60 protein-coding genes and 1 riboswitch (2 of these 61 cut by a window edge) are annotated in these 57,671 nt (G+C 42.4%); of the genes, 14 read left to right on the forward strand and 46 right to left on the reverse strand.

All coding sequences use genetic code 11. From position 1 onward, the window contains the following. Positions 1–1,520, reverse strand: partial view of a Na+/H+ antiporter NhaC family protein gene (locus K5609_RS12810; RefSeq protein WP_221073988.1) — the 5' portion only. Its footprint begins 61 nt before the window's first position; only the first 1,520 of its 1,581 coding nucleotides appear in the window; it begins with the start codon at positions 1,518–1,520; its stop codon lies beyond the left edge, outside the window. Positions 1,521–1,576: 56 nt separating this feature from the next. Continuing rightward, positions 1,577–1,747: riboswitch (Lysine riboswitch) on the reverse strand. Between the two features lie 176 nt (positions 1,748–1,923). Between K5609_RS12810 and K5609_RS12815 the strand changes: the two genes are divergently transcribed. Then, a complete protein-coding gene (locus tag K5609_RS12815) occupies positions 1,924–2,331 on the forward strand; it encodes an H-NS family histone-like protein (RefSeq protein ID WP_221073989.1) in 408 nt (135 codons plus the stop codon). 53 nt (positions 2,332–2,384) lie between these two features. Here K5609_RS12815 and galE read toward each other — a convergent pair whose 3' ends face one another. Beyond that, positions 2,385–3,398: a UDP-glucose 4-epimerase GalE gene (gene galE / locus K5609_RS12820; RefSeq protein ID WP_221073990.1), complete on the reverse strand. Its 1,014-nt coding sequence runs from the start codon at positions 3,396–3,398 to the stop codon at positions 2,385–2,387. A 46-nt stretch (positions 3,399–3,444) separates the two neighbouring features. After that, positions 3,445–4,122: a 7-carboxy-7-deazaguanine synthase QueE gene (gene queE, locus K5609_RS12825; RefSeq protein WP_221073991.1), complete on the reverse strand. Its 678-nt coding sequence runs from the start codon at positions 4,120–4,122 to the stop codon at positions 3,445–3,447. A 66-nt stretch (positions 4,123–4,188) separates the two neighbouring features. On the opposite strand from queE, the gene queC reads away from it, so the two are divergent. Together queC and rrtA are read left to right on the forward strand one after the other, a co-directional pair. Continuing rightward, complete coding sequence (queC, locus tag K5609_RS12830) at positions 4,189–4,845, forward strand: 7-cyano-7-deazaguanine synthase QueC (RefSeq protein WP_221073992.1); 657 nt, start codon at positions 4,189–4,191, stop codon at positions 4,843–4,845. Between the two features lie 86 nt (positions 4,846–4,931). After that, positions 4,932–5,426: a rhombosortase gene (gene rrtA, locus K5609_RS12835; protein WP_221073993.1), complete on the forward strand. Its 495-nt coding sequence runs from the start codon at positions 4,932–4,934 to the stop codon at positions 5,424–5,426. On the opposite strand, the gene pyrF is transcribed toward rrtA, so the two are convergent. From pyrF to K5609_RS12880, 9 genes are all read right to left on the reverse strand, one after another. Next, complete coding sequence (pyrF, locus tag K5609_RS12840) at positions 5,415–6,113, reverse strand: orotidine-5'-phosphate decarboxylase (protein WP_221073994.1); 699 nt, start codon at positions 6,111–6,113, stop codon at positions 5,415–5,417. The genes rrtA and pyrF overlap by 12 nt on opposite strands. A gap of 5 nt (positions 6,114–6,118) precedes the next feature. Then, positions 6,119–7,288 carry a lipopolysaccharide assembly protein LapB gene (lapB, locus tag K5609_RS12845; protein WP_221073995.1) on the reverse strand — a complete coding sequence of 390 codons (1,170 nt, stop codon included), beginning with the start codon at positions 7,286–7,288 and terminating at the stop codon, positions 6,119–6,121. Then, a complete protein-coding gene (locus tag K5609_RS12850) occupies positions 7,288–7,578 on the reverse strand; it encodes a LapA family protein (protein WP_221073996.1) in 291 nt (96 codons plus the stop codon). Before K5609_RS12850 ends, lapB begins: the two co-directional genes overlap by 1 nt. Before the next feature lie 94 nt (positions 7,579–7,672). Then, positions 7,673–7,957 (reverse strand): integration host factor subunit beta, encoded by a 285-nt coding sequence (locus K5609_RS12855; protein WP_163131777.1) that lies wholly within the window; start codon positions 7,955–7,957, stop codon positions 7,673–7,675. A 112-nt stretch (positions 7,958–8,069) separates the two neighbouring features. Next, entirely contained in the window at positions 8,070–9,743 is a 1,674-nt protein-coding gene (gene rpsA / locus K5609_RS12860) for a 30S ribosomal protein S1 (RefSeq protein ID WP_221073997.1), read from the reverse strand. Between the two features lie 105 nt (positions 9,744–9,848). Continuing rightward, positions 9,849–10,529, reverse strand: coding sequence for a (d)CMP kinase (gene cmk, locus K5609_RS12865; protein WP_221073998.1), 681 nt, complete (start codon positions 10,527–10,529; stop codon positions 9,849–9,851). Positions 10,530–10,742: 213 nt separating this feature from the next. Continuing rightward, positions 10,743–12,074, reverse strand: coding sequence for a sigma-54-dependent transcriptional regulator (locus K5609_RS12870; RefSeq protein ID WP_221073999.1), 1,332 nt, complete (start codon positions 12,072–12,074; stop codon positions 10,743–10,745). Between the two features lie 2 nt (positions 12,075–12,076). Next, complete coding sequence (locus tag K5609_RS12875; protein ID WP_221074000.1) at positions 12,077–13,120, reverse strand: sensor histidine kinase; 1,044 nt, start codon at positions 13,118–13,120, stop codon at positions 12,077–12,079. A 105-nt stretch (positions 13,121–13,225) separates the two neighbouring features. Continuing rightward, the gene (locus tag K5609_RS12880; protein ID WP_221074001.1) at positions 13,226–14,707 is read right to left on the reverse strand and encodes a sigma-54 dependent transcriptional regulator; all 1,482 of its coding nucleotides are present in this window, start codon (positions 14,705–14,707) and stop codon (positions 13,226–13,228) included. A 314-nt stretch (positions 14,708–15,021) separates the two neighbouring features. Here K5609_RS12880 and pseB point away from each other — a divergent pair, with 314 nt between their 5' ends. The 4 genes from pseB (at position 15,022) to K5609_RS12900 (ending at position 19,064) form a co-directional block, all read left to right on the forward strand. Then, positions 15,022–16,008: a UDP-N-acetylglucosamine 4,6-dehydratase (inverting) gene (pseB, locus tag K5609_RS12885; protein ID WP_221074002.1), complete on the forward strand. Its 987-nt coding sequence runs from the start codon at positions 15,022–15,024 to the stop codon at positions 16,006–16,008. Positions 16,009–16,011: 3 nt separating this feature from the next. Continuing rightward, positions 16,012–17,169 carry a UDP-4-amino-4,6-dideoxy-N-acetyl-beta-L-altrosamine transaminase gene (gene pseC, locus K5609_RS12890; protein ID WP_221074003.1) on the forward strand — a complete coding sequence of 386 codons (1,158 nt, stop codon included), beginning with the start codon at positions 16,012–16,014 and terminating at the stop codon, positions 17,167–17,169. Beyond that, positions 17,162–17,857 (forward strand): pseudaminic acid cytidylyltransferase, encoded by a 696-nt coding sequence (gene pseF, locus K5609_RS12895; protein ID WP_221074004.1) that lies wholly within the window; start codon positions 17,162–17,164, stop codon positions 17,855–17,857. The genes pseC and pseF overlap by 8 nt, the downstream gene beginning before the upstream one ends. A 94-nt stretch (positions 17,858–17,951) precedes the next feature. Then, a complete protein-coding gene (locus K5609_RS12900) occupies positions 17,952–19,064 on the forward strand; it encodes a DegT/DnrJ/EryC1/StrS family aminotransferase (protein ID WP_221074005.1) in 1,113 nt (370 codons plus the stop codon). Between the two features lie 7 nt (positions 19,065–19,071). On the opposite strand, the gene K5609_RS12905 is transcribed toward K5609_RS12900, so the two are convergent. The 5 genes from K5609_RS12905 to K5609_RS12925 are packed head-to-tail and all read right to left on the reverse strand — an operon-like array spanning position 19,072 to position 23,217. Continuing rightward, on the reverse strand, positions 19,072–19,887 hold the full coding sequence (locus K5609_RS12905; protein WP_221074006.1) for a sulfotransferase: 816 nt from the start codon (positions 19,885–19,887) through the stop codon (positions 19,072–19,074). Then, positions 19,884–20,579 carry a class I SAM-dependent methyltransferase gene (locus K5609_RS12910; protein ID WP_221074007.1) on the reverse strand — a complete coding sequence of 232 codons (696 nt, stop codon included), beginning with the start codon at positions 20,577–20,579 and terminating at the stop codon, positions 19,884–19,886. Before K5609_RS12910 ends, K5609_RS12905 begins: the two co-directional genes overlap by 4 nt. A 1-nt stretch (position 20,580) precedes the next feature. Then, complete coding sequence (locus K5609_RS12915; protein WP_221074008.1) at positions 20,581–21,549, reverse strand: hypothetical protein; 969 nt, start codon at positions 21,547–21,549, stop codon at positions 20,581–20,583. Next, a complete protein-coding gene (locus K5609_RS12920) occupies positions 21,546–22,484 on the reverse strand; it encodes a DegT/DnrJ/EryC1/StrS family aminotransferase (RefSeq protein ID WP_221074009.1) in 939 nt (312 codons plus the stop codon). The genes K5609_RS12915 and K5609_RS12920 overlap by 4 nt, the downstream gene beginning before the upstream one ends. Then, positions 22,474–23,217: a WbqC family protein gene (locus K5609_RS12925; RefSeq protein WP_221074010.1), complete on the reverse strand. Its 744-nt coding sequence runs from the start codon at positions 23,215–23,217 to the stop codon at positions 22,474–22,476. Before K5609_RS12925 ends, K5609_RS12920 begins: the two co-directional genes overlap by 11 nt. A 134-nt stretch (positions 23,218–23,351) precedes the next feature. On the opposite strand from K5609_RS12925, the gene K5609_RS12930 reads away from it, so the two are divergent. After that, positions 23,352–24,542 carry a glycosyltransferase family protein gene (locus K5609_RS12930; RefSeq protein ID WP_221074011.1) on the forward strand — a complete coding sequence of 397 codons (1,191 nt, stop codon included), beginning with the start codon at positions 23,352–23,354 and terminating at the stop codon, positions 24,540–24,542. Positions 24,543–24,749: 207 nt separating this feature from the next. On the opposite strand, the gene K5609_RS12935 is transcribed toward K5609_RS12930, so the two are convergent. From K5609_RS12935 to pseI, 6 genes are all read right to left on the reverse strand, one after another. Then, entirely contained in the window at positions 24,750–25,481 is a 732-nt protein-coding gene (locus K5609_RS12935) for an SDR family NAD(P)-dependent oxidoreductase (RefSeq protein ID WP_221074012.1), read from the reverse strand. Continuing rightward, positions 25,474–26,682, reverse strand: coding sequence for an AMP-binding protein (locus tag K5609_RS12940; protein ID WP_221074013.1), 1,209 nt, complete (start codon positions 26,680–26,682; stop codon positions 25,474–25,476). The genes K5609_RS12935 and K5609_RS12940 overlap by 8 nt, the downstream gene beginning before the upstream one ends. Next, positions 26,682–26,933: an acyl carrier protein gene (locus K5609_RS12945; RefSeq protein WP_221074014.1), complete on the reverse strand. Its 252-nt coding sequence runs from the start codon at positions 26,931–26,933 to the stop codon at positions 26,682–26,684. The genes K5609_RS12940 and K5609_RS12945 overlap by 1 nt, the downstream gene beginning before the upstream one ends. Before the next feature lie 9 nt (positions 26,934–26,942). Next, positions 26,943–27,533 carry a UDP-4-amino-4,6-dideoxy-N-acetyl-beta-L-altrosamine N-acetyltransferase gene (pseH, locus tag K5609_RS12950; RefSeq protein WP_221074015.1) on the reverse strand — a complete coding sequence of 197 codons (591 nt, stop codon included), beginning with the start codon at positions 27,531–27,533 and terminating at the stop codon, positions 26,943–26,945. Positions 27,534–27,625: 92 nt separating this feature from the next. Beyond that, positions 27,626–28,621, reverse strand: coding sequence for a hypothetical protein (locus tag K5609_RS12955; protein ID WP_221074016.1), 996 nt, complete (start codon positions 28,619–28,621; stop codon positions 27,626–27,628). Then, positions 28,622–29,674, reverse strand: a complete 1,053-nt coding sequence (gene pseI / locus K5609_RS12960) for a pseudaminic acid synthase (RefSeq protein ID WP_221074017.1) — start codon at positions 29,672–29,674, stop codon at positions 28,622–28,624. It lies immediately after the preceding gene. Between the two features lie 158 nt (positions 29,675–29,832). Here pseI and K5609_RS12965 point away from each other — a divergent pair, with 158 nt between their 5' ends. Beyond that, complete coding sequence (locus K5609_RS12965) at positions 29,833–30,234, forward strand: hypothetical protein (RefSeq protein ID WP_221074018.1); 402 nt, start codon at positions 29,833–29,835, stop codon at positions 30,232–30,234. Positions 30,235–30,270: 36 nt separating this feature from the next. On the opposite strand, the gene K5609_RS12970 is transcribed toward K5609_RS12965, so the two are convergent. The 20 genes from K5609_RS12970 to K5609_RS13065 form a co-directional block, all read right to left on the reverse strand. Next, positions 30,271–33,141 (reverse strand): motility associated factor glycosyltransferase family protein, encoded by a 2,871-nt coding sequence (locus K5609_RS12970; protein ID WP_221074019.1) that lies wholly within the window; start codon positions 33,139–33,141, stop codon positions 30,271–30,273. 27 nt (positions 33,142–33,168) lie between these two features. Beyond that, positions 33,169–33,483, reverse strand: a complete 315-nt coding sequence (locus K5609_RS12975; protein ID WP_221074020.1) for a hypothetical protein — start codon at positions 33,481–33,483, stop codon at positions 33,169–33,171. Continuing rightward, positions 33,484–33,897 (reverse strand): flagellar export chaperone FliS, encoded by a 414-nt coding sequence (fliS, locus tag K5609_RS12980; RefSeq protein ID WP_221074021.1) that lies wholly within the window; start codon positions 33,895–33,897, stop codon positions 33,484–33,486. It abuts the gene before it with no gap. Between the two features lie 10 nt (positions 33,898–33,907). Then, the gene (gene fliD, locus K5609_RS12985; RefSeq protein ID WP_221074022.1) at positions 33,908–35,305 is read right to left on the reverse strand and encodes a flagellar filament capping protein FliD; all 1,398 of its coding nucleotides are present in this window, start codon (positions 35,303–35,305) and stop codon (positions 33,908–33,910) included. 22 nt (positions 35,306–35,327) lie between these two features. Continuing rightward, positions 35,328–35,750, reverse strand: coding sequence for a flagellar protein FlaG (locus K5609_RS12990; protein ID WP_221074023.1), 423 nt, complete (start codon positions 35,748–35,750; stop codon positions 35,328–35,330). 79 nt (positions 35,751–35,829) lie between these two features. Continuing rightward, positions 35,830–36,651 (reverse strand): flagellin N-terminal helical domain-containing protein, encoded by an 822-nt coding sequence (locus tag K5609_RS12995; RefSeq protein WP_221074024.1) that lies wholly within the window; start codon positions 36,649–36,651, stop codon positions 35,830–35,832. Between the two features lie 556 nt (positions 36,652–37,207). Continuing rightward, positions 37,208–38,032 carry a flagellin N-terminal helical domain-containing protein gene (locus K5609_RS13000; protein ID WP_221074025.1) on the reverse strand — a complete coding sequence of 275 codons (825 nt, stop codon included), beginning with the start codon at positions 38,030–38,032 and terminating at the stop codon, positions 37,208–37,210. Positions 38,033–38,245: 213 nt separating this feature from the next. After that, positions 38,246–39,457 (reverse strand): flagellar hook-associated protein FlgL, encoded by a 1,212-nt coding sequence (gene flgL / locus K5609_RS13005; protein WP_221074026.1) that lies wholly within the window; start codon positions 39,455–39,457, stop codon positions 38,246–38,248. A gap of 6 nt (positions 39,458–39,463) precedes the next feature. After that, the gene (flgK, locus tag K5609_RS13010) at positions 39,464–41,437 is read right to left on the reverse strand and encodes a flagellar hook-associated protein FlgK (RefSeq protein ID WP_221074027.1); all 1,974 of its coding nucleotides are present in this window, start codon (positions 41,435–41,437) and stop codon (positions 39,464–39,466) included. 7 nt (positions 41,438–41,444) lie between these two features. Beyond that, positions 41,445–42,449, reverse strand: a complete 1,005-nt coding sequence (gene flgJ, locus K5609_RS13015; protein WP_221074028.1) for a flagellar assembly peptidoglycan hydrolase FlgJ — start codon at positions 42,447–42,449, stop codon at positions 41,445–41,447. A gap of 7 nt (positions 42,450–42,456) precedes the next feature. After that, entirely contained in the window at positions 42,457–43,557 is a 1,101-nt protein-coding gene (locus K5609_RS13020) for a flagellar basal body P-ring protein FlgI (protein WP_221074029.1), read from the reverse strand. A gap of 24 nt (positions 43,558–43,581) precedes the next feature. Further along, positions 43,582–44,256 (reverse strand): flagellar basal body L-ring protein FlgH, encoded by a 675-nt coding sequence (flgH, locus tag K5609_RS13025; RefSeq protein WP_221074030.1) that lies wholly within the window; start codon positions 44,254–44,256, stop codon positions 43,582–43,584. A gap of 26 nt (positions 44,257–44,282) precedes the next feature. Then, on the reverse strand, positions 44,283–45,071 hold the full coding sequence (gene flgG / locus K5609_RS13030) for a flagellar basal-body rod protein FlgG (protein ID WP_221074031.1): 789 nt from the start codon (positions 45,069–45,071) through the stop codon (positions 44,283–44,285). Positions 45,072–45,087: 16 nt separating this feature from the next. Then, positions 45,088–45,834, reverse strand: coding sequence for a flagellar basal-body rod protein FlgF (gene flgF, locus K5609_RS13035; protein WP_221074032.1), 747 nt, complete (start codon positions 45,832–45,834; stop codon positions 45,088–45,090). 154 nt (positions 45,835–45,988) lie between these two features. Further along, entirely contained in the window at positions 45,989–47,326 is a 1,338-nt protein-coding gene (gene flgE / locus K5609_RS13040) for a flagellar hook protein FlgE (protein ID WP_221074033.1), read from the reverse strand. A gap of 32 nt (positions 47,327–47,358) precedes the next feature. Further along, the gene (locus K5609_RS13045) at positions 47,359–48,030 is read right to left on the reverse strand and encodes a flagellar hook assembly protein FlgD (protein WP_163131722.1); all 672 of its coding nucleotides are present in this window, start codon (positions 48,028–48,030) and stop codon (positions 47,359–47,361) included. A 10-nt stretch (positions 48,031–48,040) separates the two neighbouring features. Continuing rightward, entirely contained in the window at positions 48,041–48,460 is a 420-nt protein-coding gene (gene flgC, locus K5609_RS13050; protein WP_221074034.1) for a flagellar basal body rod protein FlgC, read from the reverse strand. Continuing rightward, positions 48,460–48,858: a flagellar basal body rod protein FlgB gene (flgB, locus tag K5609_RS13055; RefSeq protein ID WP_221074035.1), complete on the reverse strand. Its 399-nt coding sequence runs from the start codon at positions 48,856–48,858 to the stop codon at positions 48,460–48,462. The genes flgC and flgB overlap by 1 nt, the downstream gene beginning before the upstream one ends. 183 nt (positions 48,859–49,041) lie before the next feature. After that, on the reverse strand, positions 49,042–49,866 hold the full coding sequence (locus tag K5609_RS13060; RefSeq protein WP_221074036.1) for a CheR family methyltransferase: 825 nt from the start codon (positions 49,864–49,866) through the stop codon (positions 49,042–49,044). A gap of 12 nt (positions 49,867–49,878) precedes the next feature. Beyond that, complete coding sequence (locus K5609_RS13065) at positions 49,879–50,790, reverse strand: chemotaxis protein CheV (protein WP_221074037.1); 912 nt, start codon at positions 50,788–50,790, stop codon at positions 49,879–49,881. A 168-nt stretch (positions 50,791–50,958) separates the two neighbouring features. Here K5609_RS13065 and flgA point away from each other — a divergent pair, with 168 nt between their 5' ends. The 3 genes from flgA to flgN all read left to right on the forward strand — a co-directional run bounded on the left by flgA (position 50,959) and on the right by flgN (position 52,467). Continuing rightward, entirely contained in the window at positions 50,959–51,639 is a 681-nt protein-coding gene (gene flgA / locus K5609_RS13070; protein WP_221074038.1) for a flagellar basal body P-ring formation chaperone FlgA, read from the forward strand. A gap of 77 nt (positions 51,640–51,716) precedes the next feature. Further along, a complete protein-coding gene (flgM, locus tag K5609_RS13075) occupies positions 51,717–52,040 on the forward strand; it encodes a flagellar biosynthesis anti-sigma factor FlgM (RefSeq protein WP_221074039.1) in 324 nt (107 codons plus the stop codon). A gap of 7 nt (positions 52,041–52,047) precedes the next feature. Continuing rightward, the gene (gene flgN / locus K5609_RS13080) at positions 52,048–52,467 is read left to right on the forward strand and encodes a flagellar export chaperone FlgN (RefSeq protein WP_221074040.1); all 420 of its coding nucleotides are present in this window, start codon (positions 52,048–52,050) and stop codon (positions 52,465–52,467) included. A 207-nt stretch (positions 52,468–52,674) separates the two neighbouring features. On the opposite strand, the gene K5609_RS13085 is transcribed toward flgN, so the two are convergent. From K5609_RS13085 to K5609_RS13095, 3 genes are read right to left on the reverse strand one after another with little or no spacing between them, the layout of a single operon-like run. Beyond that, complete coding sequence (locus tag K5609_RS13085) at positions 52,675–53,421, reverse strand: FlgO family outer membrane protein (protein ID WP_221074041.1); 747 nt, start codon at positions 53,419–53,421, stop codon at positions 52,675–52,677. A gap of 58 nt (positions 53,422–53,479) precedes the next feature. Continuing rightward, positions 53,480–53,956, reverse strand: a complete 477-nt coding sequence (locus tag K5609_RS13090) for an LPP20 family lipoprotein (protein ID WP_016402486.1) — start codon at positions 53,954–53,956, stop codon at positions 53,480–53,482. Further along, complete coding sequence (locus K5609_RS13095; protein ID WP_221074042.1) at positions 53,937–54,521, reverse strand: FlgO family outer membrane protein; 585 nt, start codon at positions 54,519–54,521, stop codon at positions 53,937–53,939. The genes K5609_RS13090 and K5609_RS13095 overlap by 20 nt, the downstream gene beginning before the upstream one ends. Before the next feature lie 107 nt (positions 54,522–54,628). On the opposite strand from K5609_RS13095, the gene K5609_RS13100 reads away from it, so the two are divergent. After that, complete coding sequence (locus K5609_RS13100) at positions 54,629–55,771, forward strand: flagellar assembly protein T N-terminal domain-containing protein (RefSeq protein ID WP_221074043.1); 1,143 nt, start codon at positions 54,629–54,631, stop codon at positions 55,769–55,771. Positions 55,772–56,128: 357 nt separating this feature from the next. Beyond that, positions 56,129–57,671: the 5' portion of a tyrosine-type recombinase/integrase gene (locus K5609_RS13105; protein WP_221074044.1), read on the forward strand. Its footprint extends 119 nt past the window's final position; the window shows 1,543 of its 1,662 coding nt (coding positions 1–1,543); the start codon lies at positions 56,129–56,131; the stop codon falls past the right edge of the window.

Here is a 57,671-nt window from a genome sequence, read left to right on the forward strand (position 1 = left end):
ATGGCAAACAATAACAGACCAACAGCTAATGAGATAATCACACTTCCAGTCGTTCCCATCACTAGATAACAAGCAATGCTTATTTTTGCCACCAGTAAAGCATAAGGAAGCTGAGTAGCAACATGGTCGATATGGTGACATGCCGCACCGGTAGAAGACAAAATGGTGGTGTCTGAAATAGGCGAACAATGGTCACCAAATACCGCACCCGCTAATACAGCAGATAGCATAGGCAGTATTAAGCTGACATCACTGGCTACTGACATATCAGCAGCAATTGGCAACATAATGCCAAAGGTTCCCCAACTGGTACCAGTTGCGAACGCCATTAAGCCAGCCAATACAAACACTAATACTGGCAGCATGCTCGGGCTAATGGCGCCGTCTAACTTAGAGGCAAGGTATTTGCCCGTTTCCATGTCGCCAATAACGCCACTAATAGACCAAGCAAAAACTAAAATAAGAATCGCCGGGCTCATCGCTTTTACGCCAACCCATATGGCATGGCCAAGTTGAGCCAAGCTAAGTTGTTGCTTAAGGGCAAAACCAAGGCTAATCAATAAACCAACAACACCGCCGGTAACCAGCGATAAAGTCACGTCGGTATTTTCTAAGGCAGCCAGTAAGCTAAATGCTTGTCCTTCTTCTAAGGCAGCTGATCCAGTTATCACAAAGCTGGCAAAAGTAACCAAAGTTAAAATAGTGATAGGTAATACTAAACCAAGCGGTGAGCCGTTATCAGCTTCAAAATCATGATTTACACTGCCTGCAGGAATACCCTTTTTCGCATCAAATAATTGACCCTGCTCAGCATTTTTCTCGTGCTGTTTCATTGGGCCGATGTTGATATTGAAGTAAGCAACCACTAAGGCCATTAACAATGCAAAAATGGCATAAAAATTTAAGGGGATCATGGTGGCAAACGCAGCCAGCGGCGTGATGTCGGTGATGTTATGAGTCACCAACAAGCCACCAACCAAAGCAATAATGTAAGCTCCCCAACTGGATAAAGGCATAAGTACACACATTGGTGCAGCCGTTGAGTCAAGCAAGTAAGCAAGCTTAGCGCGTGATACTCCCACTTGGTCAGTAAGCGGACGAGCTACACTGCCCACCGCTAAACTGTGGAAATAGTCATCAACAAAAACCACAAAGCTTAACAAGGCGGTGGTTACCGTAGCGTGACGCTTAGTTTTAATCCGCTTCTTAGCCCACTCAGCAAAGGCAGAGGTTGCCCCGGTAGCGGTCATTAAGCTAGTCATCGCGCCTAGTAGCAGCAAAAAGATAATGATTTGCAGGTTCCACCAATTTGGCGCACCGTCATCCCAAGCTAAGCCTGCCGCCAGCTGTGACAAATAAATGCCAGAATCTACAAAAGAAAAGTTACTAAGCAATAAAGCACCCGTGATGATGCCGCAGCTAAGTGCAATAATTACACGTCTGGTTGCTAGGGCAACCAACAGAGCAATCACTGGTGGAAGAATAGATAAAAATGAATCGGTATAAGCAATGGTTTGCATGTTTTCTCTGTTTTTAATTCAGAGAGCAAATTGAGTGACCAGAAGCCGAAAGGCTTTCACTCTGTAGCTCTCCATAGTTGAACTATGACAGTGTCGTATCTATTAAATCCGACACCAGTAATTAGCTTTGATAATGCTCGTTACTTCGGCGCGGGCCCCTTTCATACAGAATCATTGGAATCACCCCACTCTGCACTACTTTTGACCAGCGCTCCTCTACAATATAGCGTTAAGCGCTGAATTATACTTAAACACGCAGAGCATTCAACCAAAACAGGCTTAAAATTTAAGTAGCAAATCAAAAACTATATTGCTTATTTAAGTTTAGTTTATTGACAAGTTTTATTTAGTAATTAATATTTTAGGGTAGATTAACCAATACTAATAAATATATAGGATTAACATGAGCGATTTCGTTAAGGTATTTTTAAACGCAAGAAGTCTTAAAGCTGCTACAAAAGAATTATCAATTGAGCAATTAGAAGATAGCTACAATAAACTTAAAGTCATTTTAGATGAACGTTTCGCCCAACAGGCTGAAGAAGCAAAACAGCAACAAGAAAAACGCGAGAAGTTAGAGAAATATAAAGCCCTTCTCGAGCAAGATGGTATTGACCCAAGTGAATTACTATCAATGATTGGTGACGCGCCAGTTAAAGAACGTAAAAAACGCCAACCACTGCCAGCTAAATACAAATTTATTGACGAAAACGGTGAAGAAAAAACCTGGACCGGCCAAGGCAGAACACCTTCTCCAATCCAACGTGCAATAAAAAATGAAGGTAAAACTAAAGAAGATTTCCTTATCTAGTTTACCCAAATATAAAAAAGGAGCCTTAAGGCTCCTTTTTTGTTCAATCAATATTAAGAGGCAAAACCATTCGGGTTGCCTTGTTGCCAACGCCAAGAGTCCTCAGCCATATCATCTAAATTTAATTCTGCCTGCCAATCTAATTCTTGTTTAGCTAGGCTCGGATCAGAATAACAAGCAGCGATATCACCTGGGCGACGTGGAGCAATTTGATAAGCAATTGGCTTACCTGACACCTTTTCAAACGCGGCAAGCATTTCTAATACGCTATAGCCTTGTCCGGTGCCCAAGTTATAGGTGACTAACCCGGCTTTAGCAGCTAACTTGTTTAAAGCCTTTAAATGGCCCTTAGCTAAGTCGACTACGTGAATGTAGTCACGCACACCGGTGCCATCTACCGTGTTGTAATCGTCACCAAATACACTTAACTGAGCTAATCGACCTACAGCTACTTGAGTAATATAAGGCACTAAGTTGTTAGGAATACCGTTAGGATCTTCACCGATTAAACCAGACTTATGGGCACCAACCGGATTGAAATAACGCAGTAAAGCAATGTTCCAAGTCTCATCCGATTTATATAAATCGCTAAGCATCTCTTCAACAATCAACTTAGAACGCCCGTATGGGTTGGTCGCGCCAGTAGGAAAGCTTTCTAAAATAGGAACAGTATGTGGGTCACCGTATACTGTAGCCGACGAACTAAAGACTAAGTTTTTTACATTATGCTCTGCCATCACTTCACATAGAGTTAAAGTGCCAGAGACATTATTTTGATAATAATGTAAAGGAATAGTCGTTGATTCGCCTACTGCTTTTAACCCTGCAAAATGAATAACAGAAGTAAAGTTATGCTGAGTAAATACAGTATTAAGTTCTGCTTTGTCTCGAATATCAACTTGATAAAACTTTGGTCTTTTTTGACAAATTTGCTCAATTCTTTCAATTGAAGCAGCATGGGAGTTACAAAGGTTATCAACAATAACCACTTCTTCTCCCTGATTTAATAACTCAACCACTGTGTGGCTGCCTATATAGCCTGCTCCACCGGTTACTAAAATAGTCATAACAATCCTTTATAAGATAATATGTTTGGCTCCATCTATGGAGCAGCTATTCGATGCCAATAAATTTATGTGTTTGTAAAGATAAGCGCCAGTTGTTTTCTATACAAGCTTCAATACATAAGTCAGTCGCTCTTTGCTGCTGGCTAATTGGTTGCAAACACACCAATACATCCAAGTTTTTGGACATACCAGCTAATAGATTCTTTAAATTAGTTAAATCTCGCTCTCGAGCCACTGGGTGCTTTATTTCGTTAGCTCGTTCTAGGGCTTGTTCAATTACTATTTTTCCACCCTTCATATCCACTTTAGGCGAAACAGTTACCCAAGCTTTGTCGGCTACTTTTACTGGATAAGTACCACTAGTCTCAATTTGCACCGAATAACCTGCTTCAATTAGCGTACTGCTTAGTTCGGTCAAATCATACATGCACGGCTCACCACCAGTGATAACCACATGTTTTGCTTTATACAGAGCTTGAAATTGCTCAAGCAATTGAACAGCTGTTAAATGCGCCCAGCGCGCGGTATCGCCACTAGCACCGATTATTAGCTCTGGCTCAACTTTGTCGGCATCTAGTACCTGCCAAGTATGTTTGGTATCACACCATGAACAGCCTACATCACAACCCTGTAATCGGACAAAGATTGCAGGTACACCAGTATGAAACCCCTCCCCTTGGATGGTTTCAAACACTTCGTTAACAGGTAAAACAAAAGATGCCATTTGTATCCCAGATCATAATAAGCGAAAATCTAGTCCAGTATTAAAACACATTTTAAAGAGCAAATAATGAAAGAAAAAGCGGTAGTGATTTATTCAGGTGGAATGGACTCATTCACTGTTCTGCATAAAACCCTGCAATTGGGCCTACAACCTTATGCTCTTAGCTTTAATTATGGCCAGCGCCATGTAAAAGAATTGGAATACGCTCAAAAGGTCACTGATGAGCTTGGTATCGAACATAAAATCGTAGATATCACTGCAATCAATCAATTGCTCGCTGGCTCGTCACTCACCTCTGACATAGATATTCCCGAAGGTGATTACCAAGAAGAGTCGATGAAATCGACAGTTGTACCCAACCGCAATATGATTTTGCTATCTCTAGCTATTGGTTATGCGGTGTCGATTGGTGCTAAAAAAGTCTTCTATGGTGCGCACTCTGGGGACCACGCTATCTATCCTGACTGTCGACCAGAGTTTGTAAAAAAAATGAACGATGTAAGCCTTATTGCTAACTACGATGCGGTAGAAGTAATAAGCCCCTACCTTGAGCAATCTAAAATACACATATTAAGCGATGGATTAGCCATGGGTTTAGATTATGGCAAAACCTGGACCTGTTATAACGGACGAGAGCAAGCCTGTGGTAAATGTGGCGCCTGCCAAGAGCGTTTAGAAGCATTTAGTCTAAACGCGGTTACAGACCCACTAAGCTACGAATAAATATGCTCAAATATTTTTTCGGCCGCTTTTGGTTTTTAATTATAGTTATTACTTGCTCGTGGTTTTTGCTAGCACACACCGAGCTTATGAGCTGGAATAAGCAGTTGATAGCTGAAGGTGAATATTGGCGAATAGTGTCGGGTAATTTTAGCCACAATAACCTTATCCATTGGTTGATGAACATAGCCACTTTGGTGCTGGTTTATTTTGTTTTTGATGACCGACTATCAAATAAGCACTTCATGCTACTTAGCACTAGCTTATGCATTGCAGGTGGTGGGCTGTTATGGTTTGCTAGATATGATGAGTATGTGGGCCTATCTGGCCTTATCCATGGCTTAATTGCCTATGCAGCAATGGTTGACCTATTAACCGACAAAAAGCGTGTGGGAAGCATAGTTCTGGTGGGTTTAAGTGCAAAGCTACTAATGGAACAACTATACGGCGGCGACCCGTGGGTCACCGATTTGATAGGCATCAACGTTGCCATCGATGCCCATTTATTGTTTGCGGTACTCGGAATTAGCTTTGCTTTATTACTATGGTGGCCGTTATGGCGCAATTACCAACTAGGCACTTAACTCAGCATTGATACTAGTTAATACTTCTGCTGGTGAGCTGGCTTGAGTGATTGGTCGGCCTATCACTAAATAATCAGAGCCTGCAGTAACCGCTTCAACAGGCGTCATGATCCGGCGTTGGTCGCCTTGAGCACTGCCGGTGGGTCTTATGCCTGGAGTCACTAAGGCAAAATCTTCACCAAGTTGAGATTTTAGCATTTTAGCTTCATGAGCCGAGCACACCACACCGTCTAAACCAGATTGCTGGGTTAGCTTGGCTAAACGCTCTACTTGTTGCAACGGGCTAAGCTCTATGCCCAACTCTAACAAGTCAGATTGATCCATACTGGTTAATACCGTCACCGCTATCAGTTTAGGGCGCTTGTCTCCATAGGGCTCTAATGCAGCTTTAGCTGCTTCCATCATTCTACGGCCGCCACTGGCATGCACGTTCACCATCCACACACCCAGCTCAGCCGCGGCAGTAACAGCTTTAGCAACCGTATTTGGAATATCGTGAAACTTTAGATCGAGGAAAACTTCAAAGCCTTTACTATGAAGCTGTTTCACCAATTGAGGGCCGAACAAAGTGAACATTTCTTTACCCACTTTTAGACGACACGAGCCCGGCTCTAATTGCTCTACAAATGCCATACATTGATTAATATCTGCATAATCAAGGGCAACTAATACCTTGGGATCTTGCATTGTTACTACTCTCCGTCTAAGCCCACTATTGGTTTAACTGTGCCCCAGCTCTTACACGATGGACAATGCCAATATATAGAGTGAGATGAGAAGCCACAGCGCCGACACTGATAGTGAGGTTTAATCTTTAATTGTTGGGTAACCAAGCCACGCAGAACTTGCAGGCTTTGTTTAGCTTGGCCCTCTTCAGCAGATGCCAAATGAAGGCCCATTAAGTGGTGAAATCCTTTCATGGTAGGGTTGCGCTTAAGCTCATCCACCAATAGTTCCTGTGCTTGCTCGGCGCCATGCGCCTCACGATAAATAATCGAAAGCTCTACCACCACACTTGCAATGCTCTTTATTGAAAGGCAATACTCCAAAAACTGCTGGTAATATTCAGGCTTTGCCAAATTATCGCTACAGGTTTTGTAAAGTGATAAAGCATCGGAAGCAAAATCTATATCTTGCTCTGGGATTCTATTCAGATTTTTAAGGGCCGCTTTGTAATCGCCTTCAGCATTTTGAATCTGGGCAAGATGCAAACTGGCTCTTACACATTTTTTATCAGCGCTGAGTGCTTTTTTCAGTAAAGCTTGGCTCTTAGAGAGTTTACCCGCGGTTTCTAGCTCTTGCGCTTGCTCGCAATAAAAATGCGCAATCTGCCGATTAACATCGCTTAACTCTTTGGGGTCTATTTTTTTTGCCACAGCAATCGCTTGCGGCCATTCCCGAGTTTGCTGGTAAATGCTTAGTAACTGCTTTAAAGCAAGCTGGCGGTAATCCGGTTCTTCTTGTAGCTCTATTAGTAAGGCTTCGGCTCTATCAAACAAACCTGCGGCCAAGTAGTCTTTTGCCAATTGATGCAAAGCTAGGTTTTTTTGGTCAATATCGATGCCTTCGCGAGCAATCAAGTTTTGATGAATGCGAATAGCTCTATCAACTTCTCCGCGCTGTCGGAACAAATTGCCCAACGCGAGGTGAGTATCTATGGTTTCGGAATCTACTTGAAGTAGTTCAACAAAGAGATCTACGGCTTTGTCTGATTGGTTGGATAAAAGAAGGTTTAAACCTTCTACATATTGCTTAGATACGTGATTTGCTTGCTGTTGCTGATTTTGTCTAACACTGCGCTGCCCCATATACCACCCATAAGCGGCAGCTACTGGTAATAGCAAAAACAACAAGCCTAGCATTAACTATCCTTGACCGTCTCGTCTTGCAATTTATTCAGCTGTTTTTGCTGCTTAGCCAGACGGCGTTTTAAGCCAGCACTTTCTAAACGAATACGAGTATAAAAAGCCAATAAAAATAGGAGACAAGTAATGAAGCCAGCTACGAATAAACCAGCCATAAGCCATGACAGACGCATGTCAGATTCTGCAATAAGGTAGTTAACACTTACTACTTCATCATTTTGCGCGCCCACAGCAAGTGCAGTAACAAACAGTACAACTAATAACAGCGTTGAGAATATTGCTTTCACATAACCTCCCAGAGCCAAACAAAAGCTAGGGAAATTATGCAGCAATCACGTTAATTTAACCAGCCAAGATCACCTAATTGTAAAAGAAACAATACTATAGGCTAGCGTTTACGCGTTCTCGCAATTCTTTACCAGGTTTAAAGTGGGGAACATGCTTCCCAGACAACTCTACCTTTTCACCTGTTTTAGGATTTCGGCCTACTCTTGGTGCACGGAAGTGCAGTGAGAAGCTACCAAAACCACGAATTTCAATTCTGTCGCCTTCCTGTAGTGAACAGGTCATTTGCTCAAGAATTTCTTTAATTGCCGACTCAATTTCTTTACTGGTAAATTGAATATGTTTACTAGCGAGTATTTCAATCAAATCAGATTTAGTCATGGATTCTCCAAGCCATTGATAAAGGGAACTAATACCAGTGTAGATAAAGAAATGGGGGGGAACAAGTCCCCCCCAATATTCAATCACATAAATCTAAAAAAAGATTTAAAGATTATTCGCCTTTAAGTGCAGATTTGAATGCATCTGCCATAGCGTTACCAATCTGAGCATCTTCTTTCTTGTTCAGAGTAGCCATTGCTTCTTTCTCGTCCGCTTCGTCTTTAGCACGGATAGAAAGGCTGATTACGCGGTTCTTACGGTCAACACCAACGAACTTAGCTTCAAGCTTGTCGCCAACAGAAAGAACTAGTGATGCATCTTCAACACGGTCACGGCTAACGTCACCAGCACGTAAGTAACCTTCAACGCCACTTGCTAGCTCAACAGTTGCACCTTTAGCGTCAACTTCAGTAACAGTACCGTTAACTAAAGCACCTTTCTTAAGGTCAGCTAGGTAGTTGTTGAACGGATCTTCAGCAAGCTGTTTAACACCTAGGCTAATGCGCTCACGCTCTGCGTCAACTTGTAGTACAACAGCTTCGATTTCGTCGCCTTTCTTAAAGTCGCGAACCGCTTCTTCACCTTGAGCATCCCAAGAGATGTCAGATAGGTGAACAAGACCGTCAATACCGCCGTCAAGGCCAATGAAGATACCGAAGTCAGTGATAGACTTGATCTTACCTGAAACTTTGTCGTTCTTATCATGAGTGCTAGCGAATAGCTCCCATGGGTTAACTTTACACTGTTTCAAACCAAGTGAGATACGACGACGTTCTTCGTCGATATCCAATACCATAACTTCAACAAGGTCACCCACGTTAACAACTTTAGATGGGTGGATGTTTTTGTTAGTCCAATCCATTTCAGAAACGTGAACTAGACCTTCAACACCGTCTTCGATTTCAACAAAACAACCGTAGTCAGTTAGGTTAGTTACGCGACCTTCAAGACGAGCACCTTCTGGGTAACGGTTAGCAATTGCTACCCATGGATCTTCACCCAGTTGCTTAAGACCTAGAGATACACGAGTGCGCTCACGGTCAAACTTAAGTACTTTAACGTTGATTTCGTCGCCAACATTAACAATTTCGCTTGGGTGCTTAACGCGTTTCCAAGCCATGTCAGTGATGTGTAGAAGACCGTCAACACCGCCAAGATCAACGAATGCACCGTAGTCAGTAAGGTTCTTAACGATACCTTTAACTTCTTGACCTTCTTGAAGGTTCTCAAGAAGTTGGTCACGCTCAACACTGTTTTCAGTTTCGATAACAGCACGACGAGATACCACTACGTTGTTACGTTTCTGGTCAAGCTTGATAACTTTAAATTCAAGCTCTTTGCCTTCTAGGTGAGCAGTATCGCGAACAGGGCGAACGTCAACTAATGAACCAGGCAAGAATGCACGGATGGTGTTAACTTCAACCGTAAAGCCACCTTTAACTTTACCATTGATGATACCAACAACCGTTGCTTGCTCTTCGTAAGCACTCTCAAGTTGGATCCACGCTTCGTGACGTTTAGCTTTTTCGCGAGAAAGTTGAGTTTCACCGAAACCATCTTCAACAGCGTCAAGGGCTACGTCTACTTCAGCGCCTACTTCAATTTCTAATTCACCAGCAGCATTTTTGAACTGCTCGGCAGGAATCGCAGATTCTGACTTAAGGCCAGCGTCTACTAGTACCATACCGTTTTCGATACCTACTACAGTACCTTTAACAATAGAACCAGAACGGAATTCCAAATTCTGTAGAGACTCTTCAAAGAGTTGAGCAAAAGATTCAGTCATTTTTTAATTTACACATATAGAAACGTCCACTCAGCAATCCGGCTAAATGGGGTTAATAAAAAACACCTATTTCATCCATGTTATAGGTGAGCTAATTCCCAGTGATTACTGGGTTAATTTTTCGTCGATAAACGCTATCGACATTGAAACGACTTCATCAATAGAAAGAGAAGTTGAATCAATTACTAACGCATCTTGAGCGGCAACTAAAGGAGCAACCGAACGGTTTCTATCTCGTTGGTCTCGTTCTTCAATTTCGCTCAAAAGGTGGTCAAAACTAACACTAAAGCCTTTTTCTTGCAACTGATTATAGCGTCGCTGCGCCCTTTCCGCTGCACTTGCGTCTAAAAATATCTTGGCGGGAGCGTCAACAAAAACAACCGTTCCCATGTCTCGCCCATCAGCAATTAAACCAGGCTCTTCTCGAAATGCTCGCTGGCGTCTTAATAAGGCTTCACGCACTCGCGGAAATGCAGCGACTTTAGAGGCGGCATTTCCCGCAGTCTCTTTGCGAATTTCTAGGGAAACATCTTCACCTTCTAGAATCACCAAGGTATTGCCGTCTTTGGCTTCAAATCGTACATCAAGGTGAGCCGCCAAAAGACTTAATGCCTCTTCGTTGTCTAAGGCTACTTCGTGGTGCAAAGCAGCTAACGCTAAGACCCGATAAATGGCTCCGCTATCCAGAAGTTGCCATTGATAATGCTGCGCTAGCTTTTGGCACAAAGTGCCTTTACCAGAACCACTAGGCCCGTCAATTGTCACCACTGGAACGTTTTGAGTCATGAGTCCTCCATAATGTCCAAAGCAAAATGCGAGTTCTTATCTGGAGATAGATAAGAACTAAAAATTCGGCGGCATTATACGTGAAAAGCTCGCAATAAGCCTCACTAATTTATTAACAAAAAACAAAATAAACCGAACGCTTATCCCACTTTTAAACAAAAAGCAGTATATCATCTGGATATACTGCTTTTTATTAATAGTGTCTGCTGGTTATTAGGCTGGCAACTCTACGCCAGAATCTTTGATGCGGGCCAATTTGTAACGAAGTGTTCTGGGACTAATACCCAACTTTTCAGCAACATCTTTACGCTTGCCATTACATGCTTTAAGCGTATCTAAAATGATTTGTTGCTCTTGTTGGCGCAATTCATTGCCTAAGGGTTCATTTGCTGGTGATGACTCACACACTGGCTCAACCTGTAAAGGCTCTAGCTGATTTTCGATGACCAGGCAGTCATTATCAATGACATTACCATTGGCTAGAATCAGTGCCCTCTGCATTACATTGTCTAGCTCACGCACATTGCCAGGCCAAGAGTGATTTAGTAATTTATGCTGCGCACTTAAACTCAACTCATAGTTTTGCGCACTATGGCGATTGAGAAGGTGTGTTGCCAATGGCAATACATCACCTTTACGCTGCTCTAATGGTAGCCAGTTTAGTGGGAATACATTGAGGCGATAATACAAATCCTCTCTAAACTGACCCATCTTAACTATCTCTCGCATATCTCGGTTGCTGGTAGCAATCACGCGAACATCAAGTTTAATCATTTTGCGACTACCCAAGCGCTCAACTTCCCGCTCCTGCAACACTCGCAATAACTTAGCTTGCAAACCAAGGTCCATTTCACTGATTTCGTCTAGCAAAATAGTTCCTCCTTGAGCCTGCTCAAACTTACCGGGACACGCTTTTATCGCACCGGTAAATGCGCCTTTCTCATAGCCAAATAGAGTGGCTTCAAGCATGTTTTCAGGAATTGCCGCACAGTTAATCGCAACAAATTCTTGGTCCTTACGGTGCGAACAATCGTGAATGTAGCGAGACAGTACCTCTTTACCCGCACCACTTGGTCCGCTAATTAATACTGATGCTTCTGATGCTGCAACTTTTTGACTCAATTTTAGTAACGCTTCAGTGGAAGCATCGCCATAAATAGGCTCTCGTTTTTCAACTTTAATTGACGGCGCATAACGGCCGACTTGATTGAGTAGTACTTCTGGAGAAAAGGGTTTTGACAGGTAATCAATGGCGCCATCACGCATAGCTGACACTGCATCATCAATTTTGGCGTAAGCGGTCATCAGCAATACTGGCGTTTGCGGCCATTTTTGTTTGATATTTTTAAGTAGGCTTAAACCATCCATGCCACTCATTTGCACATCACTCACCACCAAATCGACGGGAGCTTCCGCTAAGGCAATTAGTGCAGACTCTGCACTATCAGCTTGTTCACAGTGATAACCAGCTAATTGCAAGGTATCTACCAATGCTTCACGCAAACCGGCATCATCTTCAACAATAAGGATCGTAGATTGACTCATAGTTATTGCCCTCCTACAGCAAGATCATGATGTTGCGCTTCGGCAAGTGGTAAACGCACCTTAAAGCGCGAGCCTGTTGAATTAGATTCAAGCTCAATGCTTCCGTGATGCGCCTTGACTACAGACTTCACTACCGCCAAACCTAAACCTGTTCCGTTTTGCTTGGTGGTATAAAAAGGTTCAAATATCTTTTGTTTGCTCGCTTCATCTATACCGCCCGCTTGGTCTTCAATGCTAATCAGCACCTCTTCAGCAGTGCAGCTAAGTTGTACTTTGATTTCACTTCCCTTCGCGCTTAACTGTGCGGCATTTTCAACCAAATTAGACAAGGCAGACACTAAGGCATTGGCATTCACTAAAACCTCTACATGAGGTGCACTTACTACACTGGAGAATTTAACCTGGTGCTGACGCACGCAAGCCTCGGTAGCAGTTTGTAATTGCTCTACGATGTGCTGAGCACTGACCTGATTAACCACCATTTTTTCGCCACTTTTAGCAAACAGCAACATATCGTTCACTTGTGTTTCTAAATCATTAAGGCGGTCCATCATTTTATTCTGAAAGTTGTCGCGGGCGTTATCCGACAAGGTTTTATTCGATAAATTAGAGCCGTACAACATGGCTGCAGAAAGTGGCGTTCTTATTTGATGGGCTAGCGAGGCCACCATATTCCCTAAAGCAGACATTCGCTGTAGCTTGGCAACATTAGCTTGTAGTTGACGAGTATGGGTCATATCAGTCAACACTATCAGTTGGCCTTGAGTATCTTGCAAAGGTGAGAGGCTTAACTTCACCCGCCTACCGTCAACCAATGAGAGTTCGTGTCCATCATCGGCTTTTGGCGAGAACAGTTTTGGCACTGCCTCTAACCAGCGTTGTTGCTCAATATCTTCACCCAGTAATTGCTTGGCCACCGGGTTTGCCCTAGAGACAAAACCTTTATTATCAAGCAAGACCAAACCTGATGGCATAACGTCGAAAATCTGCGACAAGTTATGCTCAGATAAGCTGGCTGGCTGTTGTTGAAGTTGCACTGAGGGCATGAAATAAGCTCCGCGTCATAAAACCGTTAACAGTGCTTATCAATCAATATTCGTGCCATATAAAAAAGACTCTGTATTCAGAGCCTTATGATAGGGTTACTGCGTTTAGCTATCTTTATTCAAACCATACTTTCGCATTTTTTCAACCAAGGTTGTTCGCCGCATCCCCAGTTGCTCTGCCGCTCTAGCGACAACGCCATCTTGCTGTTCAAGCGCTTGGCGAATGAGGTCAATCTCTAAGTCAGCCAGTAGCTCTTTTAAGTTAACGCCTTCATCTGGAAGTTGTTGTACCGCTCCCCAACCTTCTTCATCAAGCTCCTGTTCTTGCTCCCCATCAGGAAACAACGCCTCAGGGCTTGGGTCAGAAAATACCGAAGCATCCTCATCACTAAATATAGCCAACAGAGCATCGCGCTCAGCCAGTTCAGGGCTGTAATTCGGCTCAAAGGTTTCGGCATCGATATGTCGATACTTCGGCGGCAAATCGTTTACGTCGACAATTTGGTCAGGATGCAAAATTAGTAGGCGTTCGACCAAATTGGATAACTCACGTACATTACCTGGCCATTGGTGCTGCATTAAGGACTCAACAGCGCGCTGAGTAAACCTAACCACAGCCGAATGCTCATCTTCATGGCGATTAACCAATTCTTGAAGCAGCAGAGGAATATCATCTTGACGCTCTCGCAACGACGGCATTTCAATGGGGAATACGTTCAAGCGATAGTATAAATCTTCCCGAAACTTCTCTTGCTCAATCATTCGCTCTAATTGACGGTGAGTGGCTGCCACTACTCTTACGTTAGCTGTAATCGCCTTGCTGCCCCCTACTCGCTCAAATTGACGCTCTTGCAGCACCCGCAACAATTTAACCTGCATAGGCATTGGCATGTCACCAATTTCGTCTAGGAACAGCGTTCCACCTTCAGCCAATTCAAAGCGTCCCTTGCGCATAGCAAAAGCACCCGTAAACGCGCCTTTTTCATGACCAAATAACTCACTTTCAAGTAAATCAGGAGGAATTGCACCACAGTTAATCGGCACAAATGGGCCTTGGCTGCGCACCGAGTGATCATGAATGGCTTTGGCTACTACTTCTTTACCAGTACCTGATTCACCGAGAATGAGCACGTTCGCTTCTTTAGTCGCCACCTGTTCTATTAAGTGGCGCACCTCCTGAATAGCGATACCTTTACCGATCAAATTCTGGCGTAACCGCTCACTTTTAGCAGGGCTAGCTTTGCCCGGTAGGTGGGTTAAATAAGCATCGCAGTGATGTAGTAGCTGAGTAAGCTGCTCATAACTAAAAGGAAGATCTAAATGGCCGATAAGGTTAGGTAAGACCTCAAAATTGCTGCCCTCGCCAACCGTTAAGAATGGACAATGAGGATGCTTAGCTATAACGCTCTTTACATCCTCTAACTGCTTACTGATTAGAACGACCTTGTCTGCATTACTCGCCAAAGCACTAAGTTCGTCGGTATTGCACACGTTAAATTGTTGGCCAATAAAACCAAGTACCGTTTCTAGTTGCTTAGCTCTCTCTTGGTCACTTTCACAAACTAAAACGCTATTGGATGCTTGCATCCCTATCCCCTGCAAAAATAAGCTACCTTGCGACACGCTTAATTTAATTACCCTAAGAATTAATTGTAAACAGGCGTCAAAAATACGCAAGACCTAAGCAGTAAAAGCGACAAAAATATGACACTCGTTCAGTATTATGTGACAAGCGCAGTTCAACTAACGGGGTAATTTGTGGATTGCGTAGAAGATTTGAACAAACAGTCACGGGGTCTCTTGTTTAATAGATTAATTTGGATAGGCTTCTAGGTATAAGCTTTGCATAGAGCAAGGTAGATAAAGTATCTAACAACAATTAGTGGAAACGGGAATAGCGGATGTTTAATAACAAACAAATATTGATTACGGGTGGTACCGGTTCATTTGGCAAAAAGTTTGTTAAGTTGCTTTTAAAAGAGTACCAACCCAAACGCGTTATTATCTATTCTCGTGATGAACTAAAACAATATGAAATGCAGCAGGAGTTTAATCAACCCTGTATGCGCTACTTCATTGGTGATGTAAGAGACAAACAGCGCATTACCATGGCAATGCGTGGCGTAGATTTTGTTATTCATGCGGCGGCATTAAAACAAGTGCCAGCCGCTGAGTACAATCCAATGGAGTGCATTAAAACAAATATCAACGGTGCCGAAAATGTCATCGACGCCGCACTATACAACAACGTAAAAAAAGTCATCGCTCTTTCTACAGATAAAGCAGCTAATCCAATCAACTTATACGGCGCCACTAAACTTGCGTCCGACAAGTTATTTGTTGCGGCAAATAATATTGCTGGAGACCAAGATACCAGTTTTGCGGTGGTTCGTTACGGCAACGTGGTTGGCTCACGCGGCAGCGTAGTACCTTTCTTTCAACGACTAATAGATGAAGGTGCAGAGTCTTTACCGATTACACATCAGGATATGACGCGCTTTTGGATTACCCTAGAACAAGGCGTACAGTTTGTAGTAGATAACTTTAAACGTATGCATGGTGGCGAGATTTATGTCCCTAAAATACCCTCAGTTAAAATCGTTGACCTAGCAAAAGCGATGGCGCCAGACTTGGCTACCCATATCATCGGTATTAGGCCTGGGGAAAAACTTCACGAAGTAATGTGCCCAGCCGATGACTCTTACCACACTTTTGAGTTTGATGATCATTACGTCATTGCGCCGTCGATCTCCTTCAGTAGTCGCACCAATGATTTTCAAAAAAATGCATTAGGCGAAGGCGGCAAAAAGGTTGAAGTAGGAATGGAGTACAACTCTTTATCTAACCCACATTATCTTTCGGTTGAGCAAATTAAAGAGCTTCGATAGGCCATGAGCACTCCAATTCATTACGGTAAGCAACAAATCGACCAAGATGATGTGCAAGCGGTTGTCGATACGCTCAACTCAGCGTTTCTCACCCAAGGGCCGCAGGTTGCTCAATTTGAACGGAGCTTAGCAAACTACGTAGGTTGCAAACATGCCATTGCCTGCAGCAATGGAACCGCAGCACTTCATTTGGCTTGCTTGGCCTTAGCCGTTGAGCAAGGTGATATAGTTTGGACTTCTGCCATCAGTTTCGTGGCGTCTGCTAACTGCGCGCTTTATTGCGGAGCAAGCATTAGCTTTATAGACATTGATACAAACACCGGCAATATTTCGCTTACGGCGTTAGCCAACAAGCTACAACACGCTGAAAAAACCAATTCGCTTCCCAAGGCTATAGTTGTTGTCCATTTAGCGGGGAACAGTTGCGACATGCAAGCTATACATAAGCTCTGCCATCCCTTGGGCATTAAAATTATAGAAGATGCATGCCATGCACTAGGCGCTAGTTATCAAGGAGCTAAAGTAGGCTGCGGAAAGTATAGTGATTGCTGTGTATTTAGTTTTCACCCAGTTAAAAGCATTACCAGCGCTGAAGGTGGGATGATAACCACTAATGACTCAAGCCTAGCCAAGCGCCTAAAACAACTAGCATCTCACGGCATCACCAAAGAGTCGCAAGACCTTCAGCAGCCAGGGCAACCTCAGTGGTATTACGAACAACAAAGTTTAGGTTACAACTACCGATTGTCTGACTTGCAAGCTGCACTTGGTTTAAGTCAGTTAGCAAAACTCGATACTTTCATCGAACGCAGACAGCAGATATTTAATAACTACCAGGAAGCATTTAACACCCATAAGTTAAGCCTTCTTAAACAAAATGAGGAAGGCGAAAGTGCTCACCACCTCGTCGTGATACTCATTCCAAACAACCAACGAGATGCTGTGTATCAACAGTTAGCTGACAAAAAAATTCATTGTCAGTTGCACTATATGCCTATTTATCGCCAGCCCTTTCACCGTATAAGTGATGCTGAAATAGAAACATTTTCTGGAGCTGAGCAATACTTTTCGAGTGCCTTATCTCTGCCCGTGTATCCCGACTTGAGCCATCAACAGCAACAACGAGTGATTGAGTCTTTGTTGGAGATTGTTAATGAATAAAAGCTTGTGTGTCATCCCTGCAAGAGGCGGCAGTAAACGCATTCCTCAAAAAAATATCCGTGATTTTTGTGGCAAGCCGATGATTGCTTGGTCGATAGAGGCAGCTATAAATAGCCAATTGTTTGACGAAGTTATCGTATCAAGTGATAGCACTGAAATCATTAATATTGCCAAGCAATATGGAGCGAGCACCCCCTTTGTTCGTCCCGCAGATTTAGCTAACGATCATGCGGGTACAACAGCAGTGGTCAAACATGCTGTAAATGAACTCGATCCAGACAACTTACTTTACTCAAGAATTTGCTGCTTATACGCCACAGCCCCGTTTGTTACAACAAGTGGATTACAGCAAGCAGCAAAAAACATTGACAATCCAAAGTGTAAAACCAGCTTTTCTGCTTCCAGCTTTGCCTTTCCAATTCAACGAGCAATCAAAATGAAGGGTGAAGGAGTAAGTCCATTTCAACCAGAGTTAATGGGGCAACGCTCGCAAGACTTAGAACCCGCCTATCACGATGCAGGACAGTTTTATTGGTGGACGCGCGAAGCGCTTAACGAAAATGCAGCTATGTTTTCTCAAAGTTCATATCCTGTGATATTACCGAGAATATTGACTCAAGATATAGACGACCAAGAAGACTGGGAAATGGCACAATTCTTGTTTAGTTATTTAAATCAGAAGAGCTGAGGCCAAGATTTGGCGCTGTAAACTTATATTTCTAAAGCTTTTCCCGCATTAACCGATAGCAATTAAGAATATCCATGATAAGGGGCTCTAAATAATGACGCAAAAATCACGAACCGAGCCTCTTTTAGTGCAGTGTCCCAGCCTGCCAGATCGGGAGCTTCTTAACTCTTATATTGACCGAATATATAAAGCAAAATGGATCACTAATAATGGACAACTCGTTCAAGAGCTAGAAAAAACCTTGAGTGATTTTTTAGACGTCCCTTTCTTGGTATTGACCGCTAATGGTACCTCAGCTTTACAATTGGCTTTAAAGCTTTACAACATAGACCAAGAAGTCATTACCACGCCGTTTACTTTCGCCGCCACTGGCCAAGCAATAGACTGGGTAGGAGCGAAAGCCGTATTTGCAGATATAGATAGCAATAGCTTGTGTTTGTCACCTAAGTCTGTAGCAAAAAAGATAACAAAACACACTCAAGCTATATTGCCTGTAAACGTTTACGGTCGTACCGCGCACAACCAAGAGTTTGAAAATCTCGCTCAACAACACCAATTAAAGCTAATTTATGATGGTGCTCAAAGCTTCTCAGCCCCTAGCCTTCACCAAAAATTAGCATTAAGTAGTGGTGACGCGACAGCTTTAAGCTTTCATGCAACGAAAATTTTTAACACCATTGAAGGTGGTGCGCTGATTCTAAAAAGCGAACGGGATTATAAAAAAGCCAAATCTCTAATAAACTTTGGCTTCGCAGAGGGCTTGCCTAGTGCGACAGGCACCAATGCTAAAATGAACGAATTTGAAGCAGCATTTGGGCTCGCTAACTTAACAGCAGTTAATAAGCAGATTCAGATAAGAAAAACTCTAACCAAAGAATACTTTAAACAGTTAAAAGACATCGACGAACGTCAGAAAATTCGCATAATCAAATCTCCAAACTATGCTTATATGCCGATTCAATTTGCCGATGAAGCATCTCTTTTTAAAGCGGATGAAATACTTAAGCAACACAATATATTTGGTCGTCGCTATTTTCACCCTCTTCAGCCAGGCTGCGACCCCTTAACTTTACCAATAGCGAATTCTGTATCAAGCAGAGCATACTGCCTCCCGCTTCATGGGAACATGACCATACAAGATGTTAAAGAAATAGCTCTATTACTAAAACATGCATTACAGTCATCAGGTTTTGCCTCCCAAGCTTGAGATTTTATTATTCTAAGAATCTAGCTAGACGAGTACCTTTCAAATCTGCATATATCTCATCGACTATATGTGCGGGTAAGTGCTCTCGCCAAGGTTGGCTAGCTAACAACACAGGATTTTTGTAAACGGAATAATAATCATCAGAGTGAGAAGCGCCACTTTCAACAACAAAATCCCTAGTGTTTGATTGCCACGGCAAACCGACAAATTTAAACAAATCTTGCATTTTGTTGCTAGTATCCACGAGCAGACCTTCATAATATTGAACGATAAATCGGTTTGGATATTTCTCTGCTAAATCTAGATAGAGATTGGCGACTTCTTTCCATTTGTAAAAGCCAAAATAATCTTCATTCCCCTGATTTTTACAGTTACCAAATCGCCATTCTTTTTCTATGTCTGCCCCTTTAGGAAACTCCTTTTCATTTCTCATCCAAGAGCTGATCACAGCACATGGGTGACGGATTAAGCCAACGCCATAAAGATAAGGTACTTTTCTCATCATTGGTTCTATGACCGATTGATATCTATTCTCCTTAAAAGCCAAAATAGAGTTTGTACTGTTTTTTTCAAAGTCCGGGTATGTTCCTGACAGCACCTTATCTTCTTGAACCAGAAATGAAGAGTCATTAAGCGCCATTTGCTCAAACAGTTGAGAAAAATCCGCCGCACTAGAGTCTTCATTCACTGCGTTTTTAAACTCATAGGCAAATAAAGGTTGAAAACGAAAAGTGACATCGGGCGAGCTATTGAAAACCTGGCCTAACCAACTAGTACCACTTCTAGCGACACCTGCAATATATATTACTTTCTTTAAGTTCATTTCTTTTCAGCCTTCATATCAAAACGAAAGTGAGCATAAATCTGTTCATTAGGTTGGTCCCATGCTCTAGGTTCTGCTAAGCCGGTGAATTCGCTTAATTTACATAACCACTGTTTCTCAAACCATGTTCCAACAACATCATTTCGTTCCTCGCAACGCTCAAAATAGAAATGCTCGCGTTCCTTACTGTTGTAAAAGTCCCAAAGTTTGCTCTTATCAGGAATATCACCAACAAATAACATTCCATTCGGCTTCAACCAATGACTAAATTTCTTGAACAAGCTAATAACTTCATCTTCCGAAAAATATTGAATTCCGGCATAAAGAATGATTTTACTAAAAGAATGTTTAGGAAAGTCCAAAGATAGTAAGTCTGTACATATAGCCTCAACATTAGGTAATTTTAAAGCGTTAAGCTGCTGTATAAACTCTGGAGTTACATCGACACTAGTGACGCTCTGACATTTGTCGGAAAAGTATTGAGTGATCAATCCATTCCCGCAACATAAATCTAGTAACACATCTTTATCATTAACCTCAAAAGTGTTCTGCAAGTATTCTAAGGTGTTTGCCCAAACAGACTCTGATACGACCTCTTTATTAGACGTCCTTAATACCTGCTCTTGAGCTTGATGGCCACTAGTTGACTTCCCGTGTTCTTTCCAAAATTGAGTCCACTTGATTGAAGACACACTACCTCTCCATGTTTTTTAATAAAGGAATAAGCATATCAGCCATTAATTGCATGTGCTCTCTCTCGTACCGGTGGTCAATAGGCAGCGGCAAAAGGCGGGCTGCTAAATCGTTCTCACACTCGAATCCATTAAGCTCTCTTTTACAAACGTCTTCCCATAGCTTAGGAATATAAATACCCTGCTGATGGAATTGGGTTAACTCGATTTTAGATGCTGGTAATAAAGGGTAACAAAAAGGTGACATGCTAGATTTTGTTAGCTTCAGCTGGTTATATTCATCAAGAAGCGATGACAAGTAGGTGAAATTGGCGAGCCTTTTTTTCATCACTCGGTATAAATCTAAGCTTTTCAAACTAGATTCGGTAGCTTTTGACATGCGATGAATCGAGCAATCAAGCGACGCTTCATAGCTTTGGTATAGCTTAAACGCTTCATTCTGCTTTCCAGCTAAACGCAACTTACAATGCTGATTCGAGGAGTTAAAAAACGAGTACTTCGATAAATCTAGTTCCTTAGGCGAAAATAACAGTGCGCCATCACCAACACCAAAGTACTTTCTAAGTGATGTAAACGACCAACATTCAGAGTTTTCGAACCCAAACAAATTATGTGTATCATCGAGTATCAATTTATCGGAACCAAAGTGCTCAAGTAGATATTGAGTATATTGTTGTTTTAAACCAAAGTAATTAGTCCATAAAAACAATTCACCATCTTGTAGGCTAGGTAAACTCTGTGGCTCTAAATTGTAATCAATAGCATAATATGTAGTTCGAACACCCAATTGCCTAAATGGTTCTAAGGTTGCATCGCATGTATAGAAGGGCACATAAACATGTTTTGGCCTAACCGTCGTCAACATTAGCGCTAAGCACGCTCTGCCAGTAGATAGCGGGTAGAATGAGCCACTTGAAAAATAGCTATCTTCTGTAGTTTCCTGCTCAAAAAAACCGCCAATATGATTCATAATAGTAACTCTGAAAGCTTTTTCTTAATCCCGTTACACACATATTCAACTTGCTCAAAACTGATGTCTTGATGTAGCGGCAAATTGAGAATACTGTTTGAAATACAGTAGGATTGGGGGAACTTATCTCGCTCAATCTCGTCGATTAAGCGGTAGTAAAGCGCAATTGTTGGTATATCAATATCGAATAGAGAAAAATAGAGTTTTTCTCTAAGCCCATTATCAATAAACAAGGGAAAGCTGTGCGGTGTATCATCAATATGTGGATACATAACCCTTAGCCCGGAAACATCTTTTAATATCGAAGAGTAGTACTGATAGTTTCGCTTTCGAATTTCACTATACTTAGTCAAATCACTAGACAGAAGTTCAGAAATGACCGAGTCATCACAAGCTAAACTTTTAGGTACATGTGGCAAAACACAATCATGATTCGCTCTTAATAAACCACCAGATTGCACAGCAATAGCCTTGTGCAAACTATAAAAAGCATAGTCACCATAAGAGCCTAAGGAACTACCTTCTACATTTAAACATGCTACATGCGCGCAATCTTCGACCAATGTAACGTCATACTGTTTACATAAATTGCTAATCTTCTTTGTATCAGACTGTTCGATACCAAAATAGTGGACTAATAGTAGAACATCTATTTCACCAGATTTTATTATGTTCTCAATGCTCGATAAATCTGCGGCCAATCGTTCACTAAGTGAATAAAATTCAAAATCTAGATTTAGGCTTTGAATTGGATCAAAAATACCCGAACCTTCCCTATCCGTGATCCCTATGTAAGATGGCAATAATACTTTTCCATCCGCGATACCCAAAGACTGCAAAATCAATAACCACGCTGAACGCGCAGAATCAGTAGGACAAATACTAGAACTCGCCCGAATGCATTGCTGCGGATTGGTCAATACTTTACTTACCACTGTCTAGCAACTCCTGATGTGAACGTATTCGAAAATCTTCTTGTAGCGCTTTTTTAACATCACTTACTGAGTTCCACAACAACACATCTATTATTGACAAACCAGCCACAAAGTCTCGCTGCTGCGTATAGGGTTTAAGCTCGGTTTCTAAGAAACTTAACTTAATATTACTTTCATCAAACTCGCTTTGACGAAAGATACTTACTCCTCCACAGGGATTCACATATTCGTTAGCACCATAAAACTTCGCAATATTCAGCGCCCATTGCCCCGCGTGTTCAGCTTCATCTATTACGATATTTTCAGATGACTGAGTAACAATAGGGGTATCTATACCTAAATATTGTGCGGTGGTTATTAGACTATGGCTAAGCATTTCACTTAGCGACGTTGTATCCGAAGACAAACATTCATCCAACCAATCCATTGTTACTCTAAAATACGGTGCTTTCTTACGTAAGTATTCGAGTTTCCCCTTTACTTGCATTTGCCACTTCTGCTTGTTGTGAATAGAGATATCACAAATATTAGAAAACTGACCTCTCTTACTTAGAGGTACTGTAATAAATTGCCATTGCTTGCTTTGATCAGGGTGCAAAATTCGGTTTCTATTAACCCAACCTTTATCAATAAACTGAACTCGATCAAAAACCACCCATTTATCAACATGATTCATCAATTGGAAATAACCAATGTAAGGCATAAAGTAGGGTTGCATAATCCCAATTTTCACTTTCTATCTCCCGATGATACTTTGCACTCGATGGCATAAGCCCGAAAATGATAAAGCAATAATTGAACCACCATTTATACCTAGTTACACTAAATAATCACAATATATGCAAGATTTATTGAACAAGGTCCAAAATGGCAGATTTAGCTCCAATTATGGTCTCTACGTATAGCCGGCTTTCACATTTGAAAAAGACGATACGAGCACTGCAAAAAAATACGCTAGCAAAACAAAGCAATGTTTTCGTTTACTCCGACGCTGCAAAAAGAGGGGACGAAGACAAAATAGCGTTAGTTAGAGAGTATTTAAGATCTATTGCAGCTAAAAGCGGCTTTAAAAAACTAACAATTATCGAACGAAAAACTAACAGCCGAGTTTACAACAATAGGGAAGGCATCGCTCACTTGCTGGCTAAATACGGTCGGATGATTTTCCTAGAGGACGATATTGAAACAGCACCAGGCTTTATGGCTTTCATGAATGCTGCTTTAGATACCTATCGTAAGGATCCAAAAATCTTGAGCGTTAGTGGTTACTTACCTCCAATTAATACAAGTTACGTAACCGATGACTGTTTGTTCCTAAAGCGGTTTTCAGGTTGGGGAGTGGGATTTTGGGCAGGTAAATATGAAGACATTCAAGAAATTCAACTAACAGAATATAAGAAACTCCTAGGCTTACCTAACGAGCTAAATAGACTAAATCAAGAGTATGGTGAAGATTTACTTAACCGATTCAGAGCAGAAGCATATGGCCACCTAGACGGTGTAGACAACCGCGCCTGTTACCTCCAATTTCAGAAAAAACTTTTTAGCGTTCACCCCAAACAGTCTCTTGTTAACAATACTGGTAATGACGGGTCAGGTGTCCACAGTAGCATCAACAATAAGTTTGATGTGAATTTGTGGAAAAAAGTAAGCCATTTCAATTTAACTAATCAGCAGTTCATAGATCAAAACATAGATAAACAAATAGTAGATTTTTATCGCCCAGACCATCGCGATATGAGCCCCACTATTATCGAAAATATCCTTCAACAGCTAATTTCAGCTGAGGTACAAAGTGTATGCCTTTGGGGAACGGATATTCTAACGGAGATAATGTTGGAAGAAATCCACCATCACCCAATTATAATTCAATGTGTTATGGATTCGTGGGCAGAGAAAGGCCAATCGTTTAAAGGTTATGAGCTAATAACCCCAGCGCAAGCTATAGAGCGAGGAGAAAGAGACTTTGTAATCCTTTCGTTTGCATCTAGATCAAAAATGAAGCTAGCGGCAGAAAAAATGAGCTCGGAGCTAAGGATATTTATGTACCAAGAGTAATCAGCTAGAGCAATAAATGCTGGAAAGTTTGTAGCTTTACCTCAATAGTTGAAAGCCACTTGTATAATTCTCAAATTCTTAAAACAATGACTGTATATCTCCTGCGGACTTTGAGCAGCAGTATTCTGAAAACCTAGAAAGTGTCTAGGGTTCTCAGGCCTTACCAAACCTCTATTTTTTCAAGCTCACTCGGTCAACTAATATAGGTTACGCTGTACTACCGGCATCAACGGTAATGGTGGTTCCGGTAATAGCACTGGCCTCTTCGCTCAGTAGATAACAAACTGCTGAAGCCGCCTGATGTGGGCTAGCAAGCTTGCTTAAAGGAGTTCGGCGGCGTATTTTATCTAGCTTGTCACCTTCTAGTTTTTCTGTCATCTGGGTTTCCAAAAATCCAGGCGCGACACAATTTACGGTAATATTTGCTTTACCTAGCTCTCTAGCAAGCGAGCCGGTAAACCCTTGCAGGGCAGCTTTAGAAGCCGCATAAACACTCAGGCCATTAAACCCAGTATTAGCAATAATCGAAGAGATATTGATGACCCTACCCAGCTGGTTAAGTAACATTGGTCTAGTCAAATATTTAGTCATCAATATCGGGGACTGAATGTTGAGGCGCATTATTTGATCAATTTCACTGTCATGCATCGTCGCTAGTATTCCATCATGCCCAACCGCAGCATTATTAATAAGTGCATAAGGGCGGCCAAACTGCTTCACGATATCTCGACACAATTGAGGAATTTTGTCTAAATCAGCTAAATTGCTCTGTAGCCAGTCTAGCTGTTGAGGGTAGAGATTGGCTAGCTCGATGAGCCCATCACTATGCTGACGTGATAAGCCAAGCACCTTATAGCCTTGCTTCAGTAAAGCCTGACAAATAGCCAAACCAAGGCCTTGACTAGCGCCACTTACCACTACCAATTTACTATTATTCATTTCGTTTTACTTTACCTGTCAATGCTATATCAATGCTGTCCAGCCACCTGAAAAACATCGGTATTTGATAGCGTTGTAAGCTCCGATTGCAGTGTTCAAGTATGTGCTGTTGAGCTAGTTTGGGATCTTTCTCTGTGCACACAATATCTGCAGCAACCAACTGCCCCATAATTGGATTTGACTTGGGGTAAACCCTTGCATGAAGCACCAGAGGGCTTTGATGTAATACGTCTTCGATATACTCGGGATAAACTTTGTTACCACCAACATTTATCAAGCCGCTGCTGCGCCCTTGAAAATAGACTCTACCCTCTTTGACAGCCACTTTATCACCGGTATTAACATACTCTTGTTCCGCGTTAACTTTTAGCAATAGACAATCATCACTATCAATGCTTAACATTGGAAATCGCTTAGCGTTATTAAGCCAAGTTAGAGGAAACCCAGCTTGTCCATCAGAAACCGCAAAGCCTACCCCCAACTCAGAAGCTGCAAAAATATGAGAGACTTTGGCTTTGGGGAATAGACCCGTTACTTGGTCTAACAAACTTTGTTCCGCAATTTCACCACCAAGGCTTACAAACTTTGGATGTAAAGAATCAATACCTTCAGCCATCATCAAGCGTCGATAAATTGATGGTGTTGCAGAAATGGCATCCACACCGTTAGTAAGCATAATGTCTAACGATGTTTGCGGATTTGCATTAACGGCATCAACCAGTTTTGCACCGCTTAACAGGCTCTGCAACACAACTTGAATACCAGCAAATCGAGTCGCTTGATAAAGTAGCCCCCAACACAGGTCATTTTGCACCTCTCCGGTAACAACTGCCCTACTTAACTGTTGCAAAGTATGTGCATTCCAGCTCGGTATCCCAGTTGTGCCAGAGCTGGCAAACCACCACTTAGTTTCCTGCGGGTTAGCGCTTTGCTTATCTATATCAATCCTGCGTAACGCTTCCTCAGCGTTTACCCCATCAGGTAACAGCAGCAGATGTGCAACGTGACCATCAAAAGCCAGCAACTCGGTGACAAACTGGTGAATATTCTCAAAACTAACCACAATTTTATCGCGTGCAGGGCGAACTCTTCTTAATTCCTGTGCCGCGTTAATTAAGCTACGAAAACTGACATCTCCATCAAAGCCAAGAGCTATACGATCAGCAAATACAGTTACTGCTTGTTCAAGGTTTTTGTACATTATTTATTGGAGCTTTGCTGATAAATAGATAGAAATTCACCAAAAGTGCGAGGATAAACCGCCATTTCCATTTCACTAAATGGGTCAAGACCTAGCTCTTCTTCTAACTTGGCCACCAACAATGCAAAACCCAAAGAGTCCAAGCCACTTTCTAGTAACACGGTTTGACTATCGATATTCTCAATCAAGGTACAGCCACAAAGTTGAGCCGCGCTCTCAAAACATTCACGAATACGTTGTTCTAAATTCAAAATCATTCCTTATAAAGTAAAGCTAATATACTTTGCAGCTTCGGTAATCTGTTTTGGCAATTTAGCTAACACACTCGCGCGCTGCGCCTGCCACTTTGAAACCGGATATCTAAAATCATGAAGCAAGCAGCCACTCTCGGTTTTGCTACCCTCGATATTAGTGCTAGCGTTAAGCTGGTACTCAAATATTTCTCGGAGTTTTAACACTGAGGGATTGGTCGACAATACTTCAGCTTTCAATTGGTCTACAAATTGTTTCTGGTAGTTGGCGCTGTAGTCTAGGGCTGCTATCTCTAACAGCAAACCAGAGCCAGGCCAAACATTTGTCTCACCAAGATAACACCCCCACTCTAGTATTCCGGGCTCGGCTATATCAAAGTTAAGCACCCCAATAGGTCGATTATCTTGATGAAAAATAAAATAGTCGCAGTTTTTCTTTTCAGATAAACCAGCAAACCAAGCTTGATGATTTTCAAATGAGATAAGCTCACTATTTCTCATCATATTACGAACGCGATCTTGATTGCGCCAGCCAAGTACCAACTCCAATTGGCTAGATTCTATAGGACTAAATGTAGTACGGGGATAATGCTTGCTCAAAAAATGGGTTCCATGATTACGGTTGTTGGTATAATACTTTTTTTGTTGGCCATATAGGAACAGCCACACAAAATCTGAATCACCTTTTGCCGCTAAACTTGCCTAATATCACGATTGCTTCGACTGATCCTTTCCATCGCAGTGATAATTCGCTCAGGGCCGTATACATCCACAGTTTGTCTTGCAAAATCATGCATTTTTGATAAATCACTGGCCAACAAACAATCGAGCTTGTCACTAAGTTGTTGCTTTGCTGTGTCCACGCGAATATCAAAGGCAAGACACCAGCCAGAAGCTTCAAGCTCGCGGGCGGCTGTAACTTGGTTATCGGCCACAATCGCAAATACTGAAGGTACGCCTTGGCTAGCGAGTTCAAACATGGTTGAGCCAGCGGCTCCCATAGCAATCTTAGCTCTACCCATTAAATTCGCCATTTCTTTGGCGCTAAGGTTGCGATGTAGCGAAACCTTAGCAAGATTGGTGTTATTAAGATTGATATTCATCGCATCGGTTACAACTAAGTGAATATCGGTAAAGCCTGCACTGATGAGCGCTTCAACGGCATCCCAACTTAGGTTAGCTACGTCTGCCCCGCCAAAACTAACTAAGGCAATTTTTCGCTCGGAATAGTTTAGAAAGCTTTGTTCAAATTCAGAACGAAGTAAAACGTAGCGCAAACCTAGAAGTAACTCTGCGCGTGGGAAGGTTTCACAATAAAACGCCTTAAAAGCTTCTCCGTTAGGACTAACCAACAGCTGACTATCTAATTGATAGGCTTGTTGTAAATCATCAATATGCGCAAGCTGATCTGCAATACGATTAAATATTTCGCATTGTTGTTGAGTAAAATGGTAGCCATCGATAAACAACCACTCTGGCTTATTTATTAACGATTGATTAAGCAGTTGCTGATCACTATCAACATAGTTGAGCTCTACGCCTGTAGGCAAGTTAATGGTTATACGGCTAGTGGTGAACAGCTTAACCTTCCACCTTCTTGCTATGGCAGCATTAGCCAAGGCAGACATTCTTACCAAATGACCAAAGCCAATAGATGGGTTGGCGTCAAGCCTAATCCACAATTCCATTTAGGATAATAACTCCCAGCTAAGCGGAGTACCTTTATCTAAATCTTTTATGGCTTTGCGGCCCAGCACCACCTCCCAGTGTTTAGGTGGCATCCCTAAACCAGGTCTAACAATCTTTAGGTTTTGCGACGTTAATATGTCACCGGCTTTGATATCACAGCTGACATATATCGAGCGGCGGTACATCTTCGATTTCTCTTCCGCTGCGGTTCCCCCGTAACGTACCTCACCTAAGGCGAGCTTGGCACTATTACATTCTGTAACTAAGCTCTTCAGCTCGGCAGGCTCTAGTGAAAAGGCGGCATCAACCCCGCCAGCATTACGGTCAAGTACGAAGTGTTTTTCAATTACACAAGCTCCCATCACCATACTGGCAACACTCACCCCTATACCTAAGGTATGATCAGACAGCCCTACCAAACAATCGAAGCTTTGCTGCATGTGCGGAATGGTGGCTAAGTTAGTATTTTGAGCCGATGCCGGATAAGTACTGGTGCACTTAAGTAAGATAATTTGTTGATTACCCTGCGCACGAATAGTACGCATTGCTTCATCTATCTCCGCTAAGCTGGCCATCCCAGTTGACAAAATAATCGGCTTGCCAGTTTTAGCTATATACTCAATCAAAGGTAAATCGTTGTTCTCAAAAGATGCGATCTTGTAACAAGGCACATTAAGATCTTCCAACATATCTACTGCGTCTTTATCAAAAGGGGAACTAAAAGCAATCAGCCCTAGTGCGTTTGCATAAGAAAATAGGGCTTCGTGCCATTCATATGGAGTAGCAGCCTCTGCATATAACGAATGTAAATTTCGGCCCTGCCATAAATTGCTACCTTCGTTAATAACGAAACCTTCTTTATCTGTGTCTAAAGTCATACTATCAGCGGTATAACTTTGCAACTTTATCGCATCTACCCCGGCCTCTGCTGCTTGTTTAATCATTTCTTTGGCAATAGCAAAATCTTGCTGATGATTACCCGAAAGTTCGGCAATGATAAAAGGCTTTTCTTCACTGGATATGGTTTTACCAGCAATCCTAATTACTTGCATTGTTAAAATCTTACGAAGGTTACTTTGCTAAGACACTAGCAAGAACCACACCCAAAAACATTACTTTTTTCACACATTTCTACAGTGGCGTCATTCTTGCTTTTTAATTCACCAAGCTTAAGTTAAGGTTAACAAAACTATATTAGAGGGCCCAATTTATGGACGCAAAAGAGTTTACCGAATTGATGCAAAATTCCGCTAAAGATGCCGTGCTTTTTGCTCAAGAGGAGTATCAATTTAAGCTCGACTTCAGTCTAGAGAGCATTTCGCAGATTGACCAAATAATTGCCAAACTAAGTTTGCAAGTTTTAGATGATAAGGCTCTTTTTACCTACTCGTTTTTGCTTGGTTCTTATTTAGGCGAAGCCTATATAAAAACCTACGGCGGTCATTGGTTATATGAAGAAGAAACAGAAGATGAACCCCCGCAAACTTTCGTGGTAGACGGCGATAAAACTTTTGCTTTCCCCAGCAAAATATACCACTCATTAGTAGGGACAGAAGAACATACCATTGATGAGTATTTCGAAAAGATTGCCGAACAAACTAACGTTCAATAACATAAAAAATCCGCCTTACTTAAGGCGGTTTTTTACTTATTTTTGCGCCTGCTTCTCCCAGCTGGCTTTTTGAGAGGTAACATCCCAAGACTCAAAACTGTTTATATAATACTCTCTAGCGTCTTCGATATACCGCTTCCATATATCTCTACCTTCGTTAAATCGCTCGATACATAAGGTTTCATCTTCTGACGAAAATGCCAAACGAGTAAGATAGGTTAAACAAAAAGAAGCACTTCCTCGCATCAATGCAAAAAACAGCGAGTGTTTATTTGCAGAGCTCTGCTGTACGAATCTAAATTGGCTGTTGAGCAAATTTAGAATATCTTGCCAACTCTCAGTTGGCGCATCTAGAGAATCAAGAAAATGGTCACAATTATCAACAAACTCTTGCTGTTGGTATTGTTCTGAAAATAGTTGATACCAAGTATTGGTTTCACAGGTATATGCGTGTTGCATTAACAAAGACTTGAACGCAGGTTTATTAACGTTTTCACTCAGAATAATATTTTCACTTAATAATGCTTGTGTGCCGCCAATATAGGCACCATCACTGCAGTTAAATGCATCTACATCAGGGTACTCAGCAATAGTTTCTTCCATTACCTCGCGCGCAAAACGGAATTCGTACTTAGTGCTAACCCATTCTTGAAAGTTACCCTTAGCCCTAATCCCTGTTCCGTGCTTAGCGTAATTGTACAGCTCTTTTCCGGACTTTTCGTGAAAATAAGCAGAGTGCTTACTATGATGTTGCGTCGGGTCTTTAAAACCTAAATCAACGCCAAACATAAAGACTTGCTTAAAACCAAGTTTTAAGGCGTAAGCTAAGGCACTGTTTGACACAGTAGGGTAAGAATACAGAATATCCTCTAAGTCATTAGTCCCTTTAATCGTATCTTGATACATCAAAGTGGCAGCTTCACCACGTTTTAAACATATGAAAGCTTGATTAAACATTGAAACAACATCGGGGTGAACGCCGTTTACGCTGAGTAAGTCAATGCCTTTAACCCACTCGGGATCGTTTACCTGCTCAATCCACTCTACCGTTGCTCTGGTTTGTTCAACCTCAGCATGAAAATCAGGTTTGATACCCAATTTGTAAAGAGTCTTTAAACAAGTACCACAGGAAATAATAATCGCATGATCCTGGTGCTGTTTTAAGTGCTCAATATTGTCATCTAGCGACGGACCATTACCCACGATAAATACAGGTGTATTATTAAGGATTTCCGCCACTTGAGTGCCTTTATTTTTTTTCAGGTGGTAGCAGTTTCTTTTAAATGCTTCGTTAGTATGAGAGATATTAAACATTGCATGATCAAAGTATTCACCAATGTTCATTAGAACCCTAAATTGCTCTCGAGTGCTGCGGATTGCTTCATCCATAACACGATGGAAGTAGCTCACGTAGAAAAAGGTGTATGACAGTATGTTTATACCTTGCTGCTGAAGCCGGGTATGTAAATCGTTAAACATATTGCTGCCATCATCACCAATATTTAGGTAGATGTTTTGCTCATTGTCTTCAACTTTTTCCAGAATCGCGCTCCAATCAGTCAAGAGCAAAGAAGCAGTAAAGTAATCAATGTTGGGCTCATACAAAATGAAATAATCGACATCATGGCCAAGCATGATAGATTCGATTTGATACCCTGCTCCGCAGCCATACATGATGAAAGAAGGCAAACGCTTGGGTAATTGAGTTCTAGACTCTTGCGGTAAAGCAGACACTAACTCTTTAAGCTCATCTGAGCGCTTGTAATGAATGTATGGGCTTGGCTTACGAAGACTCTTACGTGCATCCAAGGTTTCGAGCTTAGGATTAGAACTATAGTAGTCAAAATAAAGCTGGCTTTCTTCTTTAGGGCTATTGTTAAACAAGCAAACCCCATAGTCCGTATCCAGTAAATTTACTTCACCACTAGGCATTACAAACGGAACCCAACGCTGTTGCTGATAACTTAAGCACTGCGCGTATATGTCAGGCATTCTTTCAGCGAAGGCAAGTAAGTTACGTTCTCTACGAGAATTTAGCTGTTCAGACAGCTGGTCTATTTCCTGTTCAGACTTATCACAACCAAGATAACGATTCAGCCCAAAGCAGCACTCAAAACCTCTATCTTCATCTTCATTTGGCCAACGAATTTTATCAATATTCGAGAAGCTTAAACTGCGAGTAGCAAAGCCAAATTCTAGTGCATTAAAAGGAGCGTAATTGTAGTGCTTAAACAAGAAAAACTTAGATTCGTCTGATTCTTCTTGCCACTGCTGCACAGATTGCAACATCTGTTGGTCGGTTTCACCTGTTATTAAGGTCAGTTTACAGTCTTGATTTTGCAAGTAATTAACTACTCTCAGCCAGTTAGCACTGTATAAAGAGACGGCTAACAGATCCCATTCGGGCTCTATCAACAATACTCGTTTCCAAGCCTTCATCTGCAGCAATCTATCAATATGTAAACCTAAACCACAGCCCAAAATGACGAGACAATCAGACTGTTCATCAACCCCACAATACTGAGCTTCTAAGCCGGGATATATATTTTCTATTGTGCCAAAAACATCTTGCTTCGGTATGTCAGCAAGATTGTTCTCAGAATCAACCAATAAGCCTTTATCTTGAAAGTCAGCTAATTGCTGATTAACTTGAATCGTGGGAGAAATATCATAAAGCGCGCGACCTTTAGTTACGTTTACAATATTAAGGTGCTTCTTTCGAGTAATAAAAGGAGAGTATTGAGCCGTGGGGTGACGATGTAACTTCTCGGCTAACTCAGGGGAGTATTGCGCCAATGCATTAAGATTTATTTGAAACTTTCGTTTGATGACTGGTGTTACAGTGGCTTCTATTTTTTGTTGAGTTTCATCATCGCCACTAACTTGAAAATCAATATTTCTTAGCATTTTGTTCCCTAAAAAAGAATAACCTAGCTATATACCATAGGCCTTTTTAATTTTTTCACTTCGCTTAATGGACCCAAGTTTAAGCGAGACATCATCTTTACCTTTTTCACATTCCGTTACAACAACTTGCATAGCCTGCAAGTGCTTTTTGAGGTCTTCAACTTGAGAGTTTGATAAAGAGTCGGTACCAGAGCAAAGATGTTTAAGAAGAGCCTCGTGCTGGGAGAGCAAAGCCTCCAGCACAGAGACAGCAGACGCCTCTTTTAAGAGCTCATCTTGAATGGTTGTTAATAAGTGTTCGGCTTGAAGTAAACTCTTAGCAAAATTTGACGTTGTAGCCATCTACTCGCCGCGCATCTGATAAGCTTGCTGTTTATCAGCTTCGGGGATTTGATCCCATGCAGATTTAATTGGTAGCATCAATCCAATCACTTCTTCGACAATTGCTGCGTCATTTGCAATTGATGCTTCAGACAACCTAGTAAGCATGAACTCATATAGATCATTTAAGTTTCCAGCTATTTCACCGCCGCGGTCAAAATCTAGAGTATTTTTTAAAGACGTTATGATAGACGTTGCTTTTGCTAATGGCTTGCCTTTATTTTGAAAATCAGCGCGCTCAATACAGCCTTTTGCAACAGCAAGATTTTCTAATGCTGTTTGCATCAAAATTTGTGTAATTCTATGAGGATCAGCAGTCGCAACTTGGTCTTTTACACCCACCTGGCGATACTGATTGATGCCTTTTTGATACATACTTTTTCCGTTAACCTAATTGGCCTAAAACGTATTGCATTTGGCTATTAAGACTACCCATTGTTACGTCGAAGGCAGTGTATTTTGAACGTAAAGTAGACTCATATGATGTCATTCTTTCTTCAAAATCTAACATTTGACGCTCTAAGTCTTTCTTTTGACTTTTAACAGAGTCTTCTCGGGTAGCTAATACGCCTCCTGACTGCTCATAACTTTTTACCGTAGACAAAAAGCTGTCAGCCACACCACCATCCATTGCAAAAAGCTCGCCAACACCATCTAGATTAGAGTTAATGGCTTTCTTAAACTCAGTTTCATCAAGTTTCAACAGACCATCTTCATCCATTTCTATTCCAATGCCATACATGGTTCGCATTCCTGGAGCCGCGTCATCGTAACCATTAGTAGAAAGGCCGCCTAGACTGTAGCGTAAGGTCCTAAACATAGGATCGCCGCTCAACTCTTTACGATTACTGTTATCATCGCCCTCAGAAACACCCGTTGCTTTAGTATGCTTATCAATTTCTTTAATTACATTATTGTAGGCATCGATAAATGCTTTAACGTTTGCAACAGATTCCTCTTCGCTAGGTTGAATATCAAGAGCAACTGCTGATGATGTCACTTTATTGACGTTTATAGAAACACCTGAGATAACATTTTCAAAAGTATTCGTCGAACTTGTCGCTTCAATACCGTCAATTGTGATTTTTGCAGAAGACGCGTCATTCACGTCCATCTTGCCACCAGCGTTGGTAAAATTATCTAATTCGGCATTTGCACCAGTATTTGTAACCAACAGGGTATTTCCATCGCCAGTTTCATCTGAGGTCATCGACAAGCGAATTTCCGAACCGGTATCAATTAAGTTTGCAGACACACCAAAGTTATCTTCGTGAGAATTAATTTGCTCGCGCAATTGTTTAAGTGTTGTGCCTGCAGCAACGTCGAGCACCATAGACTCGCCACTAGCAGTGGAAAAAGTTAACTGCCCATCAGTAGTCGCTACAACATCATCTTCAGAGGTATATAGAGGGGTTCCACCATTTGCTGTGGCATCAATTGATGTTAGAGATGAACCTTGAGCAAGTTCTTGAACCTCAATGGCATAATTACCATTTGTAGCACTGTTTGCTAGGTCAACCGAAAAAGACTCATTACCTTCACTTTCATTAGTAGTAGCAGTGCGTGGGAAAAAGGTATCCTGATTCTGGGCTTTTTCAAGAATTTCGCGAAATGCACTAAGTGAAGACTTGATACTGCCAACAGCTGAAAGGGTCACTTCCAAAGTGGTCTTAGTTTTCTCAAAACGAGCGTCTTTGCCAGCCCGTTCAGCATTGATAGAAACTTCGATGAGAGCTTCTAAATCTAAACCACTACCAATACCTGCTGCTGTGATTCCAGTCATATGTCTTTACCTGCACTATATGTTAGACCAACTGATCAACAAACAAACCCGTAGTTTGACCAATCGCATCTTGAAACTTTCTTAGCCGTTCTTCTAACTGACGATATTCCTCGGTAGGAATTTCACGAATTAGCTCATCGGTGCTTCGATTGAGCACTGAAGTGAAAAACTGGCCATCTCTTTCGTCTACAACAAACTTCACATCTCTATCTTGAACTTCAAGTAGCTGATTAAGCGACGCAACAACATCTTCAACCTGAGATTGGTCTTCATTTTGACGTTTCTCTTTTTCGGCTTGTTGCTGAGCTTTTGCCTTTTCTTGCTCTTTTTGAAGCGATATCTGTGCCACTTCCATCTTGTCAGCAGCACTTAAGTTTTGCTCCTGCTTATTGGGAAGATTCGATGCGATTGTTGAGGTGGATATTGAACTAACATTACTATCCATATTCCAGACTCCTTAAACAAAGCAAGCCACACCTATACAGTATAAGTGTGGCTGCGTATTTCTTCACTATTATTAACGATTAAACTAGAGCTAACGCAGCCTGTGGGCGTTGGTTTGCTTGAGCAAGAATCGAAGTACTAGTTTGTTGTAGAATCTGCGCTTTAGTTAAATCGGCAGTTTCTTTAGCAAAGTCAGTATCTTTAATTCGTGAACGAGCACCAGAGATGTTCTCTGAAATGTTAGACAAGTTACGAATGGTAGATTGGAATCGGTTTTGAACCGCACCCAATTCCGCACGCTCAGAGTCAACCAACTTAATAGCTGAATCTAAAGATGCCATTGCCGCACTTGCTCCGCCAACAGTAGATACTGATAATGAAGCTAGACCTAAGCCAGATGCTCCCCAGCCGCCTGAGCGAGAGATGTTCACACTGATGTTTTGACCAGCATTAGCACCCACTAGGAATGCCGCTGAGTAGCCACCATCAAGAAGGTTAACACCACCGAACTGGGTAGTGGTAGCAACACGGCTCATTTCAAGCTTAAGTTGAGAAACTTCAGCTTGTAGTGCAGCACGGTCACTTGAGTTATTAATACCATCTTGAGATTGAACCGCTAACACACGCATACGTTGCATCATGTTAGTTAGCTCGTCCATCGCACCTTCAGCAGTTTGTGCCACTGAGATACCATCTTGAGCATTCATCACAGCACGGTCTAGACCCTGGATCTGAGATGTCATACGGTTTGAGATTTGTAGACCTGCAGCATCATCTTTTGCGCTGTTAATTCTGAAACCAGAACTTAAACGTTGATATGCAGTGTCTAATGTATTGCCTGAGCTTGATAGCTGGCGTTGTGCGTTCAATGACGACACATTGGTGTTGACAACTAATGCCATATTTTGAGCCTCCTAAGAAATTGTTCATCCTGATTGAACTGTGTCAGGACGACCAAAACCATTTGTTAGTTGTTGAACCCCTGGTCTATGAACCGTAAACCAAGACAACTTTGAAATGGACCAAAGTTTTAATAACTTCATATTAGTTAGCGGCAATGGAGGAAAAAGCTTTAGAAAAAAAGAGGAAAAAAGCGGAATTTTTTTGCCGCATTTACGGCAAGCCTTGTAAACACTGGCTTTAAGCCCTAGAAAAAACTTCTGAACTCAGTGAAAAAACGGTATATTTACGCTGACTGAGCAATAATTAGACGCCAAATTATTGCCGATAATTATTGGCACGTACATTGCTTTATTACATTCGCAGCCTGAACCGCTGCGAAAAAAAGGCCAAGTGAGTATGCATCACTTGACCGTATCGCTCGAAACGATAGGAGATTGAGAGCGAAACTAAAGCGCTACTTATTATTGGTATGGAATTGAGCCTCCTAAGAGTACTAATAGCGCTACTGCAGTCTGAGGACGGTGGATTGAACCCCCACCGTCCTTTCTTTTTTCATTATCCAAGTAGAGACAGTGCAGCCTGAGGACGTTGGTTTGCTTGAGCCAAGATGGTTGTCGACGTTTGCTGAATAATCTGGTTACGCGTTAGTTCAGCAGTCTCTTTGGCAAAGTCAGTATCTTTAATTCGTGAACGTGCCGCGGTTACATTTTCAGAAATGTTAGACAAGTTACGAATGGTTGACTGGAATCGGTTTTGTACCGCACCAAGCTCTGCACGTTTACCATCAATTTGCTTAATTGCAGAATCAATAGCTGTCATAGCTGCGCTTGCACCACCTACAGTCGATACCGACAAGGCACCCAAGCCAAGACCTGATGTACCCCAACCACCTGAGCGAGAGATGTTTACGCTGATATTCTGACCGGCATTTGCACCAACTAAGAAGCTCGCCGAGAAAGTACCATCTAGTACATTCACACCACCAAATTGAGTGGTTGTAGCAATTCGGCTCATTTCAGCTTTAAGTTGAGAAACCTCTTGCTGCAATGCGATACGGTCGTCTGAGTTGTTAATACCATCTTGCGATTGGATGGCTAATACTCGGATACGCTGTAAAGAGTTAGTAATTTCATCCATCGCGCCTTCAGCTGTTTGCGCTAATGAAATACCATCTTGAGCATTCATTACAGCACGATCCAGACCTTGAATTTGCGAAGTCATACGGTTTGAAATTTGAAGACCAGCGGCATCGTCCTTTGCACTATTAATACGCAAACCAGATGATAAACGTTGGAATGAAGTATCTAATGACCAGCCAGACTGTGTAAGTTGACGCTGGGCGTTAATAGATGACACATTAGTATTTACGTATAAAGCCATGATATTTCTCCTATCTATATCTTAACCATTTATAGGTTTTATTAGTTGTCAGTTATTTTATGTTTCTGACTTAACCTATATAACGGCAGCACTTCAATATTCTTTAGCAATTATTTAAATTTTATTTTTAAGCTATAAAAGCATCAAAAGAAAAAAGGTTGCTTCAATATTGAAGCAACCTTTATAACGGCAGAAAGAATTAAAACTTTAGATTTATAGGTAATTAAATAAAGATAATTGGCTAATACGGCTATACGAGGAATAAGAAGTATTTAGAGCAAGCTCGGCTTTCTGCAGGTTACTAACCGCTTCGGCGAAATCAACTTCGCTAATGGAGGCCCTTGATTGCTGGTTGATGATGTCCATAGACGAGGATGCATTCCTTACAGACTCTAAGGAGTTACCTCTTGCACCTATAGAGCCCAGGGTTAAGTTTACGCTTTCTAAAGCGTTATCAAGACCTACCAAGAAGTCACTTTGCGCTTCTACGTAGTCCCCTTGCGGCAAGGAAGTATCTTCTAATGCAATGATAAAATCACTCAACATATTCAATACATTATCTTTTTCGGGAGGTGCTAGTTCAAATTGCTCAGTTGATGGTGCAGCGCCAGTAACCGTAACATCAATTCCGTTAAAGTTAATTGCTTCACCAGGTGTGTAATTCCCCATAACAGGAGGTACTAATGAGGTACCAGTATTATCTAAGACCTCATAGGTATCGGGTACACCTGCAGTAGTTTGTACCTGATAAGTATTATTAGCCGGAGTGATAGGGTCATAGTTTAGCTTATGGAAACTGTCATAAGCTTTCTGGTCATTAATTGTTGTAGATATATTTGCAGTTAAGTCATTCGTAACAAAACGCTTAAATACATTATCAAACACTTCTTGCCCAGTATCATTACTTTGAATATATACTGAAGAAGATACTTTTAATTCATTTACACCCGCATCGCCTTGGTAGTTATAATCTGTACCATCAAATACGTAAGGCTTTTTCTGAGTTTGAAAGCCCGAAAAGACATAGCTACCATCAGCGTTTTGACTATTCATAAAATCTAGCATTTGGTTTTGGATCTGACGTAACTCCTGTGCGAGCGAAGCTCGTTCAGTGTCGCCATTAATACCATCACCAGACTGAACCCCCAATACTCGCGCTCGCTGCATGGCATTGATCATCCCGTCCAGGGTAGACTCTTCGAAGTTAAGAGCATTTTCCAACAGAGTACCATTCTTTAAGTGCTGCTCAGTTAAGGTTATTTCCGTAGTCAAAAACATGGTTTTACTCATGTCCGAAGGACCGTCAGCAGCGGTTAGCAACTTCTTATTAGTGATAAGGTGTTGGTTCATCTTCTCAACTTGCTGCTGAGAGTTGAGTACTCCATTTAGTGAGTTTTGATACAAGTTAATACTGGAAACTCGCATAGTTTATTACCTCACTGAGCTTAATAGAGTTTGAAAGGTTTCTTGCGCGGCACTAATCACTTGAGCAGAGGCAGCGTAAGCTTGCTGGAAGCGAATCAAATTAGACGCCTCTTCATCTAAATTAACACCGGATATAGAGTTATGACGCTGGGTACTTTGCTCTAGTAAGGAGTTAGCAGCCGATGCCGACACCCTCGCCTCGCTCGTCTTACCACCAACAAAACTAACCACACTGGCATAAGCATCATTCATCGTCATTTTGTTGTCGCCACCGGTGGCTAAGCTTTTACGTACTAAGTCTTCCTGCTGCAAGTCAATTAAACGTAGAGCATTGTAGTTATCATTAAAACCATCGGTATTGTAACCCATGGTGAATACATCCCCCTCTTGCACATCACCGTCAATATTCATTTCATAACCCGGTGTTAGCGCGGGCACTGCGTTAGCAAATATTTGTTGGCCGGCAGTAGCAGCAGGAGCTGTTGCCATTAATGCGCCTAATCCGTTATAGATTTCGTAATCACCGGTTGCGTTAATACGCACTTCGGCTGGACCATTAACATCATACCCACCTGGCAAGGTAAAATTGGAGGTAGCAGGATCGGTATCATAAATGGAGTCAATGGAAACTGTTGCGTTTCCGCGATTATTAAGCTCACGCTCAACCCGTATAGGTGAAGCTAACGCCAATTTCTCAGGCTGACTCATGCTTACCGTCATAGAGGCTGCCGCATCTCGCACCGGTTGGATAAGGTGCCGATCACCAGCAGCAAAGGGGCCAGATGAGAAATCCCAATCCATACCATCAAGTTGAAAGTTGGTAGGTGGGATTGTTCCTGCAATAGCCGCTTCAATGGGTTGGTCGCCATCATAACGCTGTAATTCAAAGGTTGTCGCTGAGGTAAAAGTCACACGGTAGTCATAGGGCGTTACTTCACTGCCACTGCCAGCAATAAAACTTCCACTAATGGTGCCAGCGGTGGTGTTAGTTGAAAATTCTTTTCCGTTAAACGTAGGCAAGGTGAAAATATCACCCCCAATATCACCATTTAAGTCCATACCCAATCTGTTTTGAGTATTGAAAGCATCTGTCATCGCAATCGACAATTGACCTAATTGGTTACGGCTAGTATCCAAAGTGGTTTTACGGTACTCCATCAAACCACCAATGGTGCCGCCAATATCCTCACGTCCAATTATCCGTGTAGAGCCTGCCAAGCTAAGTGTCATCTCTTTTTGAGTACTATCTGGGTCACCATCAACAATCGCTAGCTTAGTATGGTCATCTTGCAGCACCAAGGCTTGCCCTGAGCGCATAAATACCAGTGTAGAGCCATCGTCTTGAACGATGGTGTTAATATCAATTAACTCGGCCAAGTCTTTAATCGCTTGATCGCGTTTGTCGGACAAGATTGCATTATTACCGTCCAGCGGACTACCACCAGCAGCCACAATTTCTTTGTTAATCTCAGCTATGTTGGAAATTAGTGCATTGGCTTCGTCAGCTTTTTCCACAATGTCTTGGCTGATATTTTTCTCTTGAACTTGATATTGTTCGTTTAGAGTGCGGTAGCGGTCAGTCAAGGCATGGAATTGAGATAATGCTAGCTCTCGAGTCGAAAGTGCAGTGGGGTTATCAGTTGTTGCGTGCAGCTGAGTAAAAGTATCGTCAAACTTGCTACTTAAAGATAGTGAGTCATCACTAAGGATTGCATCAATGTGGCTCACAGACTCAAGGTAGGCGTTACGGTTAGCGAATGTAGAAGTATCACGAAACATCTGCGCTTGCGCAAAACCATTTAACACCCGCTCAGTATAACCTTCGCGAACGCCGCCTAAGGTATCGGCAGTGTAAAAGGTGCGCTGTAAGCTGTAACCAGGCGTATTAACATTGGCAATGTTGTTACCCGTGGTCATCAATAAACGTTGATGCGCGGCAACCCCAGAAGAACCAATTGTAAGTAGGTCGTTCATTGCCATAGCTTAATTACTCCCCTTCAACCGTTTGTTGGCTAAATTCCGCAAAATGTTTGCCATCTAAAATCTGACCAATTTTATTGGCATATTGAGGATCGGTGGCATAACCAGCTGCTTGCAATTCTTTAGCGTACTGCTTTGCATCCATACCGTTAGCCAAAGCTTGTTGGTAACGCGGCCCTTCAACAAACGATAAGTAGTCTTTAACACTTTCTTCAAATGAGTCATATGAGCGGAAAGCTGCTCGCTCCTGATTGGCTTGACCATTTCTATATTCTAAAGTGTTCACAACCGCTTTATCTCCTTGCCAGCGACTATCCGCTTTTATCCCAAATAGATTGTGGCTACTTGAACCGTCACTATTAGCAATAACCTTTTTACCCCACCCTGACTCAAGAGCCGCCTGTGCAACAATCGCCATGGGTTCAATGCCCTTATCAGCAGCCCACTTTTTAGCGACGGGCAAGATTGCTTGAATAAACTCTCCGGGAGAGGCAAAACTTTGCCGACTTATTGCCGCTACTTCCTCTGTATTTTCACTAATGGCAGCACTGGCATTATCTTTTTCTAAAGTTTTGCTACTTGCGGCCGCTACACTAGTCGATTGAGCAATATTCTTGCCAGTTGTATCTGATGCATTTAAAGAACGCTTCTGAAGATCAATATTTTGCCCACCACGTAATACAGATGCCGGGGTAACATTGGCTGCTGCAGGGTCAAGCTGAGCAACAATTAGATCGGCAAGCCCTAAAGCACCAGAAGAAGATAATTCAAGTGCCATTTGGTTATCATGCATGTCTCGGTAAGTTTGGGTGTGGCGATTATTTAACGGCGTGTCACTTTCAAACAACTCATTGCTCTTACGCATCTGTTTCATCAACATCTGCATAAACAAAGACTCAAACTGACTAGCAACTTGTTTAAGTGCCTTGTTCGGATCTTTTTGAGCAGCACTTCTTAGCTCATCTAAACTGGCTAAGTCATGGTAGTTTGCTGATTGTTTGACTGCGTCCATTGCCATCTTAAATCACCAACAACTCGCCCTGAATAGCGCCAGCTTGCTTTAGCGCTTCTAGGATAGAGACCAAATCACCAGGAGCAACCCCTACCTGATTAACCGCCCGCACTAAATCATCAAGCGATGCGCCGGGGTTAAAGTTAAACATTCTCGAATCTTCTTGAGTCGCTTCAATCGTGCTAACGGTAGTTTCAACTGTTTCGCCATCAGAAAATGGATTGGGCTGGGAAATAAGCGGTGTTTCAGAAATTTTGACAGTTAAACCACCATGGGTAATTGCGGCAGGTAATAGCCGAACATCTTTACCAATCACAATGGTACCAGTACGCGAGTTAACGATAATTTTGGCAGACTCTGAAGCCGGCTCGAAGGTTAAGTTTTCTAAGGTAGATAAGTAAGCAACACGCTGGCCAGGGTCTCGTGGGGCAAATACTTGTACCGATGCTGCATCCATAGGCGTCGCGGTATTAGGGCCTACTAAACTATTAATGGTATCGGCTAAACGCTTTGCAGTAGTGAAGTCCGAACGCTTAAGATTAAAGGTGATAGTATCGCCGTTCATAAACGGTGAAGGCACCGAGCGTTCTACAATTGCGCCGTTTGGAATGCGGCCTACGGTTGGAGTATTTGAAATAACTTTAGAGCCATCGGCTCCTTCTGCGCCAAAACCACCAACAATTAAGCTACCTTGAGCTAGCGCATATACTTCACCATCAGCACCCTTTAAAAAGGTTTGAATTAAACTGCCGCCACGTAAGCTTTTTGCTTCACCAATGGCAGAAATTGTAATATCGATGGTTTGACCCGGTTTAACAAATGCAGGCAACTCCGCGTGTACTGCAACGGGAGCAACATTCTTAATTTTTAAATTAGTACCAGGAGGAACAGTAATCCCAAAATTACGTAGCATGGTGGCAAAAGACTGCTTAGCGAAATCGCTGTTTTTCTCGCCGGTACCGGGTAAGCCCACCACCAAACCGTAACCGGTCAATTGGTTAGCCCGCACACCAGCAACATTTGCCACGTCTTTGACACGAGCAGCATTCACCGAATTCGCTACTAAACACAAACCAATGCTAAATAATACAATGCTACGTTTAAACATAAGACTACTCCTAAAAATCAGGGCTTAGAATGGCCAAGCTGGACCATTAAAGAATTTAGATAACCAACCCTGATCAGTGGTATTGGCAAAATCACCAGTGCCACCATACTGAATTCGTGCATTAGCAATGCGTAACGAGGTAATTGAGTTATCAGGTGCGACATCTTCTGGGCGAATAATCCCGGTTAAACGAATGTATTCATTACCATTGTTTAACATCAGCCATTTTTCACCGCTAATAATCAGATTGCCGTTGGCCAATACCTGTACCACGTTCACTGAAATATTACCGTTCAAGCTGTTACTTTGAGCCGCATCGGCTTCACCGGTAAAATCACTACTTTGACTTAAGCCTAGTTCTATTGGATTACCGTTAATTGTAGCCACACCGCCAGGTACTGTGATTTGGTTTAGATTTAAATTCTTATCTTTAGCCAGCTCGTTACTGGCTGATTTACTGGCTTGAGTACGCTCGGCGAGATTCACCACAATAATGTCTCCAACCCGATGGGCTTTTTTATCTGAATACAGATTATTGGCGCCATTTTCGGTAAACAACGAGCCAGTGATTCTTGCTTCTACGGCCACGTCTTCTGGATATACCGGCGCAAACTCTGGGTCATCTGGCACTACTGCCGTGTTCACGCTGGCGCAGCCAGCCATTGCCATACAGGTTGCTACTACCATTAGTTTATTCATGAGCAATCCCTCTCTCTAAACTTTGATTACAATTGCTGCGTTGCGAAGGTCAACATTTGGTCTACGGTTGAAATCACTTTTGAATTCATCTCGTAAACCCGTTGCGCTTCAATTAAGTTAACCAGCTCTTCAGTTACATTCACGTTTGATGTTTCTAAAGAGCCTTGGCGAATTGCGCCTAAGCCATTTTCCGATGCAATACCATTTTGAGGCGCACCACTGGCACCTGTTTCCAAATACAAGTTTTGGCCACGAGGCTCTAATCCAGATGGGTTAACAAAATCAGTAATGGTAATTTGGCCAATAACTTGGCTGTCGGTTTGACCTGGCAAACGAACGCTTACCTCGCCGTCTTCACCCACAGTAAAGCTTTGTGCATCTTCAGGAACTTGAATTTCTGGCTGTAATGGGTAACCCGCACCAGGCGTTACAATAGTGCCTTCATCGTTAAGACCAAATTGGCCGTTACGAGTATAAGCAGTAGTGCCATCTGGCATCAAAATCTCGAAGAAACCACGGCCATCTACCATTAAATCAAAGGCATTATCGGTGGTTTGAACATTACCTTGGTCATGGTTCTTTTGCGTGGCGATAACTTTAGCGCCAGCACCAATCATTAAGCCCGATGGCATTTTGGTGTTCTGCGAAGAACGACCACCGGGTTGGTTAATGGTTTGATATAACAAATCTTCAAATACAGCGCGGCTTTTTTTGTAACCTACTGTGCTGGCATTGGCTAAGTTATTTGATATAACCGATACGTTAGTTTGTTGGGCATCTAAGCCAGTTTTACTGATCCATAATGCGGGATGCATAATACGCTCCTTATACCTAGCTTAATCGCAACAAGCTGTTAGTGGCTTTTTCATTTTCTTCAGCAGCTTTCATCATCTTGATTTGCATCTCAAATTGACGCTGCATGCTGATCATATGTGTCATTTCTTGCACTGGGTTCACGTTACTGCCCTCCAGCGCTCCTTTCACCAATTCCACGGTAGCATCGGGCTGAAAAGGCTGGCCATTGGTGGCTCTGAACAAACCGTCGTCGCCTTTAGTTAGCTCACCAGCAAAAGGTTTACTTAGTTTAATGCGGTTAACTTCTTCCAAGGCGTCTGCAGGCGCACCTTCTGGACGAATCTCGATGGTGCCATCTTCGTTAATTTCTAGCTTTTCAACAGGTAGCGGAATAATAATTGGCGCGTCTTGATTACCTAATACAGCCTGCCCCTGCATGGTTTGTAAAACACCAGCAGCAGAAATGGTAAAGTTACCATTACGAGATAACGCTTCATTACCATCTTTATCTTGAACCGAAATCCAACCTTCTCCTTTGATCGCCACATCTAAATCTCGCCCCGTTGTCTTTAACAGACCATCGGTAAAGTTTTGAGTTGGGCGCTCGGTCATAGCAAATACGCGAGAAGGCATGCCTGGCCCAAAAGCCTGCATTGAGCGCGCATTCTCTAAGTCGGCTTTAAAGCCAGTGGTATTTGCATTTGCAAGGTTGTTACCACGTACCGCGAGCGAGTGCATATTTTGTTTTGCACCGGTCATCGATATATAAAGTAGTTGGTCCATGTCTATTTCCTACGTCAATTAGCTGACTCAGAGGAAATAAAGCAATTAGAATGCCAGAAGATAAAAGAAGAAAAACAACAAGAAAAAAACCAATTAAATCAATAAAGTAAAAAGGCAGCCAAAGCTGCCTTTTTATTCAGACCTTATCAAATCATTAACGAATTTGAATAATGGTTTGCTGTAGCGTTGAGTTAACTTCTAGGGCTCGAGAGTTAGCCTGGAAGTTACGCTGGGCGCTAATCAAATTCACTAACTGCTCAGTTAAGTTAACGTTAGCTTGCTCTAAAGAAGCCGAGTTAATTTTACCAAATGTACCCGAGTTACCTTCACCAGCAATGGCTTCACCACTTAATTGAGTTTGTTGCCATGCAGTATCGCCAATTTGCGATAAACCTTGGTTATTGGCAAATTTTGCTACCGATACTTTAGCAATGTTAGTGGTTTCCCCATTACTGTATGAAGCAACAACCAAACCGTCTGGACCAATATCGATACCTGTCAATTTACCAACGGTAGAACCATCCTGCGATAAGCTAGACACCTCAAAGGCTGAATTGTATTGAGTTGGGCCATTTAAGTTAAAGGTAATGGTTTGTGTTGGGTCTACAGAACCGGTCACAGGATCCCAAACACCACCAGGGCCGTTTGGTGGAGCCGTACCAAGAGCGACGGTTTCAATAATGGCAGGCGCAGTTGACGCTAAGGCACCGGTGTTGTCGAAAGTTAAAGTAGCAGAAGCTGGAATGTTAGGGTTAGCATTACCCGCATTAGGTGTATTAGCCGTACCGCCAGCAACATCTACAGGTTGGCCGTCAATGTATATCAACTTGTGCCAAGTATTTGCCGTGGTGTCATCTTTAATAAAGAAGGTCTCTGCGACATGCGACCCACCTTGCGAATCATACACCGTCACAGACGTAGCCGAAGTGTAAGTATTACTATCAGTTGGATCAAAATCGCCAATATCATGAGTAGTGCCACTAGAAGGCAAGTTAAAACTCATATCGACTTGGCTGGTCATAGTAGGGTTACCCACTTCAGCACTAATTTGAATCGCGTTGGTTGCTGCCATACTTACAGCAGAGGGTGTACCGCTGCTGTTCACAGTATAACCTTGCAGGTACTGACCCTGTGAGTTAACAATAAAGTTATCAGCGTTTAACTTAAAGGCACCTGCACGAGTAAATTCTCGCGTTTGGGTGGTTAAGTCTGACGCGGTAACAAAAAAGCCTTCGCCGCTAATCGCCATATCTAAGGCATTCTGGGTAAAGTTAAGACTACCTTGGTGGAATTGCTGGGCAACATCTACGGTTTTAACACCATTACCCACGGCAGTACGAGCATTTGAGAAAATCGATGTTGCATACACATCGGCAAACTCAGCACGCGACTCTTTAAAACCAATGGTGTTGACGTTAGCAATATTGTTCGCCGTTACGTCAAGATCCTTTTGCGAGGCATTGATGCCGCTTAGAGCGATATTAAATGACATCTCTCAATCTCCTATCGTTTTACTATTCTTTGTTAGGCCTTGGCTACTTCGAGAACATCGCTCATTGCAATGCCACCTAAGCCTTCTAAATTGACGACTACGCCAGATGTGCCACCCGCTAAGCTCACGCTACCTACGCTTGCATATGTTGCGGTGGGTAAACTGATCTCTTTACCGCCCTGAACACCATTAACTTTAATGTTGTACTTACCTTCCGGCATCGGATTCCCGTTAGAATCGGTGCCATCCCAAGAGAACGGCATGTTGCCACTTCCCTCACCTAAGTCGATAACCTTGACGACTTCACCCGCCGCGTTTTCGACCGAAACTTTTACATTAGTGGTAGCTGCGCCTGTCACCGCTACACCGTCAAATCCAGCGCCGCCGTTATGACCATAATCTAAAGGCACCAGCACTTTTTGACCTACTAAGGTTGACGCCTGCAAGGCAGCCGATGAATTCATAATCGAGTTCATGGTGTCAAATTTGGTACCAAGCTCAGCAATACCCTCAGAAGTTTGAAAGCTCGCCATTTGAGCGATCATTTCGGCGTTATCAACGGGTTTACTGGGGTCTTGGTACTGCAGCTGCGTGGTCAGTAGCGAGAAGAAATCCTCTTGCCCCAAGGACTGATTATTATTACTCTCTGGAACAACCGATTCAGGCTGCCAATAATTACTTTGTAACGGATCAATAGTAGACACTGGCTACTCCTTAACTTTTACCCAGATTAAGCGTGCTATTAAGCATTTGCTTAGCGGCTTCTGCTACTTGAACATTCGCTTGATAAGAGCGCGATGCACTCATCATATCGGCCATTTCTTCAATAACATTTACGTTGGGCTTGAATATATACCCTTCTTCATTCGCCATCGGGTGTTCTGGATAGTACTCTTTACGTAACGGTGCATCCGATTCAACAATGCCCGCTACTTTAACTTGGGCAGATTCAAGCTGTGCTTGAGAAGCTTTGTTTAGCTCAGCTTCAAACACAGGTTTTCTTGCTCGATAAGTTTGGTCGATACTTGAACTAATGCTGTCGGCATTGGCGAGGTTACTGGCAGTAGTATTTAAACGTACTGACTGAGCCTTCATGGCCGAAGCTGAAATATCAAAAACATTAAAAAAGCTCATTATTGACCTCCCTTAATTGCATTACGCAAGCCACTAAATTTACTAGAAAGAAAACCAATTCCTGCCTGGTATTCCAAGCCGTTCTGCATAAATTCGGCCTTTTCTTTCTGTACATCAACGGTATTGCCGTCGCCAGTATCTGGCTGATCCGGCACTTGAAAGCCTAATTCGGCAAACTGGCTATTACCGCCGCTTATGTGGCGCTCATTAGTGATCTGCATTCCACCACCCTGCTTACTTTTAGCGGCAGCAAATGCTTTATTAAAATCTATATCTCGTGCTTTATAGTTAGGTGTATCGGCATTAGCAATGTTACTTGCAATCACCTCAGAACGGCGGGCTCTTACACCTACAGTATGCTGATGAACGCCTAATGCTTTATCAAATGTTATTGCCATATACACCTCGTTACACTTCCACGAAGAATAATTAGCAAGAGCTGTGCCAGAGTTTTTTTGACGCTTTTTGTTCAGCTAACTAAGTAACTTAGTTGTATTGGTATGGATTAACTTGATGGTGAGAAGATGATAGCGGCAAATAAAGCGGCAACTATTGCCCTTTAGTGCCGCTGTGGGAAACACCTATTTTAATTGATAAACAATGCCGGGGTGACAACGTAGCATATTAAAACGATCGGTTAAGCCGGTAATCGATTCAGAAGCCCCTAACATTAAATATCCATTGGGATTTAATGCTTGAGCAAACTGGTTAAGGATCTTCGATTTCACATCGGCATTAAAGTAAATCAGCACATTCCGGCAAAAAATGATATCGAACTTACCCATTAGTGCATAGCTATCTAAAAGATTCAGCGGTCTGAAGCTGACATTTTTACGCACTTTATCATTAACTCTAAATCTGCCATCGGTAGTCGCTTCAAAAAACTGACGCTTACGTTCTGGTGATAAACCACGAGCCAAAGCCAAGGTGTCATATTCACCACGCTTGCAGTGCTCCAACATTGACGGTGATATGTCAGTGCCCACTACCTGCACGCCCATTGGTAAAGTCCCAGGGCGTCTCGCTTGATACTCCAGTGAAGTCATCATAATCGAATAAGGCTCTTGCCCAGAGGAACTAGCCGCTGACCAAATTTTAACTGGCCTCGATAACTTAGCGAACTCGGGTAAGATTTTGTCACCGAGTAATTGAAAAGGATAAGTATCCCTAAACCACAATGTTTCATTGGTGGTCATGGCATCAACCACGGCCGCACGTAAATCTCGCTCACGTAAGCTCATAGCTTTTTGAACTAGCTCGGTAAGACTTTCTACAGAGTACTGAGACATCAACGGCGATAAACGGCTCTTTACTAAGTATTGCTTGTTGTCACCTAATACAATTCCGCACTGCTTTTCTAAAAAGCCGCAAAACTGTTTATACACATCATCTGTTATGGTTCTCAATGCATCCACACTCTATAAAGATTGACGAACAGCGGCAGCCAATTCATCTGGATTAAATTTAGCAATAAAGGCATTAGCGCCAACTTTATTTACCATAGCTTGGTTAAATACACCACTTAGAGAGGTGTGTAAAATTATGTGCAGACCTTTTAAGTCGGGATGAGAACGTACTTCAGCAGTTAAGGTGTAACCATCCATTTCCGGCATTTCTATGTCAGAAATCACCAACGCAATTTGATCAGTAATAGGGCCATCTTTAGCCATCGTTGTTAACAGCTCAAGTGCTTCTCGTCCGTCTTGGCAAAGCAAGGCTTCCACCCCTAAAGAAGTTACCGCACGCTTAACTTGATTTCGCGCCACTGAAGAATCATCAACAACCAACACTTTTTTATCTATGTGCACATTGGCAGCGGCTTCATCAACAATCTCTTTACTTACAGTGGTATCAACCGGTGAAATCTCGTCAAGGATTTTTTCAACGTCTAAAATAGAAACCAATTCTTTTTCAACTTCTGTAACCGCTGTTAAGTAGTTGAACTTACCAGCGCCTTTTGGCGGCGGTAAAATATCTTCCCAGTTCATATTAACAATGCGCTCAACCGAGCCCACTAAAAAGCCCTGCACCGAGCGGTTATATTCAGAAATGATAATAAAACATTTGCTCACGTCTTCAATTGGACGTCCGCCAGTAGCTGAACTTAGATCAATCACTGAAATAGTTTGGCCACGAATATGGGCTACACCACGGATAACAGGATTTAGTTTAGGCAACGCGGTAAGGGGTGGACACTGTAAGACTTCTTTAACTTTAAATACATTAATGCCGTAGCGCTGAGACCCATTTAACCTGAATAACAACAACTCTAAGCGATTCTGACCGACTAGCTGCGTACGCTGGTTTACCGAATCTAAAATACCCGCCATATACTTATCACTCCTTAGAAAGGGGCATCAACCTTGCTTAACCCCTGTATACTATCGCTTAATCTAGCTTAATTGTCGTTTTTTTGACACCAAAAGACTTAGCATCAACTTGTTAAGCATAGACAAAAAAGCCAATTGTTACTTTGCTTTATCGGTATCATATCGGAAATGTTGATAAAAATTGCAGCTTCACTCGTATTATTTTGTTTTAGTCTTACTGCTCACACTAGTGAGCTGCATTCGCAGCTTGAAAAAGCAGCAGTAGATTTCGTTCGCTCGCAGATAACTCACGACAATCGTCAAAAAATTGATCTCACTGCCAACCAACTGGATGAGCGGGTCGCTATTCCCGATTGTTTAACCCCTTACCGCTATAGCCTGGCCAATGGTGAAGTAAGAAGAAACACCAGTGTCTTAGTGACTTGTGACGAACAGGCAAACTGGCGTCTATATATCCCGGTACGCAAACAAGTATTGCTTGCTGTAGTCGTTGCAGCCTCACCAATTCAAGAAGGGGCTGCTTTAACTAACGCACAACTTACCACGAATTTTTTGCCCGAGAACCGCTTACGCGGTAGTTACTTCACTGAGCTAGAGCCTCTAGTTGGTGCTAAACTTAGACGAGCAATGCGTAAAGACCAAATCATAACCGGGCGCGATATTTGCATAGTATGCAAAGGTGATGCTGTTACCATCTCCGCCAACGCAGGTGGACTGAATGTAACAACCCAAGGTACCGCTTTGTCTAGTGGTACTATCGGTGATACCATTCGGGCTAGAAATAATCAGTCTCAGCGTCTGGTCACCGGCCGAGTAAAGGCGATTGGAATAATTGAGGTAAATCTTTAATTTTTTTCTAAAGTTTTACCAAAGCAAGCCGATAGCTTTATTGAATACGAAAAATTGATTAACTGTGGGGCGCCATTATGGCTTTAAATATTAACAACTTAGGTGGGAACCGTCCTAGTCAAGTAGACTCGAATCGAGTTGCTGACAAAGGCACAAAAGAAAGCGCTGAACAACGTTCAACCGCTGGTTCTGCTGCAGCCCAGGATTCAGTTATGCTTACAAACGAAGCACAACAACTAAACCGTATTCAGCAGAATTTGCTCAGTGATTCAGATAGCAGAAGCTCTAAGCTAGAATCAATTAAGCAAGCGGTGGCCGATGGAACTTATCAAGTAGATGCCAATAAAGTTGCACAAAAAATGGGTGACTTTGAAAGTGAGTTTAATAAAGCGCTTGGATAATTAGCCTATGATCGCCCCACTACTGAATACTCAAGAGCAGCAACTCACCTTGCTGCTTTCTCTTTTGGAACAAGAAAAAGTTGCTCTTGAACAAGACGACACCATTGCTCTCTATGCTATCGCTGAACAAAAAGAACAAGCACTAACGCTAATAGCTTGCGCTGATGAAGAAATAGCAGCGTCTTCCGGTAAGGAACAGCTGAACTCTGATCCTCAGTTTGTTCAACAAGTCGATACCATCAAAAGTTTGCTTGCCCAATGCCAAGAGCTAAATCAGCTAAATGGCGAGATAATTAAAACCAGCAATGAAAAAGTCAAACAACTCAGTGCGGTAATTGATCAGCTGCAAAACCAAAATGCGTCTACCTACGACAAACTTGGTAAAAAACACAGCTCACAACGAATGGGTAAAGGCTTTAAAGCTTAAGTTTAGAATACCGGCTTCTCCAAAAAACCACACCTTAAGTAACTGGACATTCAGAGATACAGCTTACCTAAATTAGTTAGATTCCTTTGTTGCACCGCTATCGATGTGATTGGAATAACACTCTCCTTGTGTAACTCCCTATTCAAAAAACAACAAAACCCCAGCCAAAGCTAGGGTTTTGTTGGTAACAGTAATAGACGAAATTAACTAACCACGTTCACCCATCGGCATCTTAGTTTTGCTGGCTTGTTTACGCGACTCAATAATCATTACCCCATCTCGCTTAACCGGTGCAGGCACTTTGCTTTGATAGACGTCATTTGGAATAAGCTCTTGAGCAGAAGCAACCACAACTTTTGATTGCGCTCCAACGATTCGGGCATTCACCAAAATACCGTTATTGGATTTACTAAAGGTGCCGACTAATAGATATTCAATTGGCAAACGCTTAGATAACTCTTTTACATTACGGCTATATACAAAATCACCTTCAGGAGTAATACGGATAAAGCCCGTTGTTTTGTAATCAATCACCGAGAAGCCGCTCTGCTGCATTTCATATACAAAGCTTTCAGCCAACTGCATACCAAATAAATCGGTAGTGCGAAGGTTGTCTAAAGGTACAAAAGAAGCCACGCCAATAGGAGTATCGGCGTTCACAAAGTGCGAGCTAGACACTAAACGTTGCGACATTAGATTTACATAATCGGTAAGCGAGTGCTGCGCGTCGGGGTCGCTCATGTCAGGTCCAGCAGGATTAAGTGAACGGCTTTGCATCCCACTTAGGAATAATTGGCCATTTTCGTCAACAACGCCTTCCATATAATGGGAGTTGTGAGTATGCGCGGCGTGATGTTTTGAGCCATCGTACACCACGACCTTCTGCATCGAGGGAGAGCTAGAACAGCCCACCAGCATTGAAGTAGCCAAGGCCACTAAAGATATACCTTTCATGTCGCTTCCTTAATCGTCTATTACGCTTTAAGTATCGGCCAGAAAGGTAAAATCTTTACTAAAAATGAACGGTTTTTTGACTCTCAAGATGGCGAGTTGGCGCCATTGACATAGTAACCCGGTAAACCTCTCTAAAATCCAGTTGCAACTCTGTAACATATACATCGTCAACCGCGTAGGCATTAATCACTTTAGCACCACGAATTACCCCAGCAACCGAGGCGGCTAAACGCTCGTTGCCAAGCACCATATCGCTGACAGTTGCGGTACTATCGATATGTTGGCCATACACTTGCTCAGAAAGCTCTCTGTATGCGTCCAGCTTCGAGGCTTTCATTGCGCGTAATTGTTTAGCGCTCATGTCTGCGCCACGTTGCTGACTAATAGGCGCATAGCCAACAGCATTAACCACGGTAAAGTCACCCGGTGGCTCATAAGTCCATTCAACTTGTTTAACTTGGGTTGTTGGCGTACAAGCTAGCAACAACAAAACCGCTAAACTAATAAACCACGATCTAAAGTACAGATTGTTCATGACGCTGCAAGCTCCCATTAACACTAGTCACACGCGGTGAAGTTGCCCCCGCCATATTGGGGATAAATTGATAAGCAGCCGACACAACTGCTTGGCTAGATAGCTCAACTAAACGAAGGTTCACATGCCTGCCCGAAGTTGTTCGCTGAAAACTGCCAACCACCACATAGGTAATTTCCATTTCAGTTCTCAGTAATTCAGCATCTCGCGATAACGAAAATTCACCGAACCCAGGGTCCATTTGCAAACGTCCAGTAAGGCGAGGCTCTACCATATTTACGCCTTCACGCGATAAAGCGGCAAACATTGCCTCTGCCACTTGCCGCCCAAATCCATCGCTCGATTGCAAGTTGTCTAAATCCACCACCGTGCTTATGGCCACAGAGTCAGTTTCAGTTAAATCCACGTCATCAGTTAGCTGTTGAGACAGGTTGTCGACATGCACATACAAAGCGGCATCTTGCTGCTCTCGCGGCTCCACATAAGGATAATTAGAAACATGATGTAAACTGGTATTGCATCCTTGTAGCGTTACCAGCAAAATAAATAGTGTCGTATATCGCATATCAATCTCCTCCGACTTCCCTGTTCCAAGCAATAACCGTTCCAGTCAAAAAAATAGCGTTTTATTTTGGGTATAGTTATTGCTTAGCCTTGAGATAGGAGGGCCTTATGAAACAGATAATTCTTTTAGTTGGGATGCTTATTAGCATGTCAACACAGGCAATATGGTACGAGGCGAAAGGCCAAGCCACCATCGTAAATAACGACTTTGAGCAAGCCAAGAGCATAGCCACACAAGATGCGGTTAAACAGTTATTGTTGTATTCGGGGGCGTCTGTCACCAGCATCAGCAAAGTCTCTGGCGGGCAACTCACGCTTGATCAAATTGAAGTGGTCTCCAAAGGTTCCTTGCACAACTTAACCGTGTTAGATGAAGGTAATCACGGCCAGCAATACTATATTATCTTACAAGCCGACGTATTCCCGGCCTCCAGCCAATGTAAGGCCAGTGGTTATAGTAAAAACATGTTGCTACTCCCTCCCTTCTTAAAGCAACAGCATCAAGCGCGTGTTGGCCAACTACAAGAATTGTCACCCGCTGTTGAACAACGAACCTACGACATTGCTCGCCAGGTGGGTAATCAGTTCAACGTAAAGCCCCCACCTAAATTACCCCTAAACTATTACAAGCCGGGAGAGCACAACTACAAGGGTATTAAAGACGTAGCAGATCGTTATGGCGCGCAATATCTGCTTGGCTTAGAAATCGAGAATATTTCGCTAGACCAAGTGCACAAACCTAAATTTATAAACCTTAGTTATCCTCAACGTTACTTTGTGGTTAATGCCAGGGTATACAACGCCATTGATTTAGAAGAAATATACAACAAGCGCTTTTCGGTAAACGCTCCTTGGGAGTTTGACGCCAGAGAAGTGGTATCACCCCACTCTGCCGAATTTTGGTTATCAGCCTATGGCGAAACAGTAAACTCTACCTTGCAACAAGTGGTGACCGAAGTAGATGCCCTGCTCGCTTGCCAACCCTTGCAAGGCAGTGTGGTAAAAGTTCTTGGTCCTGATCGCTGGCAAATCAATTTGGGTAAAGCTAACCAACTCAACCGCGGCATGCTGTTAAACCTTATCCATCAAAACTATCACTGGGGTAACTGGGATATTCCGCGCCAAGAACAAATCATGGCCGATAGCATGGTAAGAATTGAGCAAGTGTATCAAGAGAGTGCCATCGTGGTAGCGGTAGACCCAAGCATGACTGCGAATATCCAACTTGGTGACTTAGTAAGCAAACAGTAAGGCTTGGCTTTTCATAAGCTTAAAGCTGAGTATAATGAAACCGCGCATTATCAGTGATAGTATGCGCGCCTTACTTTGCGTCCCCTTAGTTCAGCTGGATAGAACAAGGACCTCCTAAGGGAGCAATAATAGTATTTGTTGCTAATAATTATCATGCAGGTTTTTCTCGAATTATTAGCAATCACCTATAACCCATTGTTATAAAATCACTTTTCAACACGCCCTCGCCTAAAAATCAATCAGATATTAATTCCCGCTTATATCTTGACAATTTGAAATTGTGCTATATGGCGTGCTATATTGCACTCATCTGGCTATAGATAGTGCTATATCGATATACTAAAGGATTCTGGGCTAATGGGTTTAAAGAGAGTCAAAAAAGAAGATTTTGTTCTTTCTGACTATGTCAAAAATGGTTTGCATACGAAGAAAAGCACATCTTTCGTTTTCAAAGTTGATGAAATCAAAAAGCTCCCTCTCTTAGACAAGATGGAGGGTAAAGACGAGACTGTTGATCTGTTTGATTACAGTGAAAGTCGAAAGGGTTTTAGCCTCGTACTCAGAATTTCCCACAGTAAGAAAACTTTCTACCTCAAGGCCAGGGCTGGCAAAACAGTTGCGCGTGGCGCGATGCGAAAACTCGGGGATTTTGGATACAGAACAGCCAATCGTTCTCGACCAGCGAAGGGACTTATTGAGCTTTCAGAGGCCAGGAAAAAGTTTCATGAACTTGCCGATCAGTTAATGATTCAAAGTGAAGAAGCTCGTGAAGTAGCCGATCTGACTATCAGAGATTATCTTGAAACTCTGTATACTCATGACAGAGACAACTACAGTGTTAAAAGCGGCAAGCATCACCCTCTAAAGCCTGGAACTGTTGAACAACTGATTCAAGCGTTTCCGCACTGGATTGACAGAAAAGTTGGCGACGTTAAAAAAGAGTGGGTTCAAGAGTTTGTCGATCACTGGGACTCATTACATCTCAAAGATCCCGAAACTGGCAAGCCTGTTCTCGATCCTGTCACAAACAAGCCGGTATCAACAAATAGCTCGGAAACCCGACGCAAAAAGTACACGATGCTGAATGCGATGTTCAACATGTGTGCTAAGCGCGGATACATACCTAGCAACCCCATCGATGGTCAAATCGGACGCTTTCCCAGATCAAAATTCAAGTCAGATGTCAGCTACGACTATGTGTTTGAAGAAGTCATAGAGCACTTGTTTAATAGTGAAGACATTAAAGGCTCACTGGCCGGCAAAATCGTGATTGCCACAATGATTTTGACCGGAGCCAGGAATGCGGAGGTTTACAAAAACTACACGTCTAATTTTGATAGCAAAGAACGCACAATGTTTATCCCTGCGGAGATCAGCAAAAATAATGGTCAGCGCAAAGTAAAAATTGAAAACGACACGTACTGGGAATTTGTAGCTCTATATCTTGAGCAGAATCACTTTATCAATCAGTTCGATCACATGTTTCCAAGTACAAAGAAAAATGGACATGCTACTGAATCTATTTATCGCCCTGTTTGGGAAACATTAAAGCCTGCATTCAATCAAGAAGGACGCTTATACGATGTGCGCCACACATTTGCTCGTCGAGTGACTAAAGAATTTGGCATATCTCAAGCAGCAGAAGTACTGGGAGATAGCATTGAGACTGCGCACAATCACTATGTACAAGGCGATGAAGAAGAGAAGTTTGCCAACATGGCTGCGATACAGCAGACATCAAGAGAAATCGAAAAGCCAGCTCAAGCAGATTTTGAAACGCCAGCAAAAGAACCTCCTGCGCATCAACAAGACTCTTCTGAACAGATAGTAGAAGCGAATGAAGAATTCATGCCAGAGCCAGTCTTGTGGCTGTTCAACATGTTTAAAAATGGCAAGGTAC

The organism is Agarivorans aestuarii, from assembly GCF_019670125.1.
GTDB lineage: Bacteria > Pseudomonadota > Gammaproteobacteria > Enterobacterales > Celerinatantimonadaceae > Agarivorans > Agarivorans aestuarii.

Bases quoted from the DNA above. Each gene is read 5' to 3' on its own strand.
- K5609_RS12815 (WP_221073989.1), top strand. From the start codon at position 1,924: ATGAGCGATTTCGTTAAGGTATTTTTAAACGCAAGAAGTCTTAAAGCT.
- galE (WP_221073990.1), bottom strand. From the start codon at position 3,398: ATGACTATTTTAGTAACCGGTGGAGCAGGCTATATAGGCAGCCACACA.
- queE (WP_221073991.1), bottom strand. From the start codon at position 4,122: ATGGCATCTTTTGTTTTACCTGTTAACGAAGTGTTTGAAACCATCCAA.
- queC (WP_221073992.1), top strand. From the start codon at position 4,189: ATGAAAGAAAAAGCGGTAGTGATTTATTCAGGTGGAATGGACTCATTC.
- rrtA (WP_221073993.1), top strand. From the start codon at position 4,932: ATGAGCTGGAATAAGCAGTTGATAGCTGAAGGTGAATATTGGCGAATA.
- pyrF (WP_221073994.1), bottom strand. From the start codon at position 6,113: ATGCAAGATCCCAAGGTATTAGTTGCCCTTGATTATGCAGATATTAAT.
- lapB (WP_221073995.1), bottom strand. From the start codon at position 7,288: ATGCTAGGCTTGTTGTTTTTGCTATTACCAGTAGCTGCCGCTTATGGG.
- K5609_RS12855 (WP_163131777.1), bottom strand. From the start codon at position 7,957: ATGACTAAATCTGATTTGATTGAAATACTCGCTAGTAAACATATTCAA.
- rpsA (WP_221073997.1), bottom strand. From the start codon at position 9,743: ATGACTGAATCTTTTGCTCAACTCTTTGAAGAGTCTCTACAGAATTTG.
- cmk (WP_221073998.1), bottom strand. From the start codon at position 10,529: ATGACTCAAAACGTTCCAGTGGTGACAATTGACGGGCCTAGTGGTTCT.
- K5609_RS12870 (WP_221073999.1), bottom strand. From the start codon at position 12,074: ATGAGTCAATCTACGATCCTTATTGTTGAAGATGATGCCGGTTTGCGT.
- K5609_RS12875 (WP_221074000.1), bottom strand. From the start codon at position 13,120: ATGCCCTCAGTGCAACTTCAACAACAGCCAGCCAGCTTATCTGAGCAT.
- K5609_RS12880 (WP_221074001.1), bottom strand. From the start codon at position 14,707: ATGCAAGCATCCAATAGCGTTTTAGTTTGTGAAAGTGACCAAGAGAGA.
- pseB (WP_221074002.1), top strand. From the start codon at position 15,022: ATGTTTAATAACAAACAAATATTGATTACGGGTGGTACCGGTTCATTT.
- pseC (WP_221074003.1), top strand. From the start codon at position 16,012: ATGAGCACTCCAATTCATTACGGTAAGCAACAAATCGACCAAGATGAT.
- pseF (WP_221074004.1), top strand. From the start codon at position 17,162: ATGAATAAAAGCTTGTGTGTCATCCCTGCAAGAGGCGGCAGTAAACGC.
- K5609_RS12900 (WP_221074005.1), top strand. From the start codon at position 17,952: ATGACGCAAAAATCACGAACCGAGCCTCTTTTAGTGCAGTGTCCCAGC.
- K5609_RS12905 (WP_221074006.1), bottom strand. From the start codon at position 19,887: ATGAACTTAAAGAAAGTAATATATATTGCAGGTGTCGCTAGAAGTGGT.
- K5609_RS12915 (WP_221074008.1), bottom strand. From the start codon at position 21,549: ATGAATCATATTGGCGGTTTTTTTGAGCAGGAAACTACAGAAGATAGC.
- K5609_RS12930 (WP_221074011.1), top strand. From the start codon at position 23,352: ATGGCAGATTTAGCTCCAATTATGGTCTCTACGTATAGCCGGCTTTCA.
- K5609_RS12935 (WP_221074012.1), bottom strand. From the start codon at position 25,481: ATGAATAATAGTAAATTGGTAGTGGTAAGTGGCGCTAGTCAAGGCCTT.
- K5609_RS12940 (WP_221074013.1), bottom strand. From the start codon at position 26,682: ATGTACAAAAACCTTGAACAAGCAGTAACTGTATTTGCTGATCGTATA.
- K5609_RS12955 (WP_221074016.1), bottom strand. From the start codon at position 28,621: ATGGAATTGTGGATTAGGCTTGACGCCAACCCATCTATTGGCTTTGGT.
- pseI (WP_221074017.1), bottom strand. From the start codon at position 29,674: ATGCAAGTAATTAGGATTGCTGGTAAAACCATATCCAGTGAAGAAAAG.
- K5609_RS12965 (WP_221074018.1), top strand. From the start codon at position 29,833: ATGGACGCAAAAGAGTTTACCGAATTGATGCAAAATTCCGCTAAAGAT.
- K5609_RS12970 (WP_221074019.1), bottom strand. From the start codon at position 33,141: ATGCTAAGAAATATTGATTTTCAAGTTAGTGGCGATGATGAAACTCAA.
- K5609_RS12975 (WP_221074020.1), bottom strand. From the start codon at position 33,483: ATGGCTACAACGTCAAATTTTGCTAAGAGTTTACTTCAAGCCGAACAC.
- fliS (WP_221074021.1), bottom strand. From the start codon at position 33,897: ATGTATCAAAAAGGCATCAATCAGTATCGCCAGGTGGGTGTAAAAGAC.
- fliD (WP_221074022.1), bottom strand. From the start codon at position 35,305: ATGACTGGAATCACAGCAGCAGGTATTGGTAGTGGTTTAGATTTAGAA.
- K5609_RS12990 (WP_221074023.1), bottom strand. From the start codon at position 35,750: ATGGATAGTAATGTTAGTTCAATATCCACCTCAACAATCGCATCGAAT.
- K5609_RS12995 (WP_221074024.1), bottom strand. From the start codon at position 36,651: ATGGCATTAGTTGTCAACACCAATGTGTCGTCATTGAACGCACAACGC.
- K5609_RS13000 (WP_221074025.1), bottom strand. From the start codon at position 38,032: ATGGCTTTATACGTAAATACTAATGTGTCATCTATTAACGCCCAGCGT.
- flgL (WP_221074026.1), bottom strand. From the start codon at position 39,457: ATGCGAGTTTCCAGTATTAACTTGTATCAAAACTCACTAAATGGAGTA.
- flgK (WP_221074027.1), bottom strand. From the start codon at position 41,437: ATGGCAATGAACGACCTACTTACAATTGGTTCTTCTGGGGTTGCCGCG.
- flgJ (WP_221074028.1), bottom strand. From the start codon at position 42,449: ATGGACGCAGTCAAACAATCAGCAAACTACCATGACTTAGCCAGTTTA.
- K5609_RS13020 (WP_221074029.1), bottom strand. From the start codon at position 43,557: ATGTTTAAACGTAGCATTGTATTATTTAGCATTGGTTTGTGTTTAGTA.
- flgH (WP_221074030.1), bottom strand. From the start codon at position 44,256: ATGAATAAACTAATGGTAGTAGCAACCTGTATGGCAATGGCTGGCTGC.
- flgG (WP_221074031.1), bottom strand. From the start codon at position 45,071: ATGCATCCCGCATTATGGATCAGTAAAACTGGCTTAGATGCCCAACAA.
- flgF (WP_221074032.1), bottom strand. From the start codon at position 45,834: ATGGACCAACTACTTTATATATCGATGACCGGTGCAAAACAAAATATG.
- flgE (WP_221074033.1), bottom strand. From the start codon at position 47,326: ATGTCATTTAATATCGCTCTAAGCGGCATCAATGCCTCGCAAAAGGAT.
- flgC (WP_221074034.1), bottom strand. From the start codon at position 48,460: ATGAGCTTTTTTAATGTTTTTGATATTTCAGCTTCGGCCATGAAGGCT.
- flgB (WP_221074035.1), bottom strand. From the start codon at position 48,858: ATGGCAATAACATTTGATAAAGCATTAGGCGTTCATCAGCATACTGTA.
- K5609_RS13065 (WP_221074037.1), bottom strand. From the start codon at position 50,790: ATGGCGGGTATTTTAGATTCGGTAAACCAGCGTACGCAGCTAGTCGGT.
- flgA (WP_221074038.1), top strand. From the start codon at position 50,959: ATGTTGATAAAAATTGCAGCTTCACTCGTATTATTTTGTTTTAGTCTT.
- flgM (WP_221074039.1), top strand. From the start codon at position 51,717: ATGGCTTTAAATATTAACAACTTAGGTGGGAACCGTCCTAGTCAAGTA.
- flgN (WP_221074040.1), top strand. From the start codon at position 52,048: ATGATCGCCCCACTACTGAATACTCAAGAGCAGCAACTCACCTTGCTG.
- K5609_RS13085 (WP_221074041.1), bottom strand. From the start codon at position 53,421: ATGAAAGGTATATCTTTAGTGGCCTTGGCTACTTCAATGCTGGTGGGC.
- K5609_RS13090 (WP_016402486.1), bottom strand. From the start codon at position 53,956: ATGAACAATCTGTACTTTAGATCGTGGTTTATTAGTTTAGCGGTTTTG.
- K5609_RS13095 (WP_221074042.1), bottom strand. From the start codon at position 54,521: ATGCGATATACGACACTATTTATTTTGCTGGTAACGCTACAAGGATGC.
- K5609_RS13100 (WP_221074043.1), top strand. From the start codon at position 54,629: ATGAAACAGATAATTCTTTTAGTTGGGATGCTTATTAGCATGTCAACA.